Origin of the sequence: Marinobacter sp. (assembly GCF_048266785.1) — a bacterium.
In the GTDB taxonomy this organism is placed as follows: Bacteria; Pseudomonadota; Gammaproteobacteria; order Pseudomonadales; family Oleiphilaceae; genus Marinobacter.
The window spans coordinates 225,703-283,373 of the sequence record NZ_JBLWYX010000004.1 but is presented as its reverse complement, the minus strand read 5'-3'; the positions used below and the strand labels follow the sequence as shown (position 1 = coordinate 283,373).

Below are 57,671 nucleotides of genomic sequence, written 5' to 3'. Positions count from 1 at the left end.
GGGAGTTGGTAGAGCAGCGTCTTCGGGACGCGGAGGAAGGCAGGGCGCGCCAGGAGCGGGCATGTCATGTGGCCGAATCACTGGTGAAGGATCTTTCGTCCGATAGGGACATTCCGGAGCCCGTTCTCAAGATGTTGAACGAAGCCTGGACAAAGTACCTCCAGTGGGTCGTATTGCGGGAGGGTGAAGACGGCGAACGCTGGGCCGATGCCCGTGAACTGACTGGCCATCTCGTGTGGAGTGTTGATCCGAAGCCCGTTGATGACACAACCCGAAGCGCACTTCTCAGAGCGATCCCGGCTATTGTTGACGACTTTCGCGTGGCGCTTCAGGAAATTTCCTGGGACCCGTTTGCAACTGATACAGCGGTTCGTGATCTGGAGTTGGCGCACGTTGACGTATTCCAGCGCCTGGCGACCGCACCATCCCGTCCAGGGCCTTCGGAGACCAAAGATGAGTCCGTACCGGAAGCACTAGCAGCGCCCGAAGTAAAGCTGGAGCCAGAGGTTGCAGAACCGGTTGCCAGAGGCCAGCATACGGCAGTGTCCGGACCCGGTGAAGCTGAGGTTGAGCCCCCGGTGCTTTCGGAGCCCGGCGAGTTTGCGCCTGTTCAAGAAGAGGCAGAAGTGGTTTCCCGGCAATGGCTGGATCAGACAGACAGTCTTCGTGTTGGCGCCTGGGTTGAACTCACCCGCGACGGCACCAGGGTCCGCTGCAAGCTGGCTGCATTTATAAGAGCTACGGGCAAGTACATCTTTGTCAATCGCAGTGGCGCCAAGGTCGCTGAGTATCGTCGTCAGGAGCTGGCTGCGGCCATGGCGAGCGGTGCCGTCAGCATGCTTGATGACGGGCTGATCTTCGACAGGGCCCTTGAGTCCATCATTGATAATCTGCGTAGCAGCCGCAAGGATTGATCCGTGGTAACAGGCCTTACTTTGTGATTCAATCCAGTCACAGTGTAATGCTCTGACAATTGTGGATTCATCTTGCCCCATTCAGCCTTTGATCACTCTGGCGCAACCGTTTATGGCGAAGACATAAAAACTCTCCGCGAAACGGGGCGCCTTTCATCTGCCCGTTGGTGCCCGTCGCCAAACTACGGCTCCCGCCCCGAAAGCGCGGTGATAAGCCTCCTGGTAGTGCATAACATCAGCCTTCCTCCTGGGCAGTTTGGTGGACGCTACATTGAAGACTTTTTTACGAACTGTCTGAATCCAGCTGAGCACCCATACTTTTCAACCATTGCCGAAATGCGTGTGTCCGCCCATGCTCTGATCAGGCGGGATGGCGCCGTTGTGCAGTTTGTCAGCCTTCTGGAACGGGCCTGGCACGCTGGGCGCTCCTGTTTTAAGGGTGTTGAGGAGTGTAATGATTTCTCCATTGGAATTGAGCTTGAGGGGGCGGATGACGTGCCCTATACACCCGAGCAGTATCGGTCGCTGGCAGAGCTCGCGACGGTGATCAGCTCGGCGTGGCCGGCCATTACCAGCGATCGGATTACCGGGCATTGCGACATCGCGCCTGGCCGCAAGACTGACCCCGGACCAGCGTTTGATTGGCATGGTTTCCGGGCTTCATTGCAGACAGCGCAGTCTGGCGGGCATTGTGAAAAACTGGCCCACAAAGGAGCTTCTGAATGATTCTGGTGGTGTTTCTGATTGCCTACCTTGTGCGCAGGCGGCTTGACGGGCTCAATGCGGTTTCCAGTGAGGCACTCTGGCGTCGCTGGTTTCGTAAGGGCAGCGTCGTTAAAGCTGGCCGTGAATCCGGTATTATGGCTGGTTTGGTCCTGGTAGCGCTGCCTGCACTGCTGGCAGCTCTTTGTGTATATATCCTGTCGCTCTACGGCTGGCGAATTGCTGCTTACCCTCTCGAAATTCTTGTTCTCGTTCTGATGATGGGTATGCCCGGCTGGCGGCAGTCTGTTGAGGTCTATGGCAGTGCTTGGCACAAGGGTGACATGCAGGCGGCCTGGCACCATATTCAGGAGCGTCTGCCAGTTGCAGAGCGCGGTGCAGCAGTGTCACCCGAGGTCATGCACCTCTCCTTATCCCGAGCACTGATGCTGGCGGTCTTTCAACGTTTTTTCCTTATCGCATTCTGGTATGTCGTGGGTGGTATTGGCCTGGCGATATTTGTGCGGGGCCTGGTGGCTTTGGCAGAGCAATGGCCTCAAGCCGCGGCAAGGCCAAGGTACCTCAAAGCCTGCGAGTGGATTAGCTGGATACCGGTCAGGCTGCTTTCAATCACCTTTGGAATTGCGGGTGATCTGTCGGGATGGTTGGGCGAAGCAAGGGCAGCGATTCTCGGAATCACGAACAAAACTTCAGAAGTGCTCATGAGCTCTGCCAATGGGTCGTTAACCGGATATGCGCTTGATCCGGCGCGCTTTTCCCGCGTTCATCCGGACGAATGGGCCAGTTTTGGCAGACGTAGCCTGAATGCCGTGAGGGACTTGTTGAACCGGAGTATGCTGGTGTGGATCTGCGTACTGGCGTTGCTGGTTATCGCAGGAGTTGTATAAAGGGGCAGACAGCGAAAGATAGCGCTCAAGATTTCAGATGTTCGGGCGATAACAAAAAACGAACGAGAGTTCAGTTGTTTGTGCTTTTAAAAGGGGGCCACTGTGAAGCAACTCATTAATCCTGCAGTCGCATTGATGAATCGTTTGCCAATGCTGTACAAGTTCAGTCTTATCAGCATTTTGTTCCTCTTGCCGATTGGTGGGTTGTCTTGGCTCGTGATGACTGAGCTCAACCGCTCGGTTGAGACTATGACCCGCAGTGTCGAAGGCCTGGAGCAATTGCGCCAGATTGATCGCCTGGTAGACGCCTCAATGGACTATCGGGATTATCGTGCGCCGGCGGTGACCAAAAACGAAAGCGCTATCATGGCTCGCTCCGATGATGCGGCGGAAAATATTGATTCCATTCTTGAGAGCCTGGCGGCACAACCACACTCATTTGATGCGTCTGGCGCCTGGGCAGACCAGGTTGAGGCCCTTCACGCCGACTGGCTGAACCTCCGTGCAGACGACAACTATCAGACCAATTTTGATCCCCAGTTCAAGTACTATCAGGAGTTTGTCCAAAAGGTCCTGGCGCTTCTCCCCGCCACTATAGAAACATCCGGGCTGGGCCAGGGTGCTTCCAGAGAAAACCAGCTTGTTCTCGGGCTGATACGTGAAACCGTCCCGGATGCCCGCCGTGTTATCGGGCAGGCTCGCTCGTACGGTCTCTACGCGTTGGTTGAAGGGCAGGTTGGCTATGCGCTGAGTGAAACCTTCAATGAAATCTATGACCGCCTTACAAATCGCAGTTCGTTGCTTTCTCCGGCACTGACCATTGCTGCAAACGCCTCTCCCGCTCTGGCTTCCAGGGCAGATAAGGCCTTGCGGCAGGTTGATGAGAGCCTGTTGAACGTTCGCCAACTGCTTGATGTGAATATTATTACCCCCATGCGTCTGGAGCTGTCGTGGCAGGAATATGACTCGCTTGTTTCTGCCCAGCTGGCGGGTTACGGAGTGCTGAAAGCTGCAGCGTTTGATGTGATTGAGGCCAACTTGAATGCCCGTCTGCAGCAGGAAGTGAGCCAGCGTCTCCTCATCGTGGTGGCGCTGATCGTGGTTCTGCTGATCGTGGTGTATCTCTATGTGGGTTTCTTCATGTCTGTGCGCACAGCGATCAACCGGTTCAGTGAAGCGGCGCGCAAGGTAGCGGCAGGGGATATGACCACCCGTATTTCACTTGATAACCGCGATGAACTCGGCGAGCTGACCGGTGAGTTCAACAACATGACGGATCGAATGGCTGACCTCATTCGCTCAGTCGGTCAGACTACCTCTGAGGTTGACCAGCAGGCTGCGCGAGTCAAGGATACGGCCGCCGCCAACAGCGAAGCGGTTGCGCGCCAGATGGCAGAGAGTGGCCAGATCAATGAAGCCATGAGTCAGATGGTTGAAGCTGTGAACGAAGTTACAGAAAGCGCCCACCGGGTTGCAGACAGTGCAACAGCCGCTGAACAGGATACAGAAACCGGGCGTGGTGTTGTGTCGGATACGGTGGAAACCATCCACCGGCTGGCGACTGAGATTTCCGGTGCTGTGGATGTCATCAATCGGGTTAGTGCAGACAGCGACAACATCAGTCAGGTTTTGGTGGAAATCAAGGCGATAGCCGGTCAGACCAACCTACTGGCCCTGAACGCGGCTATTGAAGCGGCCCGTGCGGGTGAGCACGGACGCGGTTTTGCGGTCGTTGCTGATGAAGTACGCTCTTTGTCCCAGCGCACCCACAAGTCCACCGAAGAAATCGAAGGCATGATTTCACGGCTTCAGAGCGGCGTGAAAGATGCGGTAGCGGCCATGACCAACAGCCGGGATGTGACACAGGCAACCGTTCAGAAATCCGGAGAAGTGACGGAAGCGCTGAGTCGGATCGCCAATGGCATATCGGTGATCGTGGACATGAGCCACCAGATCGCTCAGGCAGCGGAAGAGCAGTCTGCAGTATCCAAAGATGTGAACGTCAGCGTTGCTCACATCGGTGAGTTGGGTACATCCACTGCGGCTAACGCTGAAGAAACACTGGCTTCATCGCGGCAGATGTCCGAGCTGACGGCTTCTCTGCAAAGGCTTGTGGAGGCGTTTAAGGTCTGAAGTCGGGCTATATGCCCGACTTCTTCTGATCCCACAAAATCTCTTCAGCGCCTTCCCGACGCGCCAACACCCTTGATGCCACAAACAACAGGTCTGACAAGCGGTTCAGGTACTGGCGCGCCAGCAGGTTGATAGAGTCTTCGTGGCTAAGGGCAACCACCACACGCTCGGTGCGGCGGCAAACAGCGCGGGCCAGGTGGCATTGGGCTGCTGCAGGGCTCCCGCCGGGCAGGATGAAGTTCTTCAGGGGCGGCAAGGGCGCGTTCATCTCGTCCAGCAGATTCTCCAGCCAGCTGATGTGCTCATCGCTGATCGCCTTGCTACCCGGAATCGCAAACTCACCACCCAGATCGAACAGGTGATGTTGAATGCGGCGCAACGATTCCAGCATCTCATCATCTGTGTCCAGAGTTTCAACTAGCAGACCAATATGGCAGTTCAGCTCATCGGCCATGCCCATCGCCTCAACACGCTGAGCATTTTTGGCAATACGATTACCATCGGCGAGGCCCGTAGTGCCGTCGTCACCAGTTCGGGTGTAAATCTTGGAAAGGCGATTGCCCATGAGGGTGCTCCTGATTGTTAAAAGCTGATTTGTTAGAAGTGTTACAGGCCTTGTACTCGGTTGGTCAACATTTGGTTTACCGGCGTGGCAATGCCATGGCGCTCTCCACATTGCACAAGATAGCCATTGATAAAATCAATCTCGGTTTTGCGCCCAGCCATAACATCCGCGCGCATCGACGAAGTATTGCTGGCGGTATTCCTCGCCACCGTTTCAATTTGTTCCCGAAGAACCTCCGGTGCAATAGCCTCCGAGGTTTCCGCTTGAAGCAAAACAGATATCTCCCCGCAAAGTCCATTAATATTCTGCTGGTAAAGAGGAGAGCCCAGAATGTCACCGTTAGGGCAGTCGAGCAGAGCCGTAAACGGATTGATCCCCGCATTCACCACCAGCTTCTGCCAAAGCCGCCGCAGAATGTTCTCCTCAGCATGAACCCGCAAGCCGGTCTCGGCCAACTGTTGAACAACACTTGGTATGTGATCGGCGGCAGAAGCCGTAAGCGCGCCTACCCAGGTATCGCCAGCCCCGGCATGGACCAGCACATCAGGGGAGGGGCGGTTAGCACCTTCGGTGGTGCTCGCCGCCAAAATCGGCCGCTCCGGCCAGCGCCCAGCAACCGTTTGCTGGCTACCTAAGCCGTTCTGAAACAAAACAACGGGGGTGTCGTCCGGAATGTGAGGTAACCAGTCATTCACGGCTGCAAGCGTATCACCAGCCTTGGTTGTTACTAGCAGAAGCTTTACGTTTTCAGCTGACTGAAGCCAAGGCAGATTTACGTGGGTGTGGGCATCACCAGAGTCCGGCGAAGCCGTCAGGAACTCCCTCCCGAAACCTTGCGGAGCCATGGGTGGAGTGCGAAGCACTTCACGGGCAAGCCATGGACGGCTTGCCCTGGACCTTTGGCGCGACGCAGGAGCATTAGCGCCAAAGGGCGGAGCAGAGCGTACAAGGACGTATTCACAGCGTGTGTCGGGAGAGACTTCCTGACGGCTGAAGCTCCTCCGAGGCTCAAATTCATGCTCGGATACATCAATAGACAGGCGAGGCAAAAAAACACAATGCTCAGAAGGCAAAAGGGCGGCCCAAAGCCGCCCCAAAGAACCCGCTCCAAGAATGGCAATCAACCCGCCACCCCCGGAACGCTCACCCTCAAACGCCATAACTACATGGCCTCAATGTCTGCGCGCTGCTGCTGCAGCCGGCTCAGATTACCCTGAACCTCCGCCAGTTTCTCCTGCTCCTTGGCAACGACCTCAGCCGGCGCCTTGGCAGTAAACTTCTCATTACCCAGCTTGCCCTCCAGGCGCCCGATTTCCTTATCGAGGCGCTCAAGCTCCTTATCCAGGCGCTTCAGCTCCGCATCCTTATCGATCAGCCCGGCCATAGGCACCAACACTTCCATATCGCCAACCAGCTGAGTGGCGCACATGGGCGCATTCTCACCTTCAAACCACTCCAGACTTTCCAGCTTGGCCAGCGAGCTCAGGAACTGACGGTTCTCGTTCATCCGGCGCTGACCTTCCGCGCTGTTGCCACGGAACAGAACCGGAATCTTCCTGGCCGGGGAAATGTTCATCTCGCCGCGTATGTTGCGCACGGCCACAATCACACCTTTCAGCCATTCAATGTCTTCGACGGCTTTAGCATCGTGTTTGCTGGCGTCCACCTGCGGAAATGGCTGCAGCATGATACTGTCACCGGACTTGCCTGCCAACGGCGCAACGCGCTGCCAGATTTCTTCCGTGATAAACGGCATGATCGGATGCGCCAGACGCAGAACGGCCTCCAGCACGCGAACCAGTGTGCGGCGTGTACCGCGTTTGGCTTCGGCGCTGGCGTTGTCGTCGCCCAGGGAAGGCTTGGAAAGCTCAAGATACCAGTCACAGTATTCGTTCCAGATGAACTCGTACAAAGCGTGGGACGCCAGGTCGAAACGGTATTGATCCAGATGGCGGGTTACATCCTGCTCGCACTGCTGCAAGGCGCTGATGATCCAGCGATCGGCCAGTGACAACTCCACCGCTTCGCCATTTACCCCGCAGTCTTCACCTTCGGTGTTCATCAGCACGTAACGGGCCGCGTTCCACAGCTTGTTGCAGAAGTTGCGGTAGCCTTCCAGGCGCTTCATGTCCCAGTTGATGTCACGACCGGTGGTGGCCATGGCCGCCAGGGTGAAGCGCAGGGCGTCGGTGCCGTGGGCAGAAATGCCTTCAGGAAATTCTTTTTCGGTTTGCTTGGCAATTTTCTTCGCCAGCTTGGGCTGCATCATGTTGCCGGTGCGTTTCTCCAGCAGCGGAGCCAGATCGATACCATCAATCATATCCAGCGGGTCAATCACGTTACCCTTGGATTTGGACATCTTGTCGCCATGCTCGTCGCGTATCAGGCCAGTTACATACACCGTCTTGAACGGAACCTGGGGCGTGCCGTCTTCGTTTTTCATGAAGTGCATGGTCATCATGATCATCCGGGCAACCCAGAAGAAAATAATGTCAAAACCAGTAACCAGAACATCCGTGGGATGGAAGGTTTTCAGGCGCTCGGTGATCTCTGGCCAGCCCAGAGTGCCGAATGTCCACAAGGCAGAGCTGAACCAGGTGTCCAGTACGTCGTCGTCCTGCTTCAAGACAAAGTCCGGCGCCAGATTGTGCTTCTGGCGGACTTCGTCTTCACTGCGGCCTACGTAGATATTACCTTCCGTGTCGTACCAGGCCGGAATGCGGTGGCCCCACCAAAGCTGGCGGGAAATACACCAATCCTGAATGTCGCGCATCCAGGAGAAATACATGTTTTCGTACTGCTTGGGCACAAACTGGATACGGCCGTCTTCAACGGCTTCAATAGCTGGCTTGGCCAGGGTTTTGGCATCGGCAAACCATTGGTCAGTCAGCATCGGCTCAATGATCAGCCCGGAGCGGTCGCCACGGGGGACGCTCAGTACGTGATCTTCCACTTGCTGAACCAGACCGGCAGCTTCCATGTCGGCTACGATCTGCTTTCGGGCATCTTCCCGGGTCAGGCCGGCGTACGCTGCGGGCAGAGCGCCATCCAGTTCGGTGTTTTCAGTGCCGTCGCTGTTGAACACTTCGGCCTGCTCACGAATATTCGCGTCCTGAGTCAGCACGTTCATCATCGGCAGGTTGTTGCGCTTGCCCACGGCGTAGTCATTGAAATCGTGAGCCGGGGTAATCTTCACACAACCAGAGCCCTTTTCCGGATCAGCATGGTGGTCGGCAATCACCGGAATGCGGCGGTTCACCAGCGGCAGCAGTACGAACTTGCCAATCAGGTGCTGGTAGCGCTCGTCGTCCGGATGCACAGCCACGGCAGCATCGCCCAGCATGGTTTCCGGGCGGGTAGTGGCGACGACCAGGTAGTCTTTGCCATCTTGCGTGGTGGCGCCGTCGGCCAGCGGATAACGCAGATGCCAGAAAAAGCCCTTTTCTTCCTTGTTCTCAACTTCCAGATCGGAAATGGCGGTGTGCAACTTCGGGTCCCAGTTCACCAGGCGCTTGCCACGGTATACCAGGCCATCTTCGTACAGGCGGATAAACACTTCCTGCACGGCCTTGTAGAAGCCGTCGTCCATGGTGAAACGTTCGGTGTCCCAATCTACGGAGTTCCCCAAGCGACGCATTTGGCCGGTAATGGTGCCGCCGGACTCTTCCTTCCATTCCCAGATGCGTTTGATGAAATCTTCACGGCCAAGGTCGTGGCGGGTTTTGCCTTCTTCTGCAGCCAGTTTGCGCTCAACCACCATCTGGGTGGCGATACCTGCATGGTCACTGCCCACCTGCCACAGGGTGTTGTGGCCCTGCATGCGCTTGTAGCGGGTGAGGGTGTCCATGATGGTGTGCTGGAAGGCGTGGCCCATGTGCAGGCTGCCGGTCACATTGGGTGGTGGGATAGCGATGCTGTAAGACTCGCCCTCTCCGCTGGGGCGGAAGTAACCTTTGGATTCCCAGTTTTCGTACCACTGGCGCTCAATGTTTTCTGGCTGGTAGGTTTTTTCCATGGGTTTTTGCTGATGACCGTTTGGTTGATTCACAAGGGGAAATTGAAACGCTCGATTATACATGGTCGCTTGCTATCGGGCGAACCTTGGGTGGTGAGCACAGCAAAGACGGTCTGGCCAAAACACGCCTCCGAGTACGTCCCTGTAGGCTCGTTTCGGGTCGTCTCTGGCCCTCAACGGTTTTGGCCAGACCGTCTTTGCTGTGCTTGCATGTTTGGGTGCATCCGATAAAGCAAAGTAAAAATTTGGAGCACGTGAGTGAGGGAGAGCTTTCCAAAACTGTTGAAGGCCATGGATGGCCTGAAACAAGCGCACATGGATGTGCTTGTAGCGTGTTTTGGAAAGCTCTCCCTCACTTGCGTGCATGCTCCAAGGTTGCTTTAGCGTTTTCTTTGGTCGTGAACCCTGGGCTCTATCCCCAATGCTCTGAGTTGCTTGAAATGTGCCCGGGCCTGGTTGAGAACGGCGGAGTCATTGTGGGCTACCAGAGCGAGACGTTTGAATTTGTCTGCGTTCGCCGGAAGAGTCGCCGAGAGGATGATGACGGTATCCCATTCTTCTGCCACAGGCGGGCAGAGCAGGATGCCGACGGGATCGGTGCAGACGGCAGCAGAGTCGGGCACGATGCTGTGAGGGATGAACGCATCCGGGCTGAAGTTCCAGAGCAGTTCGTCCAGCTCATCGGCCTGTTGGGCGGTGTCACATACGATGCACACCCGGTCGCCCTGTTCCCAGGCTTTGTTTACAAGCTTGATCGCGTGCAGGTTGCGGGCGGCAGGGGTGTCTTGCAGGAGAATATGGAACCAGTAGCGCTGGTTTTTATCATCCTGTCCCGCCTGCCGGGCGTCACCGGCAGCAGCGCTGCCGGTTTGTGTTGCCGGGTTACCTTTCATCATTTCCCATTACTTTCCATTATTTTCCGGCATGGGACATCAGGTAATCGACCAGCAGGGGAACCGGGCGGCCGGAGGAGCCTTTGGCTTTGCCGGAGTGCCAGGCGGTGCCGGCGATGTCCAGGTGAGCCCAGCGGTATTCTTTTGTGAAGCGTGACAGGAAGCAGGCTGCGGTAATGGTGCCTGCCGAGCGACCGCCGATGTTAGCCATGTCGGCAAAGTTGCTGTCCAACAGGCTCTGGTAATCGTCCCAGAGTGGCAGGCGCCAGGCTTTGTCGCTCGCGCGATCGCCGGCCGCCAGCAATTCGTTGGCCAATTCGTCGTTGTTTGCCAGCAGGCCGGTAGCCTCGTGGCCAAGGGCAATAATGCAGGCGCCTGTGAGGGTGGCCAGGTCGATCACCACTTCCGGGTCAAATTTCTTCACGTAGGTGAGGGCGTCGCACAGTACCAGGCGGCCCTCGGCATCTGTATTGAGGATTTCAACGGTCTGGCCTGACATGGTGGTCACAATGTCGCCCGGGCGTGCGGCGTTGCCATCCGGCATGTTTTCAGCGGCAGCGATAACGGCAACTACGTTGATTTCCGGTTGGATCTCCGCAAGCACCTGTATGGCACCGAATACGGCTGCAGACCCGCCCATGTCGTATTTCATTTCATCCATACCAGCGCCTGGCTTGAGGCTGATGCCGCCGGTGTCGAAGGTGATGCCTTTACCCACAAGAACATGGGGCTTGTCTTTTGCTTTGCCCCCGCGGTATTCCATGACAATCAGGCGGGGTGGCTGAGTGCTGCCTTGGCCGACGGCCAGAAGGGAATTCATGCCCAGTTTTTTCATCTGTTTTTCATCAAGAATTTCGGCCTTGATGCAATCGTGATCCGCCGCCATTTTAAGGGCTTGTTCGGCCAGCCAAACGGGGTGACAGATGTTCGGTGGCATATTGCCCAGATCGCGGGTGTAATTCATACCGCGGCCCGTCGCCAGGCCCAGGTTGAACGCTTCTTTTTGGGCTTTACCGGTGTCTGAAGCGGCCACCAGAATTTTGCTGAGTTTACGCGCTGCCGGCTTTTCGCTCTTGAAATCGCTGAAGGTGTAGAGTTGGTCTTCCAGTGTGCGGCCAATCATGCTGAGCTTCGCGAGCTCTGAGCTTACGTCGCCATTGCCGTTCAGGGTCGTGTCCGTAAGAGCGATCATTACGCTCTTGGAAGGGCCGTCTTTGAGGACGCCCGTCATTGCGATAAGCGCTTTGCGGAAGCTGGCCGGGTTGCGGTCTGCGTCTTTACCGGTGCCAACAACTAACAATCTGCCCCAGGTTTGATCGCTCAAGGGAATAAGGTTTGTCTCTGCACTCTTGCCGCTGATGTCACCGGCTTTCTGGAGTTTACTGATCAGCCCGTCCAATGCGCCGTCGGCCTCGGTAGTGGAGGCTGGCCAGTCACCTTTTTCGGGGAGGGCGACGACCAGACAGTCGGCTTTGGTGTTCGCAATGGCTTTACTGTTCAGGCTGAAGTTCATGGAAACTCCTGTTGGCTGTTCGGGAAAGCCGCCACTGTTGGCGGCGGGAGTGATTTATTCCTATTCTGACAAACATTGGGGTTTGCGGGCGCATTATCAAGCTGGGAGAGCAGGTTACTTCACTTTATCGGCGCGTTGTCTGTCGTGGCCTTAACATCGCTGCACTGTCATTCAGCCCCAAGGTTACATAGAATACGCGCAGTTTTCCGATTCCTCCATGTTCCGGTCTACACCGGCAGAGAAACCGTTTTGAGCATTATTTTCCGCTATCTCATACGTCAGACTATGGTCAGCATGATTGCCGTTTCGGGCATTCTTCTGCTGGTGTTCATGAGTGGGCGTTTTCTCAAATACCTGGCCGGAGCCGCAGAGGGCAAGATTGCGCCGGGCGTGCTGTTCGAAATCATGGCTTACCGTTTCCCCGGGTTTCTGGAGTTGATCCTGCCGCTGGGGCTGTTTATCGGCATATTGCTCGCTTATGGCCGGATGTACCTGGAAAGCGAGATGACTGTTTTATATGCCTGCGGCGTGAGTGATCGTCAGTTGCTTTCCAAAACACTGATGGGCAGCCTGGTTGTGATGCTGGTCGTCGGAAGTATGAGCCTGGTGGTCTCGCCCTGGGGTATGACGCAGGTTGAGAAAATTTTTACCGAACAAGCAAAGGCGACGGAATTTGAAATGCTCGCGCCGGGGCGTTTTCAGGAATTGTTATCGGGTGGACGTGTGACCTATACGGAGAGTCTCAGTGATGACAAGCGACGCCTGGAAGGCGTGTTCATCGCCGAGTACGGACGTGACGGCACAGGGGTGAGTATTATTGCCGCGGATTCCGGGTCACAGTTGATTGACGAGGAAACAGGCAGTCGTTTTCTTATACTGGAAAATGGTGCCCGCTTTGATGGGGTGCCCGGCAAACTTGACTACCAGATTACCGGTTTCGAGGCCTACGGTCTGAAGATTCGTAGTGGCAGTAGCGGCGATGTCGAACTGGAAGAAGGTGTGACAACCGGCCAACTGATGCGCTCGGATGATCCCCGGGACCGCGCATTGCTGCACTGGCGTTTTTCATTGCCGTTGATCGTTCCGATTGTGACGCTGCTGGCGGTTAGGCTCAGCCGTGTAAATCCTCGGCAGGGTCGGTTTTTTCATCTTTTGCCCGCGATGCTGGTCTATGTTGCTTACCTTGGGCTGTTGATCGTAGCCCGTGATGCGATGGCCGAAGGTAAGGTGCCCGAATGGCTCGGTATGCTTTGGGTACACGCTATCTTCCTGGCGCTTGGTCTCTGGCTGCAGTTTGGCCCGGCCTGGCTCCATAAAAAAAGGGTGAAGCGGGAAGGAGTGGCCAATGCGCAAAATTGACCATTATGTAATGCGCAATGTGGGTGGGGCCATGCTCCTGGTGATGGTGGTAGTGCTGTCACTGGATTTCATTTTTGCGTTCGTCGCGGAACTGGAAGACACGCGCAACAATTACCAGATTCTGGAAGCGCTCTGGTATGTGGTCCTGACGTTGCCTCGCAGGATTTATGACTACCTTCCGCTGGGAGCTTTCATGGGGTGTCTGGTCGGTCTGGGCGCGATGGCGAGCTCCTCCGAGCTCACGGTTATCCGCGCTGCCGGGGTTTCTCTGAAGCGTGTTGTCTGGTCGGCAATGAAACCTGCACTGGTGGTGGTGCTCGCCGGTGTTCTTATTGGCGAGTATGTGGCTCCTCCGGCGGAGCGAACCGCGCAGAGTTACAAGGCCGTTGCGCTTGGAGCCGGCCAGAATGTCGCTGCGGCGCACGGGGTGTGGCACCGCGAAGGAAATGTATTCATGCACCTTAATGCTGTGCAGCCTAATGGCGTTTTGCACGGCATTTCCCTGTTCCGCTTTAATGATCAGCGGCAACTGATGGCGGCGAGTTTTGCCGAGCGGGCGATCTATCAAGGCGATCACTGGCGACTGGAAAATTCTACAACCACGCGCCTTGAGGGAGACTCCACAAGCCGCGAGGACCATCAGTCTTTGCGCTGGGAAACCGGCCTGACGCCTGATGTGCTGAGTGTATTGATCGTCAAGCCGGAGAATCTTTCGATGCTTGGCCTGTTCACCTACGCCAGCTACCTTGGCGATCAGGAGTTGAACGGCTCTCCTTTCTGGCTGGCCTTCTGGAAGAAAGCGCTGATGCCACTGGGTACCGGGGTAATGGTGCTGGTCGCGATTTCGTTTATCTTCGGGCCGTTGCGCTCGGTTACCATGGGTTTTCGTGTGTTTACCGGCTTGCTCGTTGGCCTGGTTTTCAAATACATGCAGGACCTTTTGGGCCCCATGAGCCTGGTTTACGGATTTAACCCGATACTCGCGGTGCTTGTGCCGATTGCAGTGAATGCGGTGGTTGGTGCCGTATTGATGCGCCGGGCAGGTTAGCCGTAGCCCGTGCCCGGCATTCTGGTTCAGTCCGTCTTGGCTTTATGGGGAAGGCCAACGACTACGCTCTCTGAAAGCCTGTCTGTTACGGAAAGCCCGTTTATTGGATAGAACAACGCAATCATTGCCGGAACACTGAGGAACAGTGTTGCTGAGCCCATGGTATAGCCGGCCAGCAGAGCCAGGAATAATACGGCAGCTGCGGTCAGGTAACGGCGAAGCGCCTGGCTCCAGCTCACAGATGAGCCATCGAGATTTTCTATTCGTACGCGCCACACCTGCATGCCTAGCGTCTGTCCAATGCGTGTCCAGAAGTAGGCAAAGAACAGGTACATCACCAGAAACAGTACGAACGTCAGGCCGGGATCGCCGGATAACTGGCCCGCTTCCGCTTTTTGTTCGAGTTGGTCCCAGCCCGTAATCCAGCCGGTTATCATGGTGTATATCCAGGTGGTAACCAGAAGTACGGCAATGCTGATCAGGCCGTCGTAAATAATGGCCAGTGATCGTTTGAGAAACGTCGCTGGGGGAAGCAGTTCATCAGCGGCGTGGAAGCGGCGGGGCATGGGCTCTCCTGTGATTTTTCACGTTTTTCCTGTACTCGGCGTGTGCTAGAGTAGCCGATTTGCACACGCGTGTAAGTATTCGTATTCATTCGCGGATCCCGCCGTGTAACGGTGGGATTTCTGGAAAGGTATCAAAGGGCTATGAAAACCGCAGAGTTGCGACAGGCATTTCTCGATTATTTCAAACAGCAAGGTCATACCATTGTTTCAAGCAGCTCGCTGGTGCCGGCGGATGATCCGACACTGCTGTTTACCAACGCGGGGATGAACCAGTTCAAGGACGTGTTCCTTGGCCGTGAGGAACGCGACTACAATCGCGCAACCACGTCCCAGAAGTGCGTTCGCGCCGGCGGCAAGCATAACGATCTGGAGAATGTAGGCTACACAGCGCGCCATCATACGTTTTTCGAAATGCTGGGCAACTTCAGCTTTGGGGACTACTTCAAGCGTGAAGCCATCAACTACGCCTGGACGTTCCTGACTGGAGAACAGTGGCTGAACCTGCCTGCTGAAAAACTCTGGGTGACGGTCTACGCAGACGACGACGAAGCCTACGACATCTGGAATAAAGAAGTGGGCGTGCCGGCGGATCGCATTGTCCGCATCGGAGACAACGGCGGTGCTCCCTACGCGTCAGACAACTTCTGGCAGATGGGCGACACCGGCCCTTGCGGACCCTGCACCGAAATTTTCTACGACCATGGCCCGGATGTGGCTGGAGGCCCTCCCGGAAGTCCGGAAGAAGACGGCGACCGTTACATCGAGATCTGGAATGTGGTCTTTATGCAGTACAACCGTACTGCCGACGGCGAAATGCTCAACCTGCCCAAGCCCTCCGTTGATACGGGCATGGGGCTGGAGCGGGTTACGGCTGTTCTGCAGGGTGTTCACAGCAACTACGAAATCGACCTCTTCGACGACCTGCTGAAAGCCGCTTCCGCCATACTTGGCGGCGCTGCAACGACCGAGGCCAGTCTGCGCGTGGTTGCCGACCACATTCGCTCCTGTGCGTTCCTGATTTCCGATGGTGTGATGCCTTCAAATGAAGGCCGTGGTTTCGTGCTACGGCGCATCATTCGTCGTGCCGCCCGTCACGGCAACAAGTTGGGCGCCACCGGCCCGTTCTTCTACAAGTTAACCGGTGCTCTGGTTAACTTGATGGGGGAGGCTTTTCCGCAACTGGTCAGCAGCCGGAAGCAGATCGAGAAAGTGCTGCTGCAGGAAGAGGAACAGTTTGTAAAAACTCTGGATAAAGGCCTGCGGCTGCTCGAGCAGGACATTGCCGAGCTGAAAGGCGACGTTATTCCCGGAGAAACCATTTTCACGCTGTATGACACCTATGGTTTTCCGGTAGATCTCACCAACGACATAGCCCGTGAACGCGGCTTGGCGCTGGATTATGACGGCTATGAGAAGGCTATGGAAAGTCAGCGTGAGCGCGCGCGCGCGGCCAGCAAATTTGGCATGGATTACAACGCTGCCGGCCTGGGCATTGAAGGTAAAACTGAATTTACCGGGCACGACCACATTGACGGCCACGAGCGCATTCGCGCTGTGATTGTCAACGGCGAACAGAAAACGGCGGAGGCCGGCGATGAAGCGGTTGTAGTGCTGGAGCGCACGCCGTTCTATGCCGAATCCGGCGGCCAGGTAGGTGATACCGGTTTACTGACCTGGAGTGGCGGCCGCTTCAAGGTAACCGATACCCGTAAAGACGGCGATAACCACCTGCATGTGGGTACCCTTATTGAGGGCGAGCTGTTTGAGGGGCTGGAAGTGGATGCCCGCATTGACCACGCACGCCGCGATCGGACCCGTCGCAATCACTCTGCCACGCACCTGTTGCACGCGGCGTTGCGCAAGGTGCTGGGCGAACACGTTGGTCAGAAGGGCTCACTGGTTGATCCTGAAAAGCTGCGCTTTGACTTTTCACACTTCGAGGCCGTAACGCCCGAGCAGCTGAAAGAAATTGAACGCCAGGTGAATGAACAGATTCTTGCCAACACGCCAGTGCAGACCGACATTACAGATATGGAGCAAGCGCAGGAAAAAGGCGCCATGGCTTTGTTTGGTGAAAAGTACGGCGACGTTGTCCGTGTACTTAGCATGGGTACCGACAGCTATTCTGTAGAGTTGTGCGGCGGTACTCACGTGGCGCGCACGGGTGACATCGGGCTGTTCCGGATTACATCGGAGAGCGGTATTTCTTCTGGTGTTCGCCGAATCGAGGCGGTTACCGGCTTTGGTGCGCTTGAGTGGGTGGATGAGACCGAGCGCACTCTGCGTGAGACTGCCCGCCTGGTTAAAGGTAGCCGGGAAACGGTTATCGACAAGGTGCAGCAAACCGTTGAGCGCAACCGGCAGCTGGAGAAAGATATTGACGCGCTGAAGGCAAAGCTTGCCAGCTCTGCAGGCAGTGACCTGGCGGACTCTGCAGTTGAAGTAGCCGGTTTGAAAGTGGTCGCGTGCGAACTTGAAGGTGCAGACCGCAAGGCCCTTATGGAAACCGCAGATCAGCTTAAAAACAAGCTGGGTGAAGGTGTTGTTGTGCTCGCCAGCGTTGATGATGGCAAGGTGACACTTGTTGCAGGCGTTACAAAATCCGCGATAGGCAGAATCAAGGCAGGCGATCTTATGAAACACTTGGCTGATTTGGTTGATGGTAAAGGCGGTGGCCGGCCAGACATGGCTCAGGGCGGCGGCAACGACCCTTCAAAGCTCGCTGAAGCCCTTGCTGGTGTGCCGGAGTGGGTTGAAAAAAATATCGCTTAAGCAACTGTTTTTCTAAAGTGGTCGGGGTTTATAATTCTGGCCGCTTGTTTTTTTGATGGGTAGAGCTTCCTGCTCTGCCATAGGTCCCTGATTCAGATATTGGAACGACAATGGCGCTGTTGGTTCAGAAGTTTGGTGGCACCTCGGTAGGCACAACCGAGCGCATAGAAGCTGTTGCGGAGAAAGTATGCGGTTTCCGCAAAGACGGCCATGATATTGTAGTCGTGGTTTCTGCCATGAGCGGCGAAACCAACCGGCTTATCGCTCTGGCCAACAATATAATGGAGGAGCCCACGCCCCGTGAGATGGACGTTCTGGTCTCAACCGGTGAGCAGGTAACAATCGCCCTTCTTTGTATGGCGCTGCAGAAACTTGGGTGTGAAGCGCGTTCCTACACAGGGTCTCAGGTTCGCATACTGACAGACAGCATGCACACCAAGGCCCGGATCAAACAGATCGATGAGCAGCGTATGCGCGAAGACCTGGATGGCGGCCGCGTGGTGGTTGTTGCCGGGTTTCAGGGCGTTGATGAGAATGGAAACATCACGACGTTGGGCCGGGGTGGCTCTGATACCACGGCTGTTGCCCTGGCAGCGGCTCTGAAGGCCGATGAATGCCAGATCTATACTGATGTAGACGGCGTTTACACCACGGATCCCAGGGTAGTTGACAGTGCCCGCCGTTTGGCGCGGATTACCTTTGAAGAAATGATGGAAATGGCGAGCCTGGGGTCAAAAGTGCTGCAGATTCGCGCCGTAGAATTTGCGGGAAAATACAACGTTCCGTTAAGAGTTCTCTCCAGCTTCGAGGAAGGTGAGGGCACTCTGATTACACTTGAGGAAAACACTGCCATGGAACAACCGGTCGTCTCCGGCATCGCTTTTAACCGTGATGAAGCCAAAGTTACGATTTCGGGTGTGCCCGACACCCCGGGTAGCGCACTGCGCATCCTGAAGCCAATAAGTGATGCCAATATAGATGTGGACATGATCGTCCAGAACGTTGGCGAGGATAACCGGACTGCATTCACGTTTACCGTCCATCGTAACGATTTCAAGCGTGCGAAAGACGTGCTTCAGCGTGTTTCGGACGAGCTGGGTGCTCGTGAAGTCAGTGGTGACACCAAAATCGCAAAGGTCAGTATTGTTGGCGTCGGAATGCGCTCTCATGCAGGCGTGGCGACCAAAATGTTTGAGGCGCTGTCCATTGAGGGTATCAATATTCAGATGATCTCCACATCGGAAATCAAGATTTCTGTGGTGATTGATGAAAAATATCTTGAGCTTGCGGTTCGTGCCCTTCACAGTGCATTTGAGCTCGACAAGCCCGGGGTAGAAGAAACCTTATAAAAAAGAGACACATTTTCTGACCTTGTGATCGCATGTAACCGTATAAGGGAATGTGCGTCTTCTGGTTGGCCAGTGTTCTCACTATAAACGTCGAACCAACTAAAAAATTACTTGTCGGAACAGTAGCTCTGGATAGGGAGTAAGGGATATGTTGATTTTAACACGCCGCGTTGGCGAAACTCTGATGGTCGGTGATGACGTGACGGTTACCGTGCTTGGGGTGAAAGGAAATCAAGTGAGGATTGGGGTGAATGCGCCGAAGGAAGTTGCCGTGCACCGGGAAGAAATTTACCAGCGCATCCAGTCTGAAAAAGGCGTGGATGATCCTGAACCTGGCAACAGCTGAGTATTGAAAAACACCTTTCACGTAAGACTTGGGCGGTTTTTTTGTTTTCAGTGAAAACCAAGGCTAAAAAAATCGTGTCAAGCCTATGAAAACAGAAAAATTATGGTAGTATACGCCCCGTTCTCAAGGAGAGGTGGGTGAGTGGCTGAAACCAGTTCCCTGCTAAGGAACCGTACGCGAAAGCGTACCGAGGGTTCGAATCCCTCCCTCTCCGCCATTTTCTTTTTATAAGGAAACCGGAACAGGTTGAAGTAGCATTCAACCACAACAAGTGATCAATGCGCGGCTGTAGCTCAGCTGGATAGAGTACTCGGCTACGAACCGAGCGGTCGGAGGTTCGAATCCTCCCAGCCGCGCCACTTTTATAAACTGATGATATGTGAACCCGGCATTCGAGCCTTTCTCATAGGTCAGACAGGATTTGAACCGAAAGAGGTTCGACCGAGGCACACGCAGTGTGCTGAGGAACGCCAGAGCGCAGCGACGGCGGCCCCGAAGGGGTAAGGGCTGAAAGCCCGAATAATCCTCCTGTTGGCATACATCCCAATGTGTGGATAGAAAGTTATTGGCGGCTGTAGCTCAGCTGGATAGAGTACTCGGCTACGAACCGAGCGGTCGGAGGTTCGAATCCTCCCAGCCGCGCCATATTCAAGTCAAAACGCCTCAGCTTGTGGACCTCACAGCCTGAGGCGTTTTGCATTCTATAGCTGGGAGAATTTGAACCGAAAGAGGTTCGACCGAAACCTGCAAAGCAGGTTGAAGAACGCGGGAGCGCAGCGACGGCGACCCCGAAGGGGTGAGGGCAAAAGGCCCGAATAATCCTCCCAGCCGCGCCATATTCAAGTCAAAACGCCTCAGCTTGTGCACCTCACAGCCTGAGGCGTTTTGCATTCTACAGCTGGGAGAATTTGAACCGAAAGAGGTTCGACCGAAACCTGCAAGACAGGTTGAGGAGCGCGGGAGCGCAGTTGCTTAAAGTGAGGCAGCTGAACGCGCAGCCTGGTCATAAAGCCCCGATATGCCTCTCAGGAAGCCTGCCACCGCTCCGGTGTCTGCGCCAGAGAATCCTAAAGTCCGCAAGGAGTCCACCAGACATTCTTCACGGATTTCACGGTAGCGACGACATACCCCCTTGCCTTTTTCAGTGGCGGAATAATAGGTCTCTTTACCGTGTCTCTCTGATACAACAACCTCGTGCTTCAGCAGCTTCCTGAGTGCATAGGTCACGGTATGGCTATCTTCTACATTCAGTACCAGGCAGATATCAGCGGTTTTTTTTGCGCGGTCACGATGGTTCACACTGTGCAAAACCAGTATGTCCAGAGGGCTTAGCTCCGGCAGGCCCGCCGCGTTCATACAGCGCACCATCCATCGGTTAAAGGCATTGCCGGCTACGATCAGCCCGAACTCCAGCTCGGATAATTCCATTGCGCTGTCAGAGGCGAGGTGAGCGGACGACACTATGGGGCCGACTTTACGGTGCGCGGCGCCTTGGTCTGGACTTTGCGAAGAATCCTTGGTTTTTTTCATGATAAAGAAGGTGCTCTTCATTAACGGTGTTTCTTTGGCTTACCCGTTCAACGTCGCTCTACTTACCCATTTTTCCGGGCAGATAGGTGACGATTTCCGGGAACAGGGTGATGAGGATCACGCCACTCAGGATCAAAAGGAAGTAAGGCAGTGCGGCCCAGGCAATTCGCAGAATGTTTTCTCCAGTCAGTCCCTGGATCACGAAAAGGTTGAACCCGACTGGCGGAGTAATCTGGCTCATTTCCACGACGATGACGAGGTAAATACCAAACCACAGGGGGTCAATGCCAGCGGCCTCAACCATTGGCAGAATGACCGACGTGGTCAGCACCACAACCGAAATGCCGTCCAGAAAGCAGCCCAGCAGAATGAAGAACAGGGTCAGTGCCATTAACAGCATATAAGGTGACAGGCCCAGAGTGTCGATCCAGGCGGCAAGCTCGCGCGGGATGCCGGTAAAGCCCATCGCACTGGTCAGGAAGTGGGCGCCTATCAGAATAAAGGCAATCATTGACGAGGTTTTTACGGTTCCCATTAGCCCGCTTGAAAAGGTGTTCCAGTTCAGTGAGCCGCTTTTCCAGGACAGAAGGTGTGCCAGGGCCACACCGATCGCGGCTGATTCCGTGGGCGATGCCAGCCCTGTGTAAATCGATCCGATAACACCGACGATCAGTAGCATCACAGGAATAAGGGGGCGGCTGCGGCGTACTTTTTCCCCGAAGGAGAAGGACTCAGCTTCACCTGCAGGCACGCCGGACGGATTCATCAGGGACCAGATCATGACATAGCCCGCAAACAGAGACATAAGCATCAAGCCGGGCAGGATGCCTGCAACAAACAGGCGCGCGATGGACTGTTCCGTTGCCACTCCGTAAACAATCAGAATGATGGAGGGAGGTATTAATAGGCCCAGAGTTGCTGATCCTGCCAGCGTACCGAGAATCTGGTTCTTGTCGTAACCACGGTTGGTCAGTTCCGGTATCGACATTTTGCCGATGGTTGCGGCTGTGGCAGCAGAAGAACCAGAGATCGCCGCGAAAATGCCGCAGCCTATGATGTTGGTATGCAGCAGTCGCCCGGGTACTTTACCAACCCAGGGGGAGATGCCCCGGAACATCTCTTCGGACAGACGCGAACGAAACAGAACCTCGCCCATCCAGATGAACATGGGAAGCGCTGCCAGATCCCAGGACACACTGGCGCTGTAAAACGCCGTAGAAAGACTGTCACCCACCGGGATGCCGCTGAAAAAAAACAGCGCAATGCAGCCAATGGTGGTTAATGAAAAAGCGACCCACAGCCCGCTGGCAAGAAGCGCCAGAAGTACGCATAGCAGCAGCAAACTCATCCAGATCATTTCCATGAGCTTACTCCTGAGGTGCTTCGTTTTTGAGTTCGGTAATCCTGCCACTGACGAGCAAAAACAGCGCGTCCAGCAGAGCAATCAGCAGCCAGACCAAACCGAGAGTCATGGCCGCCTGCGGAATCCAGAGTGGTACCGGCACCATGCCAATTGAGAGGTCGCCATAATCGAGGCTGTCGAGTGCCAGCCGTGCGCTGTGCCACGCGGCAAAGCCGGTAATGGAAGCAGCAACCAGGGTTACCGCTATATCCATGATGCGATGCAGTGGCTTGGGTAGATACTGGAGTACCAACGTGACGCGGATGTGACCGCCCTGCCAGAAGGTATAGGCAAGACCAAAAAACGTTGCGCCAAGCAGCATGAATGCGGCAATTTCCGCAAGCCCCGGCACGTTAAGCCCCAGAGCATCGAAGCCGGCCCATCCCAGCAGTTTGTCCAGTACGCGGCCCAGCACCTGAGCCACAATCAATACCATGATGAGAGTCAGGTGCACTGCGGAAAGTGCACCTCCCAGTCTGTAAAAGGCATCAAGTGCTCTGCGCATGGGCCCGTCCTCTTGTTGTGACCCGTATTGCAGGGAAGGAGTCATTCATATGTCAGGACACCCGACTGCCGGTTGTCCTGACGTTGCCAAGTGATTACTGCTTGTTGTAAGCGTCAAGCAGGGCCTGACCGCTTTCGCCTGCGCGCCCTAGCCATTCCTCAGTCATGGTTTCGCCGATTTTTTGCAGACGCTTGATCAACTGCGGTGAGGGTTCGGACACCTCGATGCCGTTATCACGCATGATTTGTATCTTGGCTTCCGTTTCTGCTTTGCTGGCGTCCCAGCCCCGCTTTTCTGCCACTTCGGCAGCGTTTTCCAGCGCTTTTTGGGTTTCTTCAGGCAGGCTGTCAAAGGCTTTGGCATTTACAACAACCATGTTTTTGGGTAGCCACAGCTGGGCATGATTGAAGTGCGTCAGGTAGTCCCACGCTCGAGTGTTGGCACCTGTAGAGGGGGAGGTGATCATGGCATCAACACGGCCGGTGCCAAAGGCGGTCGGAATGTCGGGTACTTCAACCTGAGTTGGCAGTGCGCCAAGCAAGTCGGCAAGTTGTTCGCTGGATTTATTGTAGGCGCGCATTTTTACACCCTTCAATTCTTCGCCGGTGTTAACCGCAAACTGGGTGTAAATGCCTTGAGGGGGCCAGGGCACCGCAAAAAGCAGTTTCAGACGCTGACCTTCGAGGCGCTGGGCGAGCACATCTTTCGATGCCTGCCAGAGTTTCCAGGCCTGGTCATAGTCACTGGCGAGGTAGGGTACTGAGTCAACCTCAAACAGCGGATCTTCGTTTGCGAGGCGCGACATGATCAGCTCGCCAATAGGAACCAGGCCGCGGCGAACGGAATTTTTGATTTCCTGATGTTTGATCAGAGAACCACTGCTGTGAACTGTAATGTCCAGTTCGCCGTCGGTAGCGTCCCGCACATCGTCAGCAAACTGGCGGATGTTGACGGTGTGAAAGTTGGAGTCGCCGTAGGGCGTGGGCATATCCCAGTCCGTGGCCTGGGCACTGCCGACAGAAAACGTAAGGGCTGCGGCTGTGAGCACACCGCCAAGGCGCCTTATATAAGGCTTGGAAACCGAGTGTTGGCGAGAGGATCTGGTGCTATTTTGCATGATGTTTGTCTCCTGGCACTGACGTACACGATGGGTGTCAGCTGTGTCTGTTGTTGTATTTTTAAAGCACGGAACCGAATGCAGTTATCCAAGCCTGTTGTGTGCTTTGTCTGATCAAAATTAGTTGTCCGGCAGTCTGCTGTCAAACCTGTGTTGAAAAATTATAGATAAACTGTAGCTGTAACATCGATAATTTATCAATAAATTGTTTTTATGGCGTGTGATGTGGCAGGTATAAAAAAAGCCCGGAGCAAGCCCCCGGGCTACATATGATCTCTTCCATCTCAGTCAGTGTTAAAGCTTCTGAGGTTGTGCGCCAGTGAGGCCCGCGAAAGCTCACCAAGGTGTACATTCACCTGCTGACCGTTGGCGTCGTAAAACAGTGTCGTTGGCAGGGCCTGGCTGCCGATGGTGCGGCCAAGTCTGGCACTGGTGTCCGTCAGAACATTCTGGAGTGAGAGTTTGTGCTGACTCATAAAGCGAATGATTGTTTCAGGCTGCTCACCCTGGTTCACATAAACAAAGGTGATGTCCGGATTCTCCTGTTGGGCCTTTTCCAGTACCGGCATTTCCCGGATGCAGGGCGGGCACCAGCTGGCCCATAAGTTGACGACCATGGGCTTGTCGTCAGCTACTTCTGCAAGCGCAACCGCACTGCCGTCCAACAAAGTGAACGTTGTCTGGGGCAGGCCTCTGGAACTGCTCTCCATCAGGGTTGCCAGCAATGATACAGAGCCCCAAACCAACAAGCCTGAAGCGCTTGCAATGGTGAGCGATCTGCGGATTTTCGGTTGGCGCCAGAGCTTCCAGGCGATGAGCGCCATCGCGCCAGCCAGTCCGGCGATAACACTGAAGCCGCCGTCCCTGATATCAATAATGCCCCAAAGGTTATCCCGATAGTGTTCGAAGTACTGGGCAACAAAGCCGATACGCGCCGCCACCAGAGCAGCGAGAAAAATATCAGACAGGGTGCCTGCTATGGGAACACCTTCTTTGCGCCCCGTAATGGCGCCAACAATCAGGGCGATTACAAACGCGCTGAGCAGCAGAAGCTGAGCCAAAGACAGGCTCAGCGGGCCGATACTTACCGTTAACATCATTACTCCTCGTTATGGTGGCAGGCCTACGACCTCCCGTTTACGCATGAGTTCCCCGCTGCAATTGGTGTAGACTTCAGAGACGCTGAGATATTTGGAGTGAATGGCGGGTTGCTTGGTCTGCTATTTATTTACGCATCAGACAGGGTACGGGTACTGACATGTTATTGAATTGTGACATTGGTGAAAGTTATGGCGCCTGGACGATGGGGCTGGATGATCAGGTGATGCCGTATATCGATCAGGCAAACATAGCCTGCGGCTTTCATGCTGGGGATCCACTGGTTATGCACAAAACCGTGGGGCTGGCGCTGAAGCACAAGGTAACTATGGGCGCGCACCCGGCGTACCCCGATTTGCAGGGTTTCGGGCGACGCTCTATGGCTTGCAGTGCTGATGAAATTCACGCCATGGTACTTTATCAGGTTGGCGCGCTGGGCCAGATTGCCGGTGCGCAAGGCGGAAGCCTCAGCTACGTCAAACCTCATGGCGCGCTCTATAACGACATGATGCGCAACGAATCCATTCTGAGGGCTATTCTCGACGCGTTACGTCAGTCTCCGGGAGAACTTGCGCTTATGGCAATGACCACCGCCGACAACCAGCCGTTGAGAGCCTTGTGTGCAGAGTACGGAGTCGATTTGCTGCTGGAGGCCTTTGCTGATCGCGCCTATGACGAGGAGGGGTACATTGTATCCCGAAAAACGCCAGGCGCAGTGCATCATGATTCAGACACTATTCTGCGCCAGGTACTGGCCATTTCAAGGGGCGAGACGATACAGACCATCACGGGCAAGCCGCTGTTCCTTGAGGCGGACACTATTTGTGTACATGGCGACAACCCGGAGTCAGTTGCCGCAGTGCGTGCTATTCGCAAGACGCTGGAGGCGCAAGCAAGCTGAGCGTTTTCACAGCCTGAACCGGGATACCAGCGTCTGCAACTCGCTACCAAGCCTGGCAAGCTCTGAACTGGAGCTGGCGGTTTGATTTGAGGACGAAGCAGATTGATCGGTAACGTCACGAATGCTGGTGATGTTCTGGTTGATCTCTTCCGCTACAGACGTTTGCTGTTCCGAGGCTGTTGCAATCTGATTGTTGTACTGCTTGATTTCTTCCACTGCCCGAGTGATCCGCTCAATAGACGCGCCTGTTGCAGTGGCCCGTTCGAGGGTGTCAGAAGCCAGGGTTGCGCTGGATTTCATCGCAGATACCGAGTTTTCTGCACTGCTTTGCAGGGACGTTACAAGGGCCTCAATTTCCTGAGCGGAACTCTGGGTTCTTTGGGCCAGGGAGCGCACTTCATCGGCAACGACGGCGAAGCCACGGCCTTGCTCGCCGGCCCGGGCAGCTTCAATTGCTGCGTTCAGTGCCAGCAGGTTAGTCTGTTCTGCAACGGACTTGATGACATCCAGAACCGTTCCTATGTTAGCGGTTTCCGCTTGCAGGCCCTGGATGATTTCCATGCTCTGGCTTACTTCCTTTGCCAGCCCGTTCACCTGGCTCACGGTTTCCCTGACTTCGTGTTCACCTTCCGTAGCCTGGTTGGCAGCATCGGAGGCAATTGCAAACGCCTGCTCTGCGTTGCGGGCAATTTCCGAAACGGTTGCCGTCATCTGGTTCATCGCCGCGGCTACCTGATCGGTTTCGTGTTTTTGACGATGGATCCCGTCGCTGGTCTGGCTGGTAACCGTCGAAAGCTCTTCGGCAGACGCCGCGATGTTGGACGCGCCGGATTCAATGCTTCTAACCATTTCCCGCAGGCCGCTGACCATGGTTGCGAGAGCCGCCATCAGTTTACCTATCTCATCTGTCCGGTTGTTGTCGATGCGAACCGACAAGTTACCGGAAGCAACTTCTGAAGCGATTGCAACGGCATGATTGATGGGTGAGGTGATCGCCCTGGTAATCAGGTAGGCCATCAGAATGCCCAGCAGCACTGCTATGCCAGTTGCGCCAAAAATCAGGGTGGTCGCCTGCTTGCGGTCGGACTCCATTTTCTCCGCCTGCGCCTCGCGCAGGCTATTCGCCGATTCGGTAACGCGGCTGGCCGTTGTGACCATGTCCTGAGAAAGCTGTTCGCCGGATTCGGTAAGCCTCACGACGCTCTGGAATTCGTTTGAGTAGGATTCAAGAGCCTTCGCTACCTGTGCTTTTTCTTCCGCGCTGATGGAGGCGGATTTCAATGGCCCCTGCATTCGTTTTGCATCTTCCAGATACGATTTAACACTGTTGGAATCTCGCTCTACCAGGAACTTTCGCTCCGCGCGGCGCATATCCTCAAACATCGCCGATGCAAAAAACAGAGAGCTGTGTGCCTTGAGTGAAGACCCGAGTATCCGAGCCTTGGTTTCAAGGCTGCTGAGTGCTTCATCCCGCTGGGTGGTATTTACTTTTACATCGCTCATCAGTGATTGATATTGCTGTATATCAGCTTGAATGCTTTCCAGGGTGCTGATGTCAGCGTTAACAGCCAGCAATGGCTTGATACGCTGGGTAATACCAAGCACGTCGTCACCGTGGGCACGGGATGCCTGTACATTCTTTATATCGCCCGACAGCAAAAAGTTCTTTTCTTCGACTCTTGCTTCTGTAAGGCCTGTGTTCACCTGTCCCAGCATGGTTACGATATCTGAGCGCTGGCTGTAGGTCTCTAACGCCTGGTTGCCAACAACACCTACAACAATGGTGAGCAGTAATAACAGCGCAAAGCCGCCAGCCAGCTTGCTCCGGATGGTCATATCGCCGAAGAAGGTTGCCAGTTTCATAGTGTTTCCTTAGCCTGATGGCAATGCCAGCGACGCCATTCGGTTGATGCGATGGAAGATAGAATGACGCTCCTGATACAGAAATGGAGAGGTCAGCCTTTTTTTTACAGCTGTATTAAGAATGTTTTCAGGCTCGGATTCCAGTTCTTTAAAGTAACAGTTGATTGCTGGACGTCTTGATGTGACACACAAAGGTGTTGCTGGGAGGAACGTCATCCCGGGCACGAGAGTATGGATTGCCGGGTGCTATGCAGAGGGAGTAGCCGGTTCTGATTGATCAGGAAACCGGCACCAGCGACTACCACATGAGGTCGTCCGGGATTTCATAGCCCGCGTAAGGGTCATCGTCACCCACATCGTCTTTGTTGCGTTCGTGGAGTACCACCACAGCCTGCGCATCACGCTCTATTATCTTGCGGGCCACGCCATCTGCGACAATTTCGTAATGATCATTGACGAACACAATGGCAAGCCGACCGCGTGATAGCTGGTCAGCCTGGATGTCGTCCACATACAGTTTTTTGATTTTTTTATCGTGAACGAACTGATAAGACGTTTCACCCCGGCTGCGATCCAGTCGATTGGTATCCACCAACTGGCGAATTTGGGCCTGGATGGCCTTTTTCTCGGCTTCCTGCTGGCGCTTGAGGTTCAACTGACGATCACGCTCTGCTTTTTCTTCACGGGCCTGACGAGCACGGACTTCTGTCTCATTGACCTGCACGGAGCCTTTGGGCTGTTGTTTACGCTGTTTGTGTTTCTCATTGCGAATAGCCTTGGCCTTTTTCGGGTCGGCCAGGCCCGCTTTCATTAGCTGATCCTGCAGGGACGGCATGGGATAACTCCATTAATTGGTCATAAATTCTGGTATTCTATCGCAACAGTATACGCCCTCGTGTCGACCTTCTTAACCAGCAACCGCTGATTCCGGGATTTTCTTGTATGCCTTCCTTTAAAGATCTTGAGCTGTCTCCAGCCATGCAGGCCAATCTTGCACAATTGGGCTTTTCCAAGCCGACGGACATTCAGGCCCGGGCGCTGCCTCACTGCCTGGCCGGGCGTGATGTGATCGCGATGGCCCAGACCGGCAGCGGTAAAACAGCGGCTTTCGGTATCGGGCTGATCGAAAGCCTCAGACCGAAACTGTTTGCGGTTCAGGGCTTGGTGCTGTGCCCGACCCGCGAGCTGGCGGATCAGGTTGCAAAGGCACTACGGGAAATGGCCCGGGCGCAGGAGAATATAAAAGTTCTCACCCTTTGTGGCGGTGTGTCCATCGGACCACAGATTGGCTCTTTGGCTCACGGTGCTCATATTGTTGTGGGTACTCCGGGGCGCATCGCTGACCACCTGCGCAAAGGAACCCTGGATCTGAAGCGCGTCACGACGTTGGTGTTGGATGAGGCGGACCGGATGCTCGATATGGGATTCCAGGACACAATGGAAGAGATTCTTGGCTATATCCCAAAACAGCGCCAAACGCTTATGTTTTCGGCTACCTGGCCAGAATCGATCCGCAAGCTCAGTGCGGGTTTTCAGCAGGACCCGGTGGATGTGCGTGCACAAACCCAGAGCGGTAATACGGATATCCAAGAGCTGTTCTACGAAATTCCTGCCCAAGAGCGCACGCGAGCTATCGTCAGTTTGCTGTCTGAGCAGCAGCCAGCTTCATGCCTGGTGTTTTGCTCCATGAAGCAACAGTGCGACGAGCTGGCGGCAGAGCTGGGTAGCCAGGGCTTCTCAGCGTTGGCTTTGCACGGTGACCTTGAACAACGTGAGCGAGATAGCGTACTGGTGCAGTTTGCAAATCAAAGTTGCCAGGTGCTTGTAGCCACAGACGTTGCGGCCCGCGGGTTGGATATTAAGGCGCTGCCACTGGTGATCAACGCCGAGCCTGCCCGCGACCCGGAAGTGCACACTCATAGGGTGGGGCGCACAGGACGTGCAGGTGAGACAGGGCTGGCGGTTACGTTGTGCAGCCCGGCTCAGGGCCACAAAATCAACCGTCTTGAGAGTGAGCGTGGACGCCCAGTGGTCTGGGGTGATACGGAGATCTTGCTTTCGGTTCCCGCGCAGCCGCTGGTGCCTGCGATGAAAACCCTTTGCATTGCCGCTGGGCGTAAGGAAAAGCTCCGGCCGGGTGACGTGCTTGGCGCGCTTACCGGCGAAGCGGGGCTGAGTGGTAAATCCGTTGGTAAGATTGATTTGTTTGATTTTCAATGTTTTGTGGCGGTAGAGGCAGGGCAAGCCAGGCGCGCACTGAAGCGCTTTGAAGATGGAAAAATAAAGGGTCGCAAGCTAAGAGTCAGATTGGTCTGAGGGCGGGTGTTACAGGCTTTTTTTGCGCACCGGACGTGCCGGGTAACGCTCGGAAAGTCCGTATAGCCATTTGCATTTTGGTTGCTCACTGCGTGCGAAACCGGTAAATTACGCAGGATTTTGCCTCCCGGTTTATTTCGGCGCGCCATAAGACTTAAGTCTTGAGTGCGTCGGTTTTCCGGAAAAATACATAAATCAATAACAGGTAGCTATTCAATATGGATGACCTGATGTCACAAGCCATTGATCTGATGGTTGCGGGTATGGGTTTTGTGTTCGCGTTCCTGATTATTCTGGTATTCGCGACTCTGCTTATGTCCAAACTGCTTACCCGTTTTGCAGCGCCTGAGCCGGCAACCCCGGCCAAATCACCTCGTGCCAAGTCTAAGGCGCCTGTATCAGTTGACCCTGATACGGCAGAGGCCATCAAAAAGGCAATTGCTAAATTCCGGTCACGCCACAAGAAGTGACCCGGTAACCGATTAGATAGAACCTTTAAACAGAAGGCTGACACGATGACTGACACAAAGAAACCGCTGGGGATTACGGACGTTATACTCCGCGATGCCCACCAGTCCCTGCTTGCCACCCGTATGCGGCTTGACGACATGCTGCCCATTGCCGAGAAACTCGACAAAGTCGGTTTCTGGTCTCTGGAATCCTGGGGTGGGGCTACCTTCGACTCCTGCATTCGTTATCTGGGCGAAGATCCCTGGGAGCGTATCCGTGAACTGAAAAAAGTAATGCCCAACACGCCCCAGCAAATGCTGCTGCGTGGCCAGAACCTTCTGGGCTATCGGCATTATGCGGATGATGTGGTAGAGCGGTTCGTTGACCGTGCCGCCGAAAATGGCGTAGATGTGTTCCGTATTTTTGACGCCATGAACGATCCCCGCAATTTGGCGACCGCTATCAAGGCCGTCCGTAAAACCGGCAAGCATGCACAGGGCACCATCTCATACACCACCAGCCCGGTGCACACCGTTGATATGTGGGTTGAGCTGGCAAAAGAAGTCGCAGATATGGGGGCAGACTCCCTTGCCATCAAGGACATGGCGGGCATTCTTAAGCCGTATGTGGCCTTTGAACTGGTTAGTCGCCTGAAGAAAGAGCTGGATATCCCGATTCACATGCAGTGCCACGCGACTACGGGCATGTCTACCGCCACAGCCCTTAAAGCAGCGGAAGCTGGCATTGATAACGTGGATACGGCCATCTCTTCAATGAGCATGACTTATGGCCACTCGCCCACTGAGGCGATAGTTGCCATCCTTGAAGGTACAGACCGTGATACCGGCCTTGACTTGAATCTGCTTGAAGAAATTGCCAGCTACTTCCGCGAAGTTCGTAAAAAGTACGCCAAGTTTGAGGGCAGCCTCCGCGGTACCGATTCCCGTATCCTGATTGCTCAGGTGCCTGGCGGCATGCTGACCAACATGGAAGGCCAGCTCAAAGAGCAGAACGCTGCGGACAGATTCGACGAAGTACTGGCCGAGATTCCCAGGGTTCGTGAAGATCTGGGGTTCATCCCGCTGGTAACGCCGACCTCCCAGATTGTGGGCACCCAAGCCGTACTAAACGTTCTGACCGGTGAGCGTTATAAGTCCATTTCCAAAGAAACCTCTGCGATCCTGAAGGGTGAATACGGCTCCGCGCCAGCGCCGTTCAATAAGGAGCTGCAAGAGCGGGTTCTGGATGGAAAAGACGCGATTACCTGTCGCCCCGCCGATAATATTGAACCCGAAATGGACAAGCTGACCGACGAGCTGAAAAAACTGGCGGACGAGAAAGGCATCAAGCTGGCAGATAACACCGTTGATGATGTTCTGACTTATGCGCTGTTCCCGCAGATTGGCCTGAAATTTCTGGAAAACCGTGGAAACGCCGACGCGTTTGAGCCTGTTCCAGCGGCTGCCGATGCAGCGCCTGCCAAGCAGTCCAGTGGGCCGGAAACTTACACCGTCGATGTTAACGGCAAGAAGTTCGTGGTTGCGGTCTCTGAAGGTGGTGAGATTTCCCAGATTCAGGGTGAAGGTGGTGCTTCCGCTTCCGCTGCGGCGCCAGCTCCGGCTGCCGGAGAAGGCGAGCCTGTTATTGCGCCCCTGGGTGGCAACATTTTCAAGGTGTTGGTTTCACCGGGCGAGGCCGTTGAAGAAGGCGATGTGCTGATCATTTTGGAAGCCATGAAAATGGAAACCGAGATTCGCGCACCAAAGGCCGGCACTGTCGGTGAAGTCTTCATCAAGGTTGGTGACGCCGTCGCTCCTGATGATGAAATGCTGACAATCGCATAAAGGGCCAGCATTCCATGGATAAAATGATGACGTTGTGGACAGGCAGTGGCCTGTTTAATCTATCAATCGGCCAGTTCTTCATGATCTGTGTCGGTTTGCTCCTGCTGTTCCTTGCGATTCGTAAGGGCTTTGAGCCATTGTTGCTGATCCCCATCGGGTTTGGCGGCATTTTGGCGAATATCCCGGAGGCTGGGCTTGCCCTGTCTGCCGCAGAAAATGCCATCCATGTCGCGAATCCTGATGCGCTCTTAGCGCTTGCCAGCGTTCTGGATGTAGGCTTCCAGGCAGGCCAGGTGGTCACCCCAGAGGTGCTGGGTGCATTTAAGGAGGCATATAAGGTCGCGGATTATGCGACGGTTCAGCAGGCCGGTGTGGTTGCTCAGACTCTGGGTTACACCAACGGTATGCTTTACAACTTCTACACGGTTTCGATTGCCAGTGGTGCGGCACCGTTGATCATCTTCATGGGTGTGGGTGCCATGACGGATTTTGGTCCGTTGCTGGCGAACCCTAAAACACTGCTGCTTGGCGCGGCTGCTCAATTCGGTATTTTCGGTACCGTTATTGGTGCAGCACTGCTCAACTGGAGTGGTGTGATGGACTTCACCATCCTTGAAGCGGCGGCTATTGGTATCATCGGTGGTGCTGATGGCCCGACGTCCATTTACGTGTCGAGCATTCTCGCGCCGCACCTGCTGGGTGCCATCGCGGTTGCCGCCTACTCTTATATGGCTCTGGTTCCGATGATCCAGCCGCCTATTATGAAGGCGTTGACGACGAAGAAAGAGCGTGCGATCAAGATGTCTCAGCTGCGCCCGGTAGCCAAGAAGGAAAAGATCATTTTCCCAATTGTGGTGCTGGTTGCAACTGCGTTGTTCCTGCCAGATGCAGCGCCGCTGTTGGGTATGTTCTGCTTCGGTAACCTGATGCGTGAATGTGGCGTGGTGGAGCGTTTGAGTGACACGTCCCAGAACGCGCTGATCAACATTGTGACCATTTTCCTTGGTCTCTCCGTTGGTTCCAAGCTGGGTGCAGACAAGTTCCTGGATCTGCAGACTCTGGGCATTCTGTTGCTGGGTATGGCGGCCTTCTGCGTGGGCACCGCCTGTGGTGTTCTGATGGCAAAGCTGATGAACAAGCTAACCAAGGAGCAAATCAATCCGTTGATTGGTTCTGCGGGTGTATCTGCGGTGCCAATGGCAGCCAGGGTGTCCAACAAGGTTGGTCTTGAGGCAAATCCGCAGAACTTCCTGCTGATGCATGCCATGGGGCCTAACGTTGCTGGTGTTATTGGTTCGGCTGTTGCTGCGGGTGTGATGATTAAGCTGCTTGGCTGATCGTTTCTTCGTAGTGTTTAAAACCCCGTCTTGCTTTGGCTTGGCGGGGTTTTTTGTTTTCAGTAGCCGACATGAAGCACCTCCTGTCGATTGCAATGAAAGCGCAGGCAAGCGGTGGAAGTGAGCGAGCGTATCTGATCCAATTGTTGCCTGATCCCGCGGGCCAAGTGAGGGAATACATGACACTGTTTGAAATCGTCGCCATCCTATTAAGTCTCTCCGCGTTGTTCAGTTATATAAATGCCCGGTTTATCGGTCTACCAACGAGTATTGCTGTGATGGCGTTTTCGCTGGCGTTCTCGTTGGTTCTGGTCGGTATTAACTATCTGGGCGGGCAGGATTTGACCCGTTGGGCAGAGCAACTGATTGCTCAGGTTGATCTGAGTGAAACATTGCTGAACGGCCTGCTGAGCTTTTTGTTGTTTGCTGGTGCTCTGCACGTAAATCTTGATGATCTGGCCGACCAGAAATGGCTGGTGGCTCTACTGGCGACCCTGGGCGTAGTAGTCACCACATTCCTGGTGGGATGTGCCATGTGGTTGGTGCTGGGCTGGCTCACTATTCCACTGCCATTTATCTACTGCCTGCTCTTTGGCGCCGTGGTGGCGCCCACCGACCCGGTGGCGGTGTTGGCCATTCTTAAATCGGTAGACACCCCGAGGGCGTTGTCTACCAAAATTGCGGGGGAGTCTCTGTTCAATGATGGCGTTGCGGTGGTCATGTTTATCGCCATTTTGGGCATTGCACAGGGGGATAGGGAGGCGACGTTTCAGGGGATTGGCTTGCTGTTTTTGGAGGAAGTAGCAGGTGGGTTGGTGTTGGGGTTTGTTCTGGGGTGGGTGGGGTATTACCTGCTGCGTGGGCTCGACAATTACCAAGTCGAAATTCTGGTTACCATTGCCTTGGTAGCCGGGGGCTACGCGCTTGCCAGTCGGTTGCATATGTCCGGTCCATTGACTGTGGTGGTCGCGGGATTGATGATCGGTAACCACGGTCGACGGTACGCAATGTCGGAAAAAACTGAGCGACAGTTGGATACGTTCTGGGAATTAATCGATGAGGTACTGAACGCGGTTCTGTTTTTGCTGATTGGTCTGGAAGTTCTGATCGTCACCTTTGAGTTGCCGGTACTGTTGGCTGGACTTGCAGCGATTCCGCTAGTGCTTCTGGCGCGACTGGTGGCGGTGGGTGTTCCGGTGATGGCGTTAAAGCCATTCCAGGAACATACCTCAAGCTCCATTCTGGCGTTAACATGGGGCGGCCTGAAAGGTGGCATATCCGTTGCGTTGGCATTGACGTTACCCGCAGGCCCCGAGCGGGATCTGATTTTGCCGATGGCCTACGCGGTGGTGGTATTTTCCATCCTGTTTCAAGGCTTGACGGTAAAGCGGTTTTTGGGGCGCGCGGCGGCGGAATAGCTGGTTGGTACCACCGACTGTTAAGGAACACGACGACTTCATCGCTCAAAATCTGGTGAATTAATCAGCGCTTCCCTAATGAAAGTCACGGGAATTGATCGGAAGTGCCTTTATGAGGTGACTCAGATCCGAGAGCTTTCCCGCCATGACATGAACAATTTCTCCCTCCCTTTCCAGAATACCTTTCACGTGCAACAGTCGCGCGGTGAGTAACGGCTTGCGTTGCCGGCGGGCGGTTTCCAGCCAGACGACGACGTTCACGTTGCCGGTTTCGTCTTCCAGGGTTACGAAGGTAACGCCGGAGGCGGAGCCGGGGCGTTGGCGGCCGGTTACCAGGCCGGCTACCTGTACGGGTATGCCGGCTTTTGTGGTTTTGAGTTGTTCGGCGCTGAGGCAGAACTGTAAGTGGCCTTGTTCCCGGAGCAGGGCCAGTGGGTGGCGTTGGAGGGTGAGGCCCTGGCTGGCGTAGTCGGCGAGGACGTTCTGGTCCTCGGTGGGTTTCGGTAGTTGGCTGCAGGTTTCCAGCTCGTAGTTTTCGTCATCTTCTGCTGCAGCGAAAAGCGCAGAGGGTTTTTCATAGCCCAGCAGTTGCCAGTATGCCTGGTGGCGGTTGGCCGCGAAGGTGGGCATGGCGTTGGCGCCGGCGAGGAGTTCCATCTCACGCTGGTTGAGGCCCGCCAGGCGACGTAATTCGGCGGAGGATCGGTAGCCGGTTTCGGGGCGGTTCTGGCACAGACGTTCGGCGGCGCTTGCTGGGAATCCCTGGATGATTCTCAGGCCCAAGCGCAGTTGGTGATCAGGGCCTTCCAGGGTGTGGCCCCACTGGCTGCTGTTGATGTCTGGCGGTAGTGCCACCACGTTGTGGCGTTTGGCGTCCTGTACCAGTTGTGACGGAGAGTAGAACCCCATGGGTTGGCTGTTGAGCAGGGCGCAGTAGAAGGCGGCTGGGTAGTGGCGTTTGATCCAGGCGGAGACGTAAACGAGCAGGGCGAAGCTGGCTGCGTGGGATTCCGGGAAGCCGTAGCCGCCGAAGCCGCAAATTTGCAAATAGAGGCGTTCGGCAAAGTCGGCATCGTGGCCGCGTGCAAGCATGCCGTTGATGAGTTTTTCCCGGAACGGGGTCATGTCGCCGTGGGATTTCCAGGCGGCCATGGCGCGACGCAGCTGGTCGGCTTCGCCAGCGGTGAATCCGGCGGCAACCATGGCGAGTTTGATGACCTGTTCCTGAAAAATGGGCACGCCCAAAGTTCGTTCAAGCACGCCTCGGACGGCGTCGTTGGGGTAATCCACCGGTTCCAGCCCATGCTTGCGGCGAAGGTAAGGGTGCACCATGTCGCCCTGAATGGGGCCGGGGCGAACGATAGCAACTTCGATCACCAGGTCGTAATAAGTTTCGGGCTTCAGTCTGGGCAACATGTTGATCTGGGCGCGGGATTCCACTTGGAATACGCCGATGCTGTCGCCTTTTTGCAGCATGTTGTAAGTAGCCCGGTCTTCCTGGGGAATGTCCTGCATGCGAAAGAGTTGACCTTTCTGCTGACTGATCAGCTCCAGGGCTTTGCGAATGGCCGTGAGCATGCCCAGTGCAAGCACGTCCACCTTCATCAGGCCCAGGCTTTCCAAGTCGTCTTTGTCCCACTGGATAACGGTACGATCGGCCATGGCGGCGTTTTCGACCGGCACCAGTTCGGCTAGCGGTCCGGAGCTGATCACAAAGCCGCCCACATGTTGAGACAGGTGGCGGGGGAAGCCGAGTAGGGTATTGACCAGGGCAAAGAACTGGTCGGCGACTTTCGGGTTTCGGGTCAGACGTTTATCGAGAATCTGCTGACGCCAGTTGGTGGCTTTGTCACGCCAGTCAGTGCCTTCCAGTAACTGTTCCACCAACGCCGGATCAAACCCGAGGGCCTTGCCAACGTCGCGGATGGCACTGCGGGGGCGGTAGCGGATAACTGTCGCTGCCAGTGCAGCCCGCTCCCGGCTGTAACGCCGGTAGATATACTGGATAACTTCTTCCCGGCGCTCGTGCTCAAAATCCACATCGATATCCGGCGGCTCGTTTCTGTCTTTGGATATAAAGCGCTCAAACAGCAGGTCTACCTGGGCCGGATTTACTTCGGTAATCCCCAGGCAATAGCACACGGCAGAATTGGCGGCGGAGCCACGGCCCTGGCACAGAATGCTGCGGCTACGGGCAAAGGCCACAATGTCATGGATGGTGAGAAAGTAGTGCTCATACTTCATCTCTGAAATCAGCCCCAGCTCCTTGCGTATCAGGGCCTGAACAGACATTGGGGTGCCTGCCGGGTAGCGTTGCTGTTCACCTTCCCGAGTTAACCGCTTCAGATAGGCCGCCGGGGTTTCCCCTTCCGGTACAAGATCCGGAGGGTACTCGTAGCGCAGGCTGCCGGGCTCAAAGGTGCACTGCTGGGCAATGCGCAAAGATTCCTCCAGCCAAGGCTCGGGAAATAAACGTTGCAGCACTGGTAACGGGCGCAGGTAGCGCTCACCGTTCTGGAACAGACAGTGGCCGGCATTTTCCAGATTGGCGTGATTGCGCAGGGCAGCGAGTACGTCCTGTAAGGGCTGGCGCTCCCGGCTGTGCATGTGAACTTCGCCGGTGGCGGTAATCGGGCAGCGCAGGTGTTCAGAAAGCCAGCGAGCCCGGGCCAGTTGCTGTTCCTCGCTGGATTCCAGGGTGCGGGCGGCGGCAATCCAGAGGCGATGCTCAAATAGTCGGAGTAACCATTCACCACAGGCCAGGGCCTGGTCCGCGTCGGCTTGCACCGGAGAGGGCGGTAGCCACAGGCACAGGCAGTCATCCATAGCGTGTGTTTCTACATCATTATGGAATAGCTGGTACTGGCCTTTTTCTGCCCGGCGGCGAGCGGTGGTTATAAGCTGGCAAAGCTGGCCATAGCCTCTGCGGGTTCGGGCCAGAAGAATAAACCGGGGGGTACTGGCATTGGGCGGGGCGTCGTCCAGCTCAAACCAGCTCCCGGTAATCAGCTTTACGGGGCTCTCTTTCAACGCCGTCCAGGCACGAGGTATGCCCGCCACCGAGCAGGCATCGGTGATCGCCAGCGCGGTATATCCAAGCTCTGCGGCGCGTTCCGCAAGCTCATGAGGATGAGACGCCCCAGTCAGGAAGGTAAAGTTGCTGAAACAGAACAGCTCGGCGTAAGACGGTTCACTCATCAGCCAAACCATCCATGCACGAACCAGCCTTCCCGAACGTCACGGAACACCCAGGCTAACTGGCCATTATTCAGTTGAGCAATGTAATAATCCCGATGGACCCGCTGGCCGTCCCACCAGCCACCGCTGATCCGCTCCGGGCCGGTAAACCATGCTTGCGGGATTTCCGTAAGTGGTTGCGGCCCTCGTAGAAGCCATAAGGGGCGTTGAGGCAGTTGGCTGGCCGTTGTTTTCATAACACGGCTTGTACGTCGCACTTCTGACGCGCTCCAGGCTCGTTCGGGCCGGTGATCTGCCTGGGGTGCAAGCTGTTTCAGGGCGTTTTCCCCAAGTCTTGCCTGCAGTCGGCTCATCAGAGTGTGCCAGGCTTCGTTCAGGTCCTGGCTTTCGCCCAGCAGATCCTGTCCGTCGGAGGCTTCCCGTCCAAGAAACCGCTTAACAGTCAGGCGCAGCGATACAACCGGAGCTTGCAATGGCTGTTGCTCAAATCGCAGGTTGATCAGATTGAGAAACGCTTCCGCCCGGTGTTCCGGGCCGGATGTGCGGATGCGCAGGCGCGTTGGTTCAGCGTGCCGGTGCCGGAGCACTAGCAGTAAGCAGTCGGTATCCTGCTGGCGCCAGCACAGATCCTTTTCCAGCTCAGAAAGTATGCGCTGCAATGGGAACAGCAGCCCCTGTGATTGTTCAATGTCCTGCACAAAATCTGCTTGCTGCCGGAAGTAATGGGGTGGTTGCCAGGGGGCTTGAGGGTCGGGCCTGGAGCCCTGAATTTTCTGGATATACGCCAGGGTTTCCGGGGACAGCCGGCGCGCCATCTCTGCTGGCGGTAAACTGAATACCTCTCCGAGAGTATTCAGTCCAAGCCGTTGCAGGCGCGTGCAGGTGCGTTCGTCAAACTCTGCAGCCAGTAGCGGCATCTGACCAAGGGTTTGGAGAATACAACCTTTATCGGACGAGCATTCTCCCTTGCCGTTACGTGCAATCAGGCGGGCGGCCAATGGTGTGTGACCAATACCTGGCCAAGCGGTAAGCTGGCGCTCATGCAGCACTTCTTCTACTGTCTGCCATACAGCAGAAAGACCACCATACAACCGTTGCAAGCTGCCTATTTCAGCTAACAGTCCGTTTGGTGGAACCAGAACAATATGCGCTGCATAGCGGTACAGCCAGCGGGCCTGGTCTTCCAGAATCCGGGCCTCCTGCTGCTGATCTGCTCTTACTATGCCCAGCTCGGGCACCAGGCTGACTGCTGTTTTAAGGCGCATGCCAGCGCCCACGCCCAGATCCCGGGCAGCGGGGCAGGCCTGTATCACTCTTTGTCCGGAACCCTCCACAATCACCAGCGCAGCCACGTTTTCACCGGAACGGCGAATGTGGTCCAGCAGCAAGTGAGGGAAGTGCAGGTACAGCCAGAGCATGAAGAATTACCGGGTTGATGCAGGCCAGGGGCCTTGAACCACACGAGGTGCTTCACGATGAAACAGGCCCGCCCGGTGAACCATAGCAAGCGAGCAGCCCTGACCGGGCCAACTGCCGCGGCGCTTCACAATATTTATTTTCAGCCCTTGCTGGTCGCCTGGCGCGAGCTCAAGACGTAAGGCTGCAGGGGAGTTCTGCCCGGCATAGTGGCGCTCACGAAAAAGCACGCAAACGTTACTGCCGGCTTCGGCGGCCAACTGTAAACGCCGGATTTCTCGGGCCGCCAGTTTCCCGGGCCAGGCCATCACCAGGCCGGTGACTGGAGAACGCAGGCAGTTTTCCAGCGTCCACAGAAAATCGCCTTTATCTTCTGTATGGATCATGATCACCTGATTCAGGTTGATGTCTCCCCGAGCCAGTGCGGGAGCGTAGGGCGTGTGCGGAGGGTTTAGCCAGAATACGGTTTTACCGGCCTGCGATAGCCGCTGCATTAGCGGCATTAACAGAGTCAGCTCACCAATACCGGGCACATCCAGCAGGCATTCACTCAAAGCGCCCCGGGGCCAGCCGATGCCTCCAAGCTGGTTGTCCAGGGCCTGATAGCCGGTTAGCTCCGCCAGCTGAGTGGTTTTGTTGTGTTTGTGCCCCTGCCAAACACGGGCATCCTGCATTAGCGTGTTAAGAAGCTCGCTCATGGTGTAATCTCGGAATACTGTTTAAATGTACAGTATTCCGAAGGAGGCCTGATTTCAAGAAGCTGGTTGATAAATTGAGTAACCGAACCCATCCTGTATCAGGAGCGACGGTAAAAAATCCGGATATAAACTCGGAGGTTATGCATGAGTGGACTGACTGATCAGCACTGTGAAGCTTGTAATGCGGATGCTCCCAAGGTAACCGATGAAGAAAGACGCACGCTGCACAAAGACGTTCAGGACTGGAGCATCCTTGAAGTGGACGGCGAAGAACAATTACGCCGAGAGTTTAAATTCAGGAACTTTGTTCAGGCCCTGGCTTTTACCAACAGGGTTGGTGAGTTGGCGGAGGCTGAAGATCATCACCCGGCTATCCTTCTGGAGTACGGCAAGGCGACCATAAGCTGGTGGACCCATAAGATCGGCGGCTTGCACAAAAACGATTTCATCATGGCAGCGAGAACGGATTCCGCTTACGGCGATATGCAGTAAACTGGCTTACCACTGCTCATCGTCTGCTTTTTCCTGCGCCTCGAGCTCTGCTTTACGCTTGCGGATCTTATCCATTTTGTCTTTCGGGATATGCATACTGTTGGCAGAGTCGCGCAGTATGACAAGGCTGCCTACAATCAGGATCACGGCAACGAGCAGAAAAATCCATCCTATCATTGGCATACGTCAGGCTCCCTTGTTGTTGGAGTGGTTTTCTTTATGGTGGGGTATCCCAGCCAGGTTGGCGGAACACACCATCCCCTATCAAGCATTATGGCAGTGTCTGCCGAAAACAGGAGCGCTATCAGGTGGTAAAACTATTACAGATCGATTTTCCGTTGACTGGCGGACCGGTCTAAGGATCCGATTTCAGCACAGGCAGGTTCATCAGCAAACAAGCCGCAATCAAGGAGCCCGTAAATATGAGCGATTCCAGCTACATCCCGCCCAAAGTCTGGAAGTGGGAGTCTGCAAGCGGTGGCGCTTTTTCAAATATCAATCGCCCCATTGCGGGCCCGACTCACGAGAAAGAGCTGCCGGTCGGCAAGCATCCTTTCCAGCTCTATTCGCTGGCTACACCAAACGGTGTAAAAGTCACGATTATGCTGGAGGAGTTGCTGGAACTGGGTATCAGTGAGGCTGAATACGACGCCTGGCTGATCCGCATTAACGAAGGCGAGCAATTCGGTAGCGGGTTTGTGGGTGTTAACCCTAACTCCAAGATTCCAGCGCTGCAGGATCGCACTCAGGACCCTGCTGTTCGAGTGTTTGAGTCGGGCTCCATTTTGCTTTATCTGGCGGAAAAGTTTGGTCGGTTTCTGCCTGCGGATCCGGTTGCCCGTACCGAGACACTTAACTGGCTGTTCTGGCAGATGGGCAGTGCGGCGTTTGTCGGCGGCGGCTTCGGACACTTCTTTGCCTATGCGCCCGAAAAGTACGAGTATCCGATTAACCGCTATACCATGGAAGTCAAACGGCAGCTGGATGTGCTGGACCGCCAGTTGGCCAATAACCGGTATGTTGCCGGCGATGAATACACTATTGCGGATATGGCCATCTGGCCCTGGTATGGCGCGCTGGTAACCAACAAGGTTTACGATGCGGCCGAGTTTCTTGAGGCGCACACCTACACTAATGTAATGCGCTGGGCTTTGGAAATTAAAGATCGGCCAGCTGTACAGCGTGGACGAATGGTGAACCGCGCTTGGGGCGAACCCGAAAGCCAGCTTCATGAACGTCACGACGCGAGCGATTTTGAGCACAAAACCCAAGACAAGCTTGCCGGGGCCCCTGACGATTCCTGATTCATCACCTTTTTCAGTCCAGGCTTTCTGATGAGTTCTGAAATAGTCTACATTGTTGGTTTGACCACGCTTGCCGGTATCTGTATTCCCCTTGGCGGATTACTGGCAAGCGTTGAACGCATCGGCCCCAACTGGTTGGAACAGGAGTTTCGGCACTTCCTGATCGCTCTGGGCGGTGGCATTTTGCTTGGTGCCGTGACCATTGTGCTGATACCGGAAGGGCAGTCGAGCATTGGTGACTCGTTCTGGGCCATACCCGCCATAATTGCCGGTGGTGTGCTGTTTTTCTGGATCGAACGAATGCTAGGTGTTCATCACAGGGAATCACCACAGTTAATGGGCGTGATGCTGGATTTTGTGCCGGAAGCTGCTGCTCTGGGTGGGCTAATTATAGTTAACCCAAGCCTCGCGCCCTTGATGGCCGTGCTGATTGCCATGCAAAACCTGCCTGAAGGGTTTAATGCCTACCGTGAGTTTCGTTGCAAGCCAGGTTATACCCCAAAAAAGACTCTGGCAGTGATGACAGGCCTTGCAGCGACTGGGCCCATTGCAGGGCTTCTGGGGTATTTTTTCCTGTCCGGGCAGCCTGTGGTTCTGGGAACCATCATGCTGGTGGCATCGGGAGGAATTCTGTACCTGATTTTTCAGGATATTGCTCCCCAGTCCCGGTTGGACAAGCACTGGGGGCCTCCGCTTGGCGCGGTGATCGGTTTTTGCCTGGCGCTGTTCAGCGACATGCTGGTTACGCAGGCCTGAGGCCTGAAAGAGAACCCCTGGAGAGAACTCAGGCGATTTTTCGAGCAGCCTCTTTGTGGAGGATTTTTTCAATATCTTCCGCTGATAGGTTTTCCTTCTTGAGCGCAGCTTTTGCCAGAGCTTCAAGCTGACCCCTGTGATCCGTCAGGAATTCGATGGTGGTTTTTTCCATGGCCAGAAGTTCTGACTGAATTTCAGCGTCAATCAGCTCCGCCATCTTCTCGCTGTATTCACGTTGCGAGCCCATCTCACGGCCCAGGAATACGTGTTCCTCGCCAATGCTCAGGCCTATCGGGCCGATCTTTTCGTTCATACCCCACTGGCTGATCATCCGGCGGATCAGTTTGGTGGCTTCTTTGAGATCATTCTGAGCGCCGGTGGTCACTTCTCCGTAGATGATTTTTTCTGCGGAGCGCCCACCAAGCATTACCTTGATGCGGTCTCTGAGGTAGCTTTCGGAGTAGTTGTAGCGATCCTCCTTTGGCGTTTGCTCAGTAACGCCCAGAGCCATGCCGTGGGGAATGATCGTGACCCGCGTGAGAGGATCGGCCTTGGGCATGTAATAGGCCATAATGGCGTGTCCGCTCTCGTGGTAGGCCACGACTTCACGTTCTTCCTGCGACAGCCTTGCGTCACGCTTCTCACCCAGAACGATGCGGTCACGGGCAACTTCAAAACAGTGGGCCGTAACTTCTTTCAGATTTTCCCGGGCGGCTGTCAGGGCTGCTTCGTTCACCAGGTTTTTCAGATCCGCGCCGGAAAAACCAATGGTGCGTGCTGCCAGTTGTTCCAGATCTACGTCTGTTGCCAGGGGCACTTTGCGTGCGTGCACTGCAAGGATGGCATCCCGTGCATCCTTGTGTGGAAGGTCCAGAGTGATTTTGCGGTCAAAGCGGCCAGGCCGGAGCAGGGCACTGTCCAGAACGTCCGGGCGGTTGGTGGCAGCCAACACAAGAATGTTCTCGTGGGATTCGAAGCCGTCCATTTCCGTAAGAATCTGGTTCAGAGTTTGCTCCCGCTCATCGTTGCCGCCACCCAAGCCTGCGCCACGGGCGCGACCGATTGCGTCCAGTTCATCAATAAAAACCAGTGCCGGTGCTTCCTTGCGGGCATTCGCAAACATGTCCCGAACCCTTGAAGCGCCCACGCCCACAAACATCTCGATAAACTCCGAGGCGCTCACGCTGAAAAAGGGTACTTCCGCCTCTCCGGCAATGGCGCGGGCAAGCAGGGTTTTACCTGTACCCGGCGGGCCTACCAGAAGAACGCCTTTGGGCATGGATGCACCCAAAGCCCGGTACTTTGCCGGCGACTTCAGGAAGTCGATAATCTCCGCGATTTCCCGCTTGGCCGATTCAATGCCGGCCACGTCATTCAGCGTTGTGGTGGAGGTTTCTTTCTCCGCCCGACGGGCTTTCGACTGGCCGTGATTAAACATGCCGCCACCCTGCATCATGCGTTTCTGGGCGGATCCCCAGAACCAGTACATCAACGCCAGCAGCAATATCCAGGGCAGGAAGCCACGAATCAGTTCCTGCCACCACAGCAGTCCCGAAGACTGGGCCCGGATGGTGACATCGTGGGCCTCCAGCAAAGTGAGCAGTTCCGGGTCATCCATGGGTGGCCGGATCGTGTTGAATCCGGGGCTTGAGCCCTGTGAGGTGTCACCGGAGCTCAGGGAAGTTCGGCCCTGATCGCTGAACAGGCCGGTTATAGTCTCTTCCTTGAGTGTTACCTCAGAGATCTGGTTGTTGGTGACGGCGGTTTTGAATTCGGAGTAGGCCATTTCCTGGCGTTTTGGTGTGCTACTGTCCTGTAGCCACATAAACGCCAGGAAGATGGCAGCGCTGAGCCAGAGAAATGAATACTGTTTGGGTATCTCCGGCTTTTGATCAGCCGATGGTGTCTGCTTTTCGGAATTGTTGGAAGTGGTCATTTTGATCTTCGGTTATCCTCCGTATCTACCGTTGCCTCTACCCATGGGTCAGTACCCCATGGCGGAAGAAGTGCTGCGCCTCGGATCTGCGCCGCCGTACAGCGTGCCGTCTTCTCCGATCATGATACTCTGAATGGCTCCCATAGCCGAACTGGTCGCCACTTTGTGGCCACGGCTTTCCAGCAATCGCACGGTGTCCGCGCTGATGCCTTGTTCGATGCGGATTTGATCCGGGAGCCATTGGTGATGGATGCGGGGCGCGTTGACGGCTGTCTGTATGTTCATGCCATGATCGATCACGTTCATGATGACCTGCAGAGTGGTGGTGATAATGCGTGAACCTCCCGGGCTACCGGTTACCAGAAAGTTGCGCTCGCCTTTGCGAACGATGGTCGGCGACATGGAGCTGAGCATGCGTTTGCCGGGTTCCACTTTGTTTGCCTCGCCGCCAATCAGGCCGTAGGCATTGGGCACGCCCGGCTTGGCGCTGAAATCGTCCATTTCGTTATTGAGCAGAAAGCCGGCCCCTTGCACAGTAATGCCCGAGCCGTAACTGAAGTTGATGGTGTAGGTGTTCGATACGGCATTGCCCCATTTATCGACAACCGAAAAATGCGTGGTTTCCGGGCTTTCGTAGCCTTGGGGTTGGCCGGGACGAATCTCGCTTGCCGGACGTGCCTTGTCAGGCTTGATGCCTTGCCGCAGCTCCTCAGCATAAGATTTACTGGTCAATCCTTTTAAGGGCACGTCTACATAATCTGTATCGCCCAGATACTCTGACCGGTCGGCATAAGCCAGCTTCATGGCTTCGGCCATGTAGTGAATCGTATCGGCCGAATTGTGGCCAAGTTCTGAGATAGGAAAGCCTTCAAGAATATTCAGTATCTGCACAATGTGAGCGCCGCCAGAGGAGGGCGGTGACATGGAATAGATATCGTAGCCCCGGTAATTTCCATGCACCGGAGTACGCACAACCGGCTGGTAGTCTTCAAGATCCTTCCGGGTGATGAGGCCTCCGTGCCTTTGCATTTCTTCAACAATCAGTTGTGCGGTTTCACCCTGGTAAAAACCTTTTACGCCTTCATCTGCGATACGCTGCAGGGTAGCTGCCAGTTCCGGCTGGCGAAAGCGCTCGCCGGCTTGCCAGGCAGAGCCGTCCTCTTTGTAAAAGGTTGCCTGAGTTGCGGGCCAGCGCTGAAGTCGTTCCCGCGCCTGCTCAAGACCTTCGCTGAAGCGGTGTGGAACGATAAAACCGTCCTGGGCGAGTTTGATGGCGGGCGCCAGTGCCTGTTTCAGGGGCAGGGTGCCATGGCGTTCCAGTGCCATGGCAAGGCCGGCAACAGTGCCGGGAACGCCGGCGGCCAAGTGGGTAAACCGGCTGCGGTTCTGCACCACCTCGCCAGATTCATCCTGATACATGGTTTCGGTGGCGCCAGAGGGTGCTTTTTCCCGATAATCAATGGCTTCCGGTTCGGAGCCATCGCCTTTTGATATCAACATAAAACCACCGCCACCGATGTTTCCGGACCTCGGCTGGGTGACGGCCAGCGCGAACCCGGCGGTTACTGCGGCATCCACTGCGTTGCCGCCGTTTTTCAGTACGTTTAATGCTACTTCTGTGGCCAGAGTGTGGCTGGTTGCCACCATGCCGTTACTGGCGTTGGCGGGATGAAACCGCTCGCCTTCAAGGATGGCCTGGCTGAAAGCCGGCGTTGTCAGGGTTGTAAGGCATACGCTCAGTGTCAGCACGCGCAAGGCGCTTGAGCGCCCAGTGAGGCGGGTTTTCCATGATTGCTGGTGCAGGCCTCTGTCCATATCTCCACTCCTCGTTTCTGATGTTCATATAGGCTATGATAGCCCGTCATTTTACAGGGTGCGTACCGTAAATCCTGGTACCTGATCCGGCTGCCGCTTCCGGCAATGGTTTCCGGCGTACCTGCTTTCCCGTTTGTCAGTTAAGGAAAGGCTTTCATGGAGCATACCTACCGTCTTGTGATTTCCTGCCCTGATGGGGTTGGAATTGTCGCCAAGGTGAGTAATTTTCTGTCTACCTACAATGGCTGGATAACCGAAGCAAGCCACCACTCCGATGCTCATAGTGGCTGGTTTTTCATGCGTCACGAAATCAAAGCCGAGTCTATCCCGTTTGGTCTTGAACAGTTCCGTGCTGCGTTTGCGCCGATTGCCCGGGAATTCGATATGCACTGGCATATTGCCGATTCGGCCCAGCCCAAAAAAGTGATCCTGATGTGCAGCAAGGAGTCCCACTGCGTGGCCGACCTTCTGTACCGTTGGCACAGCAACGAAATCAACGCTGAAATTGTTGCGGTTATCTCCAATCACGATGATTTGCGCCGCATGGTGGAGTGGCATGACATTCCATACCACCACATTCCGGTGAGCAAGGCTAACCGTGAAGAGGCGTTTGCCCACATAGATGAGCTTTTTCAGAGCTATGGAGCCGATGTGGTGGTGCTTGCGCGCTATATGCAGATTTTGCCTGCTGAGCTTTGTGCAAAGTACACGGGCAAGGTGATCAATATTCACCACAGCTTCTTGCCATCCTTCGCCGGCGCGCGACCATACCACCAGGCATACAGTCGCGGAGTGAAGCTGATCGGTGCCACCTGCCACTACGTGACCCAGGACCTTGATGAAGGGCCGATTATTGAGCAGGACGTCATCCGCATCACCCACAGTGACTCCATTGAGGACATGGTGCGCCTTGGCAAGGATGTCGAGAAAAACGTTCTTGCCCGGGGATTGCGCTCTCATATTGAAGATCGCGTGATCACCCATGAAAACAAGACGGTAGTATTTGATTAAGGCTGCCTCACAGATGCCCCTGAAGGGGGGCGACTGTGGTAGAATCGGCGGCTTATTAAAGAATAACTACGGGGCCGGGAAGCGGCCCTGAAACGACTTCCAGATAACGCAAAGGAACCTTGCTCGATGGGTGAATTAGCCAAAGAGATCCTGCCGGTCAATATTGAAGATGAACTGAAGCAGTCCTACCTGGATTACGCCATGAGCGTGATCGTCGGGCGGGCGCTTCCGGACGTGCGGGATGGCCTCAAGCCGGTTCACCGTCGCGTTCTGTTCGCCATGTCCGAACTGAATAACGACTGGAACAAGGCCTACAAGAAGTCTGCCCGTGTGGTGGGTGATGTTATTGGTAAATATCACCCGCACGGTGATTCTGCTGTTTATGACACCATCGTTCGTATGGCTCAGCCGTTCTCCCTGCGTTATCCGCTGGTAAACGGTCAGGGCAACTTCGGTTCTATCGACGGCGATAACGCGGCAGCCATGCGTTATACCGAAATCCGCATGGAGAAAATTGCGCACTCCCTGTTGGCGGATCTTGATAAAGAGACCGTGGACTTCGTTGATAACTACGACGGCACAGAGCGTATTCCTGAGGTTATGCCCACCCGGGTTCCCAACCTGCTGGTGAACGGCTCCTCCGGTATTGCGGTGGGCATGGCGACCAATATTCCGCCCCACAACCTGACCGAAGTGGTCAATGGCTGCCTGGCGCTGATTGATAATCCCGATCTCACCTGCGATGAACTGATGGAATTCATCCCGGGGCCGGACTTTCCAACCGAAGGTATCATCAACGGCCGTGCCGGCATTGTTGAGGCTTATCGTACCGGTCGCGGTCGCATCTACATTCGCGCTCGTCACGAAATTGAGCACGACAAAAAGACCAATCGTGATGCCATCATCATCACGGAGCTGCCGTATCAGCTTAACAAGGCCCGCCTGATCGAAAAGATCGCCGAGCTGGTGAAGGAAAAGCGCCTGGAAGGCATCACCGAGCTGCGGGACGAGTCCAACAAAGAAGGTATTCGGGTTTTCATAGAGCTGCGCCGCGGCGAAAACCCGGAAGTTGTCGTCAACAACCTGTTTACCCATACCCAGTTGCAGACGGTATTCGGTATCAACATGGTCGCGCTGATCGACGGCGAGCCGAGAATTCTTAACCTTAAAGAAATGCTGGACGCGTTTGTGCGTCACCGCCGTGAAGTGGTGACCCGCCGTACCATCTTTGAGCTGCGCAAAGCCCGCGAGCGTGGCCATATTCTTGAAGGCCTGACGGTCGCTCTGGCCAACATCGATGAAATGATCGAGCTGATCAAGGCCTCCCCGAGTTCTCTGGAAGCCAAAGAAAAGCTGATGGCCAGAGGCTGGGCGCCCGGTAACGTGATGGCGATGCTTGAGCGTGCCGGCGAAGATGCCTGCCGCCCGGACGATCTGCCGGAAATCTACGGCCTGCGTGATGGCCTGTACTTCATGTCTCCGGAACAGACCCAGGCTATCCTGGACATGCGCCTGCACCGCCTGACCGGTCTTGAAACTGAGAAGCTCCAGAATGAGTACAAGGATATTCTCGAGAAGATTGCCGGCCTGCTGGAAATTCTGGGCGACCCGGATCGCCTGATGCAGGTTATCCGTGAAGAGCTGCAAGCCGTGGTAGAAGAGTTCGGTGATGAGCGTCGCACGGAAATCACCAGCTCCCAGCGCGATCTTACGATTGCCGATCTGATTGATGAAGAAGAGCTGGTTGTCACCATTTCCCACAGCGGTTACGCCAAGACTCAGGCGGTTGAAGATTATCAGGCTCAGCGCCGTGGAGGCCGCGGTAAGGCCGCAACCTCCATGAAAGACGAAGACTTCGTTGAGAAGCTGCTGGTTGCCAACTCACACGACACCATTCTGTGCTTCTCCAACCGGGGCAAGGTTTACTGGTTGCGTGTATTCGAGATTCCCCGTGCCAGCCGCGCATCCCGTGGCCGGCCGATGGTAAATATCTTGCCGCTGGATGAAGGTGAACGCATCACTACCTTCCTGCCCGTGCGGGATTACCCGGAAAACCAGTTTGTGCTGATGGCAACGTCTGCGGGCGTCGTCAAGAAAACACGCTTGCCAAACTTCTCTCGCCCGCGCAGCAGTGGCCTGATTGCCTTGTCTCTGGACGAAGGCGATACATTGATTGGCGCTGCGATAACCGAAGGCGATGCGGAAATCATGCTGTTCTCCACAGCTGGCAAAGCGGTTCGTTTCAACGAAGAAGCCGTTCGCCCGCTAAGCCGCACGGCACGTGGTGTACGTGGTATCAGAATGCCGGAAGGCCACCATGTGGTCTCCCTGATCATTCCTCAGGAAGGCGGCGTTATTCTGACCGCTAGTGAGAACGGTTACGGCAAGCGCACTGCGATTGATGAGTTCCCGACCTACAGCCGTGGCAGTCAGGGCGTTATCGCCATGCAGTGTTCCGAGCGTAACGGCAACCTGGTAACGGCGCTGCAGCTGTTTGACGGCGATGAGATGATGCTGATTTCCGACAAGGGCACGCTGGTTCGTACCCGCACGGATGAAGTGTCGGTTCTCAGCCGGAACACGCAGGGCGTCCGTTTGATCAGGCTGAGCCAGGAAGACGAGCGCCTGGTCGGTGTAGAGCGGATTGCTGAAACCGACGAAGACGACATCGACGGTGTGGTTATCGAAGGTGCTGGTGTCGAAGGTACAGGCATCGAGGGCGAAGACGCTTCAACAGACCAAAGCGCAAACAACAGTCCGGAACAGGATGCTGGCGAGGAGTAAGCCAGCATTGCCGAACACAGAATCCGCAAGACGTGAGAGGCCACAGGATCATGAGCAGGGCGTATAACTTTTGTGCAGGTCCGGCAACCTTGCCGGAAAGCGTGCTGGCACAGGCACGGGATGAAATGCTGGACTGGCGTGGCACGGGTATGTCGGTGATGGAGATGAGCCATCGCAGCGATGAGTTTGTGGAAATTGCCGAAACTGCTGAGCGGGATTTGCGTGAATTGGCCGGAGCATCAGATGATTACGCCGTACTCTTTATGCAAGGTGGAGCTTCCAGTCAGTTCTCCACCATTCCTTTGAACCTGCTTGGCGACAAAACGTCTGCGGATTATGTAAACACCGGCATCTGGTCGAAAAAGGCCATTGCTGAGGCCAAGCGCTATGGCAATGTGAACGTGGTCGCCAGTTCGGAAGATGGCGGCTTCGTCAGCATTCCGGATCAAGCGTCCTGGCAGACCAGCGCCGATGCGGCTTACCTGCATTACACGCCAAACGAAACCATCGGCGGTCTGGAGTTCGATTTTGTTCCGGACAGTGCGGGTGTTCCCCTGGTAGCGGATATGTCTTCTACCATGCTTTCGCGCCCGGTGGATGTCTCGAAGTTCGGGCTTATCTACGCCGGCGCACAGAAAAATATCGGCCCTTCCGGGCTGGTTGTGGTCATCATCCGGAAAGACCTTCTGGGCAAAGCCCGCAAGGAAACACCGACCATGATGAGCTATCAGGTGATTGCCGATAACGGCTCCATGTACAACACGCCGGCAACCTACTCCTGGTACCTCGCGGGCCTCGTATTCAAGTGGCTGAAAGCCCAGGGTGGCGTTAAGGCCATGGGTGAGATTAACCGGCGGAAGGCGAAAAAACTGTACGGCTTCATTGATGCCAATGAATTTTACGCCAATCCAATCGAGCCCCGTTTTCGCTCCTGGATGAACATACCTTTTACCCTTCGGGACAATGCCCTGAACAGTGCGTTCCTTGAGGGAGCTAACACGCGGAACTTGCTGAACCTGGCAGGTCACCGCTCAGTAGGAGGTATGCGCGCAAGCATCTATAACGCCATGCCTGAGGCAGGCGTGGATGCGCTGATTCAGTACATGACAGAATTTGCCAGAGAGCGGGGCTGACCATGAGTGATGAGCAAACCCGTCTCGGAGAACTTCGAGTAGAAATAGACAGTCTTGATCAGAAAATCATGGAGCTGATCAGCGCCCGCGCCAAATGTGCCCAGGAAGTGGCCCATGTGAAAATGGCTGCGAACCCTGGGCAGGATGTGTTTTTCTACCGCCCTGAGCGCGAAGCACAGGTGCTGCGCCGCATCAAGGAGGCCAATCCTGGCCCTCTGCCCGGCGAAGAGATGGCCCGGCTGTTTCGTGAGATTATGTCGGCTTGCCTGGCTTTGGAAAAGCCCATGCACATTGCCTTTCTGGGGCCCATCGGCACCTTTACCCAGGCGGCAGCCCTCAAGCACTTCGGGCACTCTGTTGTCAGCGTGCCCTTGCCGGCAATTGATGCAGTTTTCCGCGAAGTGGAATCCGGCTCCGCGCACTACGGTGTGGTGCCGGTTGAGAATTCCACCGAAGGCATGATCAATCACACGCTTGATATGTTCATGTCATCTCCGCTGAAAATCTGCGGTGAAGTGCAGCTGAGAATTCACCATCATCTTCTGGTGTCGCCGGAGTTCCGCGACCAGGAGATAACCCGCATCTACTCGCATCAGCAGTCGTTTGCCCAGTGCCGTCAGTGGCTGGATACCCATCGCTATGGTATTGAGCGAGTAACGGTTTCCAGCAATGCCGAAGCGGCACGTCGCGCGGCCAAAGAGCCAGGTGCCGCCGCCATTGCCGGTGATATGGCGGCAGAGCTTTACGGCCTGGAGAAACTGGCGAACTGCATTGAAGACAGGCCGGACAACACCACCCGGTTCCTGATTATCGGTCGTGAAGAGGTGCCGGCCAGCGGGCATGACAAATCATCGATTCTTGTCTCCATGAGAAACAAGCCTGGCGCGCTGTATCAGTTGCTGGAGCCGTTCCATAGCCATGGGATCAGCCTTACCCGGATTGAGACCCGGCCATCGCCTAGTGGTACCTGGGCCTATGTGTTCTACATCGATTTTGAAGGGCACATGGACGATGAGCAGGCGCACAAAGTGCTCGCCGAAGTGGATGAAGAAGCTGTTGAGCTCAAGCGTTTGGGCTCCTACCCCATCGGTGTTCTTTAGTATCAGTCAGTTGAGGAGGGTATATGGCCATTGATTATCAGAGCCTTGCGGTGACAGGCGTTCAGGCTTTGTCTCCCTATCAGCCTGGCAAGCCAATCAGTGAGCTGGCCCGTGAGCTGGGCCTGAATCCGGCAGACATTATCAAGCTTGCCAGCAATGAAAACCCCTTGGGCCCCAGCAAGAAAGCGATCGCTGCTGTCCAAAACGCGTTGACTGACCTCTGCCTTTACCCTGACGGCAACGGGTTTGATCTGAAACAGAAGCTGTCTGAGCGCCTGGGCGTTGGCGCTGATCAGATCACACTTGGAAACGGTTCAAACGACGTGCTCGAAGTGATTGCACGTTGCTTTGCGGATACCCGTTCCGAGGTTGTGTTTTCCCAGTATGCGTTCGCCGTTTATCCAATTGTTACTCAAGCTATTGGTGCCAAAGCGGTTGCTGTGCCGGCTAAAGACTGGGGCCACGACCTGGATGCCATGGCGGCGGCAGTGACCGAGCGCACCCGGCTGATCTTTGTAGCCAACCCGAACAATCCTACGGGAACTGTGCACGATGCAGACACCATTGAAGCGTTTCTGGGCAAGATTCCCGAAGGTGTGCTGGTGGTTCTTGATGAGGCTTACTGTGAGTATATGACCGGCGAGAAGGATCCCGACGGCGTTGAGTTGTTATCCCGTTTCCCGAATCTGATTGTGTGTCGCACCTTTTCCAAGGCCTGGGGTCTTGCAGCCCTGCGCGTCGGCTACAGTGTCAGCTCACCGGCCATTGCTGACGTTCTGAACCGCGTCCGCCAGCCCTTTAACGTAAACTCCGTTGCACTTGCAGCGGCTACGGCTGTGTTGGATGACGAAGATTATCTGCAGCGTTCCCGTGAAGCCAACAGCGCCGGATTAGAGCAATTGGAAGAGGCTTTTGATCAGATGGGCCTCCGGTATATTCCGTCATCAGGAAACTTTGTAGCGGTTGAAGTCGGTTCGCAAGCCATGGGCGTCTATCAGGCTTTGCTGGCCCACGGTGTTATTGTGCGCCCCGTTGCGGGTTACGGCATGCCTGAACACCTTCGGGTGTCGGTGGGCTTGCCTGCACAAAACGAACATTTTATCGATGCGCTCTCAAAAGCGTTGACAGCCGCAGGGCAGGGAGCCTGAGGTGTCGTCTGGAGAACGGCTCTTCCAGCGTGTTGCCGTAATCGGGCTGGGCCTGATAGGTGGCTCACTGGCTGGCGCCATTCGCAAAAACGGTCTGGCACGGGAAGTCGTTGGCGCAGACCAACGTAAAGAAGATCTTTTGCTGGGCCAGTCCCTTGGTGTGATTGATACCATTGCGGAAACGGTCGCAGAGGCCGTTCAGGGCTCAGATCTTGTTGTGCTGGCCGTGCCGGTAAAGGCGACCCGTAAGGTACTGGAGGAAATACGCCCGCATCTTGCAGCAGACGCAATTCTGACCGATGTAGGCAGTACAAAGTCGGGCTTTGTAAAGGATGTTAAAGCGGTGTTCGGGGAGTTCCCGCCCCGTATTATTCCCGGGCATCCCATTGCCGGGTCTGAGAGAAGCGGCATTCGTGCGGCTAACCCGGACTTGTTCGCCAATCACAAAGTCATACTGACACCGCCTGATAATGTCAGTCGTTTTCATCTGGACAGGCTCCGGGCTTTATGGGAGGGGTGCGGTGCTACCGTACTCACCATGTCGGTTGCGTATCACGATGAAGTTCTGGCTGCGACCAGTCATTTACCGCATCTGATTGCCTTCTCACTGGTCGATACGCTGGCGGGGGAAGACGAGAATATGGATATTTTCCGGTATGCTGCCGGCGGGTTCCGCGATTTTACCCGGATTGCCGCGAGTGATCCGGTGATGTGGCACGATATTTTTCTTTCCAACCGTGACGCCGTTCTCCGGGTGATTGACCATTTCACTCACGATCTGGATCGGTTGCGTACTGCGATTGCTGACCAGGATGGCGCCACGCTGTTGAGCGTATTCAGTCGCGCGAAGGCGGCGCGCGAACACTTTTCCAAAATGCTTTCAGGACAGGCTTACGTGACAAATAACAGTGAAAATCAGGTGACGTTCCGTCTTCAGCCCGGTGGCACAGTGACCGGCGATATACGAGTGCCCGGGGACAAGTCCATGTCCCACCGCTCAATCATGCTCGGAGCTCTGGCTGAGGGCGTAACCGAAGTAAAGGGTTTCCTCGAAGGTGAGGACAGCCTGGCAACGCTTCAGGCGTTTCGTGATATGGGTGTTGCGATTGAAGGCCCGATCAAAGGCTTTGTGCGCATTCATGGTGTTGGAATGCACGGTCTGCAGGCCCCGCGTGGCCCTATCTATCTGGGCAATTCCGGCACGGGTATGCGGTTGTTCACAGGCCTGTTGGCTGCGCAGCCTTTTGAGTCCGAGCTTACGGGCGATGCCAGTCTTTCCGTACGGCCCATGAACCGCGTTGCGGACCCACTGCGATCTATGGGTGCTGTTATCGACACGGCTGAGGGCGGCCGTCCGCCTCTGAAAATCAGGGGCAGTAAAGACAAAAAGCTTACCGGCATCCATTACGATATGCCGGTTGCCAGCGCCCAGGTAAAATCCTGTCTGTTGCTTGCCGGCCTCTATGCAGACGGCACTACGTCGGTTACCGAGCCGGCGCCAACGCGGGATCACACCGAGCGCATGCTGACCGGTTTTGGCTATAAAGTAGAGCGTGATGGCCCGACTGCCAGCGTTCACGGTGGTGGCAAGCTGACGGCTAATGCTATTGATGTACCCGCAGATATCTCATCGGCCGCTTTTTTCCTGGTTGCGGCCAGTATTGCTCCGGGGTCTGACCTTGTTTTACGCCACGTAGGCATGAACCCGACAAGGGTAGGTGTGATCAATATCCTGCAACAGATGGGCGCAAATATTGACGTTATGGCCGAACGGGAAATCGGCGGTGAACCCGTTGCCGACCTGCGCGTTCGTTCTGCTGAGCTCAAAGGCATAGATATCCCGGAAGACCAGGTGCCTTTGGCCATTGACGAATTTCCGGCTCTGTTTATTGCAGCCACTTGTGCCACTGGTCGCACGGTGCTGACCGGTGCCGAGGAGTTGCGGGTAAAAGAAAGTGATCGTATCCAGGTCATGGCCGATGGCCTTGCAGCACTGGGAGTTGTTACAACGGTAACGGAGGATGGCATTGTTATTGAAGGTGGCCAGACGATCAAAGGCGGCTCCGTTCAGAGTCATGGGGACCACCGTATCGCCATGTCTTTTGCTGTGGCCTCACTGCGAGCGACGGGTGAGATTGAAATAAACGATTGCGCTAATGTGGCGACGTCCTTCCCCGGTTTTGTCGAGCTGGCGAAACAAACCGGTATCAACATCGCAGCCGAGGGCGCCTTAACGGCCACCGAACAGGGAGCACATTGATGTCGGAAGGGCATGCACCAGTCATTGCAGTTGATGGCCCTGGTGGTTCAGGCAAGGGCACGGTTACCCAGATGCTGGCCAGAAAACTTGGCTGGCACCTGCTCGACAGCGGCGCACTTTACCGGCTGACAGCGCTCGCGGCAACGCGTCAAAACGTGTCGCTGGATGACGAGGTGGCACTGGTAAAGGTGGCAGCGTCTCTGGATGTTGCGTTCAAGCCAACACCTGAAGGCGAACCCGCAAAAGTTATTCTGGCAGGGGAAGATGTCACCTCCGAAATCCGCACGGAAACCTGTGGAAACAATGCGTCGCGCATCGCGGTAATGCAGCCAGTCCGTGATGCACTCCTGCAGCGCCAGCGAGACTTTCAGCAGGCGCCGGGCCTGGTCGCAGACGGTCGGGATATGGGCACTGTGGTGTTTCCGAATGCCCCGGTCAAAATTTTTCTGACAGCCAGCGCCGAAGAGCGTGCCCGCCGACGTTTCAGCCAGTTGAAGGCTGCGGGTGTCGATGTTAGTATTGATGCCCTTTTAGAGGAGATACGGGTCCGTGATGAACGGGATATGAACCGTTCCGCAGCCCCTCTCAAGCCCGCAGATGATGCGCAAGTCATTGATTCTACAGGTTTGAGTATACAAGAGGTGTTGGACAGGTGTATGGCCGCTGCAGGTCAGGCCTGACTGCACTTTTTTGTCGTTGAGATGCCGGAAACAGCGAAATCTGCCAGCCGCTGGCTGATTCCGGAACTTATTAACAGACCGTGTTGCTGGTGACACGGAGCATACTTGCATTGAACCTATAGGACTCATAATGAGCGAGAGCTTTGCGGATCTTTTTGAAGAAAGCCTAAAAGAAATTGACATGAAACCAGGTTCCATCGTCCAGGGAACCGTAGTGGATGTTGATAGCGACTGGGTCACAGTTAACGCCGGGCTGAAGTCCGAAGGCGTTATCCCCGCCTCCCAGTTCCTGAACGAAAAAGGCGAGTTGGAAGTAGCTATTGGCGACGTTGTCGACGTAGCACTGGATGCAGTGGAAGATGGTTTCGGTGAAACCCGTCTTTCCCGTGAAAAGGCCAAGCGTGCTGAATCCTGGAAGGTACTCGAGAAGTCCTTCGAAGCGGAAGAAGTGGTCAAAGGTATTATCAATGGCAAGGTCAAAGGTGGTTTCACCGTTGATCTGGCTGGTATTCGTGCCTTCCTGCCGGGTTCCCTGGTAGATGTTCGTCCGGTTCGCGATACCGCGCACCTGGAGAACAAAGAGCTCGAATTCAAGGTTATCAAGCTGGACCAGAAGCGTAACAACGTGGTTGTTTCCCGCCGCGCTGTTCTGGAAGCTGAAAACAGCGCCGAGCGCGAAGCTCTGCTTGAAACCCTGACCGAAGGTCTGGAAATCAAGGGTATCGTCAAGAACCTGACCGACTACGGCGCGTTCGTAGATCTGGGTGGTGTTGACGGCCTGCTGCACATTACCGATATGGCCTGGAAGCGTATCAAGCATCCGAGCGAAATCGTGAACGTTGGCGACGAAATCAACGTCAAGGTCCTGAAGTTTGACCGTGAGCGTAACCGTGTATCTCTGGGTCTGAAGCAACTGGGTGAAGATCCCTGGGTTGATATCAAAGGCCGCTATCCGGAAGGCACCAAGGTTACTGCACGTGTAACCAACCTGACCGATTACGGCTGCTTTGCCGAGCTGGAAGAAGGCGTTGAAGGTCTGGTTCACGTATCTGAAATGGATTGGACCAACAAGAACA

General features: G+C 55.3%; 45 protein-coding genes and 3 tRNA genes (2 of these 48 only partly in view). 29 read left to right on the top strand and 19 right to left on the bottom strand.

All coding sequences use genetic code 11. The features are described from left to right. From ACN0V1_RS08775 to ACN0V1_RS08760, 4 genes are all read left to right on the top strand, one after another. On the top strand, positions 1–914 hold the final stretch of the coding sequence (locus ACN0V1_RS08775) for a DUF1631 domain-containing protein (RefSeq protein ID WP_417544626.1). Its footprint begins 1,435 nt before the window's first position; the window shows 914 of its 2,349 coding nt (coding positions 1,436–2,349); its start codon lies beyond the left edge, outside the window; its stop codon occupies positions 912–914. A 72-nt stretch (positions 915–986) separates the two neighbouring features. Next, positions 987–1,640, top strand: a complete 654-nt coding sequence (gene ampD, locus ACN0V1_RS08770) for a 1,6-anhydro-N-acetylmuramyl-L-alanine amidase AmpD (protein WP_417544625.1) — start codon at positions 987–989, stop codon at positions 1,638–1,640. After that, positions 1,637–2,524: a histidine kinase gene (locus tag ACN0V1_RS08765; protein ID WP_417544624.1), complete on the top strand. Its 888-nt coding sequence runs from the start codon at positions 1,637–1,639 to the stop codon at positions 2,522–2,524. Before ampD ends, ACN0V1_RS08765 begins: the two co-directional genes overlap by 4 nt. 102 nt (positions 2,525–2,626) lie before the next feature. After that, a complete protein-coding gene (locus ACN0V1_RS08760) occupies positions 2,627–4,657 on the top strand; it encodes a methyl-accepting chemotaxis protein (protein WP_417544623.1) in 2,031 nt (676 codons plus the stop codon). Positions 4,658–4,664: 7 nt separating this feature from the next. Here ACN0V1_RS08760 and ACN0V1_RS08755 read toward each other — a convergent pair whose 3' ends face one another. The 5 genes from ACN0V1_RS08755 to ACN0V1_RS08735 all read right to left on the bottom strand — a co-directional run bounded on the left by ACN0V1_RS08755 (position 4,665) and on the right by ACN0V1_RS08735 (position 11,643). Further along, on the bottom strand, positions 4,665–5,222 hold the full coding sequence (locus ACN0V1_RS08755; protein ID WP_417544622.1) for a cob(I)yrinic acid a,c-diamide adenosyltransferase: 558 nt from the start codon (positions 5,220–5,222) through the stop codon (positions 4,665–4,667). 41 nt (positions 5,223–5,263) lie between these two features. Next, positions 5,264–6,346 (bottom strand): ketopantoate reductase family protein, encoded by a 1,083-nt coding sequence (locus ACN0V1_RS08750; RefSeq protein ID WP_417544684.1) that lies wholly within the window; start codon positions 6,344–6,346, stop codon positions 5,264–5,266. Between the two features lie 38 nt (positions 6,347–6,384). Then, positions 6,385–9,237 (bottom strand): valine--tRNA ligase, encoded by a 2,853-nt coding sequence (locus tag ACN0V1_RS08745; protein WP_417544621.1) that lies wholly within the window; start codon positions 9,235–9,237, stop codon positions 6,385–6,387. Positions 9,238–9,617: 380 nt separating this feature from the next. Beyond that, positions 9,618–10,130, bottom strand: a complete 513-nt coding sequence (locus ACN0V1_RS08740) for a DNA polymerase III subunit chi (protein WP_417544683.1) — start codon at positions 10,128–10,130, stop codon at positions 9,618–9,620. Positions 10,131–10,149: 19 nt separating this feature from the next. Further along, complete coding sequence (locus tag ACN0V1_RS08735; RefSeq protein ID WP_417544620.1) at positions 10,150–11,643, bottom strand: leucyl aminopeptidase; 1,494 nt, start codon at positions 11,641–11,643, stop codon at positions 10,150–10,152. 249 nt (positions 11,644–11,892) lie between these two features. On the opposite strand from ACN0V1_RS08735, the gene lptF reads away from it, so the two are divergent. Together lptF and lptG are read left to right on the top strand one after the other, a co-directional pair. After that, positions 11,893–13,002: an LPS export ABC transporter permease LptF gene (lptF, locus tag ACN0V1_RS08730; RefSeq protein ID WP_417544619.1), complete on the top strand. Its 1,110-nt coding sequence runs from the start codon at positions 11,893–11,895 to the stop codon at positions 13,000–13,002. Next, positions 12,989–14,050: an LPS export ABC transporter permease LptG gene (lptG, locus tag ACN0V1_RS08725; protein ID WP_417544618.1), complete on the top strand. Its 1,062-nt coding sequence runs from the start codon at positions 12,989–12,991 to the stop codon at positions 14,048–14,050. Before lptF ends, lptG begins: the two co-directional genes overlap by 14 nt. A gap of 26 nt (positions 14,051–14,076) precedes the next feature. On the opposite strand, the gene ACN0V1_RS08720 is transcribed toward lptG, so the two are convergent. Next, positions 14,077–14,616 carry an RDD family protein gene (locus ACN0V1_RS08720; RefSeq protein ID WP_417544617.1) on the bottom strand — a complete coding sequence of 180 codons (540 nt, stop codon included), beginning with the start codon at positions 14,614–14,616 and terminating at the stop codon, positions 14,077–14,079. Between the two features lie 141 nt (positions 14,617–14,757). Here ACN0V1_RS08720 and alaS point away from each other — a divergent pair, with 141 nt between their 5' ends. The 6 genes from alaS (at position 14,758) to ACN0V1_RS08690 (ending at position 19,728) form a co-directional block, all read left to right on the top strand. Continuing rightward, entirely contained in the window at positions 14,758–17,388 is a 2,631-nt protein-coding gene (gene alaS, locus ACN0V1_RS08715) for an alanine--tRNA ligase (protein WP_417544616.1), read from the top strand. A gap of 110 nt (positions 17,389–17,498) precedes the next feature. Continuing rightward, on the top strand, positions 17,499–18,737 hold the full coding sequence (locus ACN0V1_RS08710; protein WP_417544615.1) for an aspartate kinase: 1,239 nt from the start codon (positions 17,499–17,501) through the stop codon (positions 18,735–18,737). Positions 18,738–18,885: 148 nt separating this feature from the next. After that, positions 18,886–19,083, top strand: coding sequence for a carbon storage regulator CsrA (gene csrA, locus ACN0V1_RS08705; protein ID WP_417544614.1), 198 nt, complete (start codon positions 18,886–18,888; stop codon positions 19,081–19,083). Between the two features lie 127 nt (positions 19,084–19,210). Next, a tRNA-Ser gene (locus tag ACN0V1_RS08700) sits at positions 19,211–19,300 on the top strand. Between the two features lie 65 nt (positions 19,301–19,365). Further along, positions 19,366–19,442: transfer RNA gene (locus tag ACN0V1_RS08695), tRNA-Arg, on the top strand. Between the two features lie 209 nt (positions 19,443–19,651). Then, positions 19,652–19,728, top strand: a tRNA-Arg gene (locus ACN0V1_RS08690). 327 nt (positions 19,729–20,055) lie between these two features. Here ACN0V1_RS08690 and ACN0V1_RS08685 read toward each other — a convergent pair. The 5 genes from ACN0V1_RS08685 to ACN0V1_RS08665 all read right to left on the bottom strand — a co-directional run bounded on the left by ACN0V1_RS08685 (position 20,056) and on the right by ACN0V1_RS08665 (position 24,734). After that, positions 20,056–20,634 (bottom strand): winged helix DNA-binding protein, encoded by a 579-nt coding sequence (locus ACN0V1_RS08685; protein WP_417544613.1) that lies wholly within the window; start codon positions 20,632–20,634, stop codon positions 20,056–20,058. Between the two features lie 37 nt (positions 20,635–20,671). Next, positions 20,672–21,976 (bottom strand): TRAP transporter large permease, encoded by a 1,305-nt coding sequence (locus tag ACN0V1_RS08680; RefSeq protein WP_417544612.1) that lies wholly within the window; start codon positions 21,974–21,976, stop codon positions 20,672–20,674. Positions 21,977–21,980: 4 nt separating this feature from the next. Next, the gene (locus ACN0V1_RS08675; protein WP_417544611.1) at positions 21,981–22,520 is read right to left on the bottom strand and encodes a TRAP transporter small permease; all 540 of its coding nucleotides are present in this window, start codon (positions 22,518–22,520) and stop codon (positions 21,981–21,983) included. A gap of 94 nt (positions 22,521–22,614) precedes the next feature. Continuing rightward, complete coding sequence (locus tag ACN0V1_RS08670) at positions 22,615–23,637, bottom strand: TRAP transporter substrate-binding protein (RefSeq protein ID WP_417544610.1); 1,023 nt, start codon at positions 23,635–23,637, stop codon at positions 22,615–22,617. Between the two features lie 284 nt (positions 23,638–23,921). Continuing rightward, positions 23,922–24,734 carry a prolipoprotein diacylglyceryl transferase family protein gene (locus ACN0V1_RS08665; protein WP_417544609.1) on the bottom strand — a complete coding sequence of 271 codons (813 nt, stop codon included), beginning with the start codon at positions 24,732–24,734 and terminating at the stop codon, positions 23,922–23,924. A gap of 161 nt (positions 24,735–24,895) precedes the next feature. Between ACN0V1_RS08665 and ACN0V1_RS08660 the strand changes: the two genes are divergently transcribed. Further along, complete coding sequence (locus tag ACN0V1_RS08660; protein WP_417544608.1) at positions 24,896–25,636, top strand: 5-oxoprolinase subunit PxpA; 741 nt, start codon at positions 24,896–24,898, stop codon at positions 25,634–25,636. 6 nt (positions 25,637–25,642) lie between these two features. On the opposite strand, the gene ACN0V1_RS08655 is transcribed toward ACN0V1_RS08660, so the two are convergent. Together ACN0V1_RS08655 and ACN0V1_RS08650 are read right to left on the bottom strand one after the other, a co-directional pair. Next, positions 25,643–27,499: a methyl-accepting chemotaxis protein gene (locus ACN0V1_RS08655; protein ID WP_417544607.1), complete on the bottom strand. Its 1,857-nt coding sequence runs from the start codon at positions 27,497–27,499 to the stop codon at positions 25,643–25,645. A 298-nt stretch (positions 27,500–27,797) separates the two neighbouring features. Further along, a complete protein-coding gene (locus ACN0V1_RS08650) occupies positions 27,798–28,334 on the bottom strand; it encodes a DUF2058 domain-containing protein (protein ID WP_417544606.1) in 537 nt (178 codons plus the stop codon). Between the two features lie 107 nt (positions 28,335–28,441). On the opposite strand from ACN0V1_RS08650, the gene dbpA reads away from it, so the two are divergent. The 5 genes from dbpA (at position 28,442) to ACN0V1_RS08625 (ending at position 34,864) form a co-directional block, all read left to right on the top strand. Beyond that, the gene (gene dbpA, locus ACN0V1_RS08645; RefSeq protein WP_417544605.1) at positions 28,442–29,815 is read left to right on the top strand and encodes an ATP-dependent RNA helicase DbpA; all 1,374 of its coding nucleotides are present in this window, start codon (positions 28,442–28,444) and stop codon (positions 29,813–29,815) included. Positions 29,816–30,033: 218 nt separating this feature from the next. Then, positions 30,034–30,285, top strand: a complete 252-nt coding sequence (locus tag ACN0V1_RS08640; RefSeq protein ID WP_417544604.1) for an OadG family protein — start codon at positions 30,034–30,036, stop codon at positions 30,283–30,285. A 45-nt stretch (positions 30,286–30,330) separates the two neighbouring features. After that, positions 30,331–32,109: a sodium-extruding oxaloacetate decarboxylase subunit alpha gene (gene oadA / locus ACN0V1_RS08635; protein ID WP_417544603.1), complete on the top strand. Its 1,779-nt coding sequence runs from the start codon at positions 30,331–30,333 to the stop codon at positions 32,107–32,109. Between the two features lie 14 nt (positions 32,110–32,123). Continuing rightward, entirely contained in the window at positions 32,124–33,446 is a 1,323-nt protein-coding gene (locus ACN0V1_RS08630) for a sodium ion-translocating decarboxylase subunit beta (protein WP_417544602.1), read from the top strand. A gap of 179 nt (positions 33,447–33,625) precedes the next feature. Next, positions 33,626–34,864, top strand: coding sequence for a cation:proton antiporter (locus ACN0V1_RS08625; protein ID WP_417544601.1), 1,239 nt, complete (start codon positions 33,626–33,628; stop codon positions 34,862–34,864). 75 nt (positions 34,865–34,939) lie between these two features. On the opposite strand, the gene ACN0V1_RS08620 is transcribed toward ACN0V1_RS08625, so the two are convergent. The 3 genes from ACN0V1_RS08620 to imuA are packed head-to-tail and all read right to left on the bottom strand — an operon-like array spanning position 34,940 to position 40,176. After that, on the bottom strand, positions 34,940–38,062 hold the full coding sequence (locus ACN0V1_RS08620; RefSeq protein ID WP_417544600.1) for an error-prone DNA polymerase: 3,123 nt from the start codon (positions 38,060–38,062) through the stop codon (positions 34,940–34,942). Continuing rightward, complete coding sequence (locus tag ACN0V1_RS08615) at positions 38,062–39,480, bottom strand: Y-family DNA polymerase (RefSeq protein WP_417544599.1); 1,419 nt, start codon at positions 39,478–39,480, stop codon at positions 38,062–38,064. The genes ACN0V1_RS08620 and ACN0V1_RS08615 overlap by 1 nt, the downstream gene beginning before the upstream one ends. 6 nt (positions 39,481–39,486) lie before the next feature. Further along, positions 39,487–40,176 carry a translesion DNA synthesis-associated protein ImuA gene (gene imuA / locus ACN0V1_RS08610; protein WP_417544598.1) on the bottom strand — a complete coding sequence of 230 codons (690 nt, stop codon included), beginning with the start codon at positions 40,174–40,176 and terminating at the stop codon, positions 39,487–39,489. Positions 40,177–40,320: 144 nt separating this feature from the next. Here imuA and ACN0V1_RS08605 point away from each other — a divergent pair, with 144 nt between their 5' ends. Then, a complete protein-coding gene (locus ACN0V1_RS08605; RefSeq protein WP_417544597.1) occupies positions 40,321–40,668 on the top strand; it encodes a 4a-hydroxytetrahydrobiopterin dehydratase in 348 nt (115 codons plus the stop codon). 6 nt (positions 40,669–40,674) lie between these two features. Here the strand turns inward: ACN0V1_RS08605 and ACN0V1_RS08600 are convergent, their stop codons facing one another. Then, positions 40,675–40,851 (bottom strand): DUF2897 family protein, encoded by a 177-nt coding sequence (locus ACN0V1_RS08600; protein WP_417544596.1) that lies wholly within the window; start codon positions 40,849–40,851, stop codon positions 40,675–40,677. Between the two features lie 239 nt (positions 40,852–41,090). On the opposite strand from ACN0V1_RS08600, the gene yghU reads away from it, so the two are divergent. Both yghU and ACN0V1_RS08590 read left to right on the top strand, forming a co-directional pair. Further along, positions 41,091–41,972, top strand: a complete 882-nt coding sequence (yghU, locus tag ACN0V1_RS08595; protein ID WP_417544595.1) for a glutathione-dependent disulfide-bond oxidoreductase — start codon at positions 41,091–41,093, stop codon at positions 41,970–41,972. A gap of 30 nt (positions 41,973–42,002) precedes the next feature. Continuing rightward, positions 42,003–42,728: a ZIP family metal transporter gene (locus ACN0V1_RS08590; protein WP_417544594.1), complete on the top strand. Its 726-nt coding sequence runs from the start codon at positions 42,003–42,005 to the stop codon at positions 42,726–42,728. A gap of 28 nt (positions 42,729–42,756) precedes the next feature. Here ACN0V1_RS08590 and ftsH read toward each other — a convergent pair whose 3' ends face one another. Both ftsH and ggt read right to left on the bottom strand, forming a co-directional pair. Beyond that, on the bottom strand, positions 42,757–44,664 hold the full coding sequence (gene ftsH / locus ACN0V1_RS08585) for an ATP-dependent zinc metalloprotease FtsH (RefSeq protein WP_417544593.1): 1,908 nt from the start codon (positions 44,662–44,664) through the stop codon (positions 42,757–42,759). 48 nt (positions 44,665–44,712) lie between these two features. Continuing rightward, complete coding sequence (gene ggt / locus ACN0V1_RS08580) at positions 44,713–46,479, bottom strand: gamma-glutamyltransferase (RefSeq protein WP_417544592.1); 1,767 nt, start codon at positions 46,477–46,479, stop codon at positions 44,713–44,715. 156 nt (positions 46,480–46,635) lie between these two features. Here ggt and purU point away from each other — a divergent pair, with 156 nt between their 5' ends. From purU to rpsA, 8 genes are all read left to right on the top strand, one after another. After that, positions 46,636–47,490 (top strand): formyltetrahydrofolate deformylase, encoded by an 855-nt coding sequence (gene purU, locus ACN0V1_RS08575; protein ID WP_417544591.1) that lies wholly within the window; start codon positions 46,636–46,638, stop codon positions 47,488–47,490. Between the two features lie 126 nt (positions 47,491–47,616). After that, entirely contained in the window at positions 47,617–50,274 is a 2,658-nt protein-coding gene (gene gyrA / locus ACN0V1_RS08570; RefSeq protein ID WP_417544590.1) for a DNA gyrase subunit A, read from the top strand. Between the two features lie 50 nt (positions 50,275–50,324). After that, positions 50,325–51,407 (top strand): 3-phosphoserine/phosphohydroxythreonine transaminase, encoded by a 1,083-nt coding sequence (serC, locus tag ACN0V1_RS08565; RefSeq protein WP_417544589.1) that lies wholly within the window; start codon positions 50,325–50,327, stop codon positions 51,405–51,407. Between the two features lie 2 nt (positions 51,408–51,409). Beyond that, positions 51,410–52,507 carry a prephenate dehydratase gene (pheA, locus tag ACN0V1_RS08560; RefSeq protein WP_417544588.1) on the top strand — a complete coding sequence of 366 codons (1,098 nt, stop codon included), beginning with the start codon at positions 51,410–51,412 and terminating at the stop codon, positions 52,505–52,507. 23 nt (positions 52,508–52,530) lie between these two features. Continuing rightward, entirely contained in the window at positions 52,531–53,655 is a 1,125-nt protein-coding gene (gene hisC / locus ACN0V1_RS08555; protein ID WP_417544587.1) for a histidinol-phosphate transaminase, read from the top strand. 1 nt (position 53,656) lies between these two features. Continuing rightward, positions 53,657–55,915, top strand: a complete 2,259-nt coding sequence (locus tag ACN0V1_RS08550; protein WP_417544586.1) for a bifunctional prephenate dehydrogenase/3-phosphoshikimate 1-carboxyvinyltransferase — start codon at positions 53,657–53,659, stop codon at positions 55,913–55,915. After that, entirely contained in the window at positions 55,915–56,595 is a 681-nt protein-coding gene (gene cmk, locus ACN0V1_RS08545; RefSeq protein ID WP_417544585.1) for a (d)CMP kinase, read from the top strand. Before ACN0V1_RS08550 ends, cmk begins: the two co-directional genes overlap by 1 nt. Positions 56,596–56,725: 130 nt before the next feature. Beyond that, positions 56,726–57,671, top strand: partial view of a 30S ribosomal protein S1 gene (gene rpsA / locus ACN0V1_RS08540; protein WP_339780888.1) — the 5' portion only. The gene runs 749 nt beyond the window's last position; only the first 946 of its 1,695 coding nucleotides appear in the window; it begins with the start codon at positions 56,726–56,728; the stop codon falls past the right edge of the window.

Bases quoted from the DNA above. Each gene is read 5' to 3' on its own strand.
- cmk (WP_417544585.1), top strand. From the start codon at position 55,915: ATGTCGGAAGGGCATGCACCAGTCATTGCAGTTGATGGCCCTGGTGGT.
- alaS (WP_417544616.1), top strand. From the start codon at position 14,758: ATGAAAACCGCAGAGTTGCGACAGGCATTTCTCGATTATTTCAAACAG.
- purU (WP_417544591.1), top strand. From the start codon at position 46,636: ATGGAGCATACCTACCGTCTTGTGATTTCCTGCCCTGATGGGGTTGGA.
- ACN0V1_RS08615 (WP_417544599.1), bottom strand. From the start codon at position 39,480: ATGCTCTGGCTGTACCTGCACTTCCCTCACTTGCTGCTGGACCACATT.
- oadA (WP_417544603.1), top strand. From the start codon at position 30,331: ATGACTGACACAAAGAAACCGCTGGGGATTACGGACGTTATACTCCGC.
- ACN0V1_RS08765 (WP_417544624.1), top strand. From the start codon at position 1,637: ATGATTCTGGTGGTGTTTCTGATTGCCTACCTTGTGCGCAGGCGGCTT.
- ACN0V1_RS08630 (WP_417544602.1), top strand. From the start codon at position 32,124: ATGGATAAAATGATGACGTTGTGGACAGGCAGTGGCCTGTTTAATCTA.
- ACN0V1_RS08665 (WP_417544609.1), bottom strand. From the start codon at position 24,734: ATGTTAACGGTAAGTATCGGCCCGCTGAGCCTGTCTTTGGCTCAGCTT.
- ftsH (WP_417544593.1), bottom strand. From the start codon at position 44,664: ATGACCACTTCCAACAATTCCGAAAAGCAGACACCATCGGCTGATCAA.
- ACN0V1_RS08670 (WP_417544610.1), bottom strand. From the start codon at position 23,637: ATGCAAAATAGCACCAGATCCTCTCGCCAACACTCGGTTTCCAAGCCT.
- ACN0V1_RS08600 (WP_417544596.1), bottom strand. From the start codon at position 40,851: ATGCCAATGATAGGATGGATTTTTCTGCTCGTTGCCGTGATCCTGATT.
- ACN0V1_RS08655 (WP_417544607.1), bottom strand. From the start codon at position 27,499: ATGAAACTGGCAACCTTCTTCGGCGATATGACCATCCGGAGCAAGCTG.
- imuA (WP_417544598.1), bottom strand. From the start codon at position 40,176: ATGAGCGAGCTTCTTAACACGCTAATGCAGGATGCCCGTGTTTGGCAG.
- ACN0V1_RS08640 (WP_417544604.1), top strand. From the start codon at position 30,034: ATGGATGACCTGATGTCACAAGCCATTGATCTGATGGTTGCGGGTATG.
- ACN0V1_RS08625 (WP_417544601.1), top strand. From the start codon at position 33,626: ATGACACTGTTTGAAATCGTCGCCATCCTATTAAGTCTCTCCGCGTTG.
- ACN0V1_RS08620 (WP_417544600.1), bottom strand. From the start codon at position 38,062: ATGAGTGAACCGTCTTACGCCGAGCTGTTCTGTTTCAGCAACTTTACC.
- ACN0V1_RS08685 (WP_417544613.1), bottom strand. From the start codon at position 20,634: ATGAAGAGCACCTTCTTTATCATGAAAAAAACCAAGGATTCTTCGCAA.
- ACN0V1_RS08660 (WP_417544608.1), top strand. From the start codon at position 24,896: ATGTTATTGAATTGTGACATTGGTGAAAGTTATGGCGCCTGGACGATG.
- ACN0V1_RS08675 (WP_417544611.1), bottom strand. From the start codon at position 22,520: ATGCGCAGAGCACTTGATGCCTTTTACAGACTGGGAGGTGCACTTTCC.
- ACN0V1_RS08735 (WP_417544620.1), bottom strand. From the start codon at position 11,643: ATGAACTTCAGCCTGAACAGTAAAGCCATTGCGAACACCAAAGCCGAC.
- yghU (WP_417544595.1), top strand. From the start codon at position 41,091: ATGAGCGATTCCAGCTACATCCCGCCCAAAGTCTGGAAGTGGGAGTCT.
- ACN0V1_RS08755 (WP_417544622.1), bottom strand. From the start codon at position 5,222: ATGGGCAATCGCCTTTCCAAGATTTACACCCGAACTGGTGACGACGGC.
- pheA (WP_417544588.1), top strand. From the start codon at position 51,410: ATGAGTGATGAGCAAACCCGTCTCGGAGAACTTCGAGTAGAAATAGAC.
- ACN0V1_RS08680 (WP_417544612.1), bottom strand. From the start codon at position 21,976: ATGGAAATGATCTGGATGAGTTTGCTGCTGCTATGCGTACTTCTGGCG.
- lptG (WP_417544618.1), top strand. From the start codon at position 12,989: ATGCGCAAAATTGACCATTATGTAATGCGCAATGTGGGTGGGGCCATG.
- serC (WP_417544589.1), top strand. From the start codon at position 50,325: ATGAGCAGGGCGTATAACTTTTGTGCAGGTCCGGCAACCTTGCCGGAA.
- ACN0V1_RS08740 (WP_417544683.1), bottom strand. From the start codon at position 10,130: ATGAAAGGTAACCCGGCAACACAAACCGGCAGCGCTGCTGCCGGTGAC.
- ACN0V1_RS08650 (WP_417544606.1), bottom strand. From the start codon at position 28,334: ATGCCGTCCCTGCAGGATCAGCTAATGAAAGCGGGCCTGGCCGACCCG.
- ACN0V1_RS08590 (WP_417544594.1), top strand. From the start codon at position 42,003: ATGAGTTCTGAAATAGTCTACATTGTTGGTTTGACCACGCTTGCCGGT.
- gyrA (WP_417544590.1), top strand. From the start codon at position 47,617: ATGGGTGAATTAGCCAAAGAGATCCTGCCGGTCAATATTGAAGATGAA.
- csrA (WP_417544614.1), top strand. From the start codon at position 18,886: ATGTTGATTTTAACACGCCGCGTTGGCGAAACTCTGATGGTCGGTGAT.
- hisC (WP_417544587.1), top strand. From the start codon at position 52,531: ATGGCCATTGATTATCAGAGCCTTGCGGTGACAGGCGTTCAGGCTTTG.
- ACN0V1_RS08710 (WP_417544615.1), top strand. From the start codon at position 17,499: ATGGCGCTGTTGGTTCAGAAGTTTGGTGGCACCTCGGTAGGCACAACC.
- ggt (WP_417544592.1), bottom strand. From the start codon at position 46,479: ATGGACAGAGGCCTGCACCAGCAATCATGGAAAACCCGCCTCACTGGG.
- ACN0V1_RS08745 (WP_417544621.1), bottom strand. From the start codon at position 9,237: ATGGAAAAAACCTACCAGCCAGAAAACATTGAGCGCCAGTGGTACGAA.
- dbpA (WP_417544605.1), top strand. From the start codon at position 28,442: ATGCCTTCCTTTAAAGATCTTGAGCTGTCTCCAGCCATGCAGGCCAAT.
- ACN0V1_RS08720 (WP_417544617.1), bottom strand. From the start codon at position 14,616: ATGCCCCGCCGCTTCCACGCCGCTGATGAACTGCTTCCCCCAGCGACG.
- ACN0V1_RS08605 (WP_417544597.1), top strand. From the start codon at position 40,321: ATGAGTGGACTGACTGATCAGCACTGTGAAGCTTGTAATGCGGATGCT.